Annotated in this window: 49 protein-coding genes, 1 tRNA gene, 1 pseudogene and 1 riboswitch (2 of these 52 running past the window's edge); of the genes and pseudogenes, 33 read left to right on the forward strand and 18 right to left on the reverse strand. The window is 70.8% G+C overall.

Translation table 11 applies throughout. The annotated features are described in order from the left end of the window. Positions 1-118: the end of a SprT-like domain-containing protein gene (locus ET495_RS16640; RefSeq protein ID WP_129206093.1), read on the forward strand. Its footprint begins 443 nt before the window's first position; only the last 118 of its 561 coding nucleotides appear in the window; its start codon lies beyond the left edge, outside the window; the stop codon is at positions 116-118. Here the strand turns inward: ET495_RS16640 and ET495_RS16645 are convergent, their stop codons facing one another. Beyond that, positions 119-1,534 (reverse strand): zinc-dependent metalloprotease, encoded by a 1,416-nt coding sequence (locus tag ET495_RS16645; RefSeq protein ID WP_129205701.1) that lies wholly within the window; start codon positions 1,532-1,534, stop codon positions 119-121. It lies immediately after the preceding gene. 185 nt (positions 1,535-1,719) lie between these two features. On the opposite strand from ET495_RS16645, the gene ET495_RS19555 reads away from it, so the two are divergent. From ET495_RS19555 to ET495_RS16660, 4 genes are all read left to right on the forward strand, one after another. After that, positions 1,720-2,214, forward strand: a complete 495-nt coding sequence (locus ET495_RS19555) for a hypothetical protein (protein ID WP_342770126.1) — start codon at positions 1,720-1,722, stop codon at positions 2,212-2,214. Further along, positions 2,211-2,780 (forward strand): S16 family serine protease, encoded by a 570-nt coding sequence (locus ET495_RS19560; protein WP_342770127.1) that lies wholly within the window; start codon positions 2,211-2,213, stop codon positions 2,778-2,780. Before ET495_RS19555 ends, ET495_RS19560 begins: the two co-directional genes overlap by 4 nt. A gap of 152 nt (positions 2,781-2,932) precedes the next feature. Beyond that, the gene (locus ET495_RS16655; protein ID WP_129205702.1) at positions 2,933-5,953 is read left to right on the forward strand and encodes a UPF0182 family membrane protein; all 3,021 of its coding nucleotides are present in this window, start codon (positions 2,933-2,935) and stop codon (positions 5,951-5,953) included. A gap of 95 nt (positions 5,954-6,048) precedes the next feature. Beyond that, a tRNA-Met gene (locus ET495_RS16660) sits at positions 6,049-6,122 on the forward strand. A 123-nt stretch (positions 6,123-6,245) separates the two neighbouring features. Here the strand turns inward: ET495_RS16660 and ET495_RS17835 are convergent. The 5 genes from ET495_RS17835 to ET495_RS16680 form a co-directional block, all read right to left on the reverse strand. Further along, positions 6,246-6,395 carry a hypothetical protein gene (locus ET495_RS17835; RefSeq protein WP_211340871.1) on the reverse strand — a complete coding sequence of 50 codons (150 nt, stop codon included), beginning with the start codon at positions 6,393-6,395 and terminating at the stop codon, positions 6,246-6,248. A 201-nt stretch (positions 6,396-6,596) separates the two neighbouring features. Next, positions 6,597-6,899, reverse strand: coding sequence for a hypothetical protein (locus tag ET495_RS16665; RefSeq protein ID WP_129205703.1), 303 nt, complete (start codon positions 6,897-6,899; stop codon positions 6,597-6,599). A gap of 261 nt (positions 6,900-7,160) precedes the next feature. Further along, on the reverse strand, positions 7,161-8,600 hold the full coding sequence (locus ET495_RS16670) for a UTP--glucose-1-phosphate uridylyltransferase (RefSeq protein WP_129205704.1): 1,440 nt from the start codon (positions 8,598-8,600) through the stop codon (positions 7,161-7,163). Between the two features lie 37 nt (positions 8,601-8,637). After that, positions 8,638-9,870, reverse strand: a complete 1,233-nt coding sequence (locus ET495_RS16675; RefSeq protein WP_129205705.1) for a galactokinase — start codon at positions 9,868-9,870, stop codon at positions 8,638-8,640. A gap of 132 nt (positions 9,871-10,002) precedes the next feature. Beyond that, the gene (locus ET495_RS16680) at positions 10,003-13,074 is read right to left on the reverse strand and encodes a DUF5107 domain-containing protein (protein WP_129205706.1); all 3,072 of its coding nucleotides are present in this window, start codon (positions 13,072-13,074) and stop codon (positions 10,003-10,005) included. Positions 13,075-13,166: 92 nt separating this feature from the next. Between ET495_RS16680 and ET495_RS16685 the strand changes: the two genes are divergently transcribed. Next, positions 13,167-14,036 carry a helix-turn-helix domain-containing protein gene (locus ET495_RS16685; RefSeq protein ID WP_129205707.1) on the forward strand — a complete coding sequence of 290 codons (870 nt, stop codon included), beginning with the start codon at positions 13,167-13,169 and terminating at the stop codon, positions 14,034-14,036. 4 nt (positions 14,037-14,040) lie between these two features. On the opposite strand, the gene ET495_RS16690 is transcribed toward ET495_RS16685, so the two are convergent. Then, positions 14,041-14,985: a LacI family DNA-binding transcriptional regulator gene (locus tag ET495_RS16690; RefSeq protein ID WP_245993168.1), complete on the reverse strand. Its 945-nt coding sequence runs from the start codon at positions 14,983-14,985 to the stop codon at positions 14,041-14,043. Positions 14,986-15,514: 529 nt separating this feature from the next. On the opposite strand from ET495_RS16690, the gene ET495_RS16695 reads away from it, so the two are divergent. The 14 genes and pseudogenes from ET495_RS16695 (at position 15,515) to ET495_RS16755 (ending at position 33,263) form a co-directional block, all read left to right on the forward strand. Beyond that, entirely contained in the window at positions 15,515-16,435 is a 921-nt protein-coding gene (locus ET495_RS16695) for a carbohydrate ABC transporter permease (protein WP_425471241.1), read from the forward strand. Beyond that, positions 16,435-17,391, forward strand: coding sequence for a carbohydrate ABC transporter permease (locus ET495_RS16700; protein ID WP_129205709.1), 957 nt, complete (start codon positions 16,435-16,437; stop codon positions 17,389-17,391). Before ET495_RS16695 ends, ET495_RS16700 begins: the two co-directional genes overlap by 1 nt. A 71-nt stretch (positions 17,392-17,462) precedes the next feature. Next, on the forward strand, positions 17,463-18,023 hold the full coding sequence (locus ET495_RS19270; protein ID WP_281276141.1) for an ABC transporter substrate-binding protein: 561 nt from the start codon (positions 17,463-17,465) through the stop codon (positions 18,021-18,023). Next, complete coding sequence (locus tag ET495_RS19275; protein ID WP_281276142.1) at positions 18,020-18,811, forward strand: extracellular solute-binding protein; 792 nt, start codon at positions 18,020-18,022, stop codon at positions 18,809-18,811. Before ET495_RS19270 ends, ET495_RS19275 begins: the two co-directional genes overlap by 4 nt. A gap of 121 nt (positions 18,812-18,932) precedes the next feature. Next, positions 18,933-20,255 (forward strand): cellulase-like family protein, encoded by a 1,323-nt coding sequence (locus tag ET495_RS16710; protein ID WP_129205710.1) that lies wholly within the window; start codon positions 18,933-18,935, stop codon positions 20,253-20,255. Positions 20,256-20,407: 152 nt separating this feature from the next. After that, positions 20,408-21,567: pseudogene (gene rhaI, locus ET495_RS16715) on the forward strand (L-rhamnose isomerase); the annotation flags it as partial. A gap of 66 nt (positions 21,568-21,633) precedes the next feature. Next, a complete protein-coding gene (locus tag ET495_RS16720; protein ID WP_245993518.1) occupies positions 21,634-23,049 on the forward strand; it encodes a rhamnulokinase in 1,416 nt (471 codons plus the stop codon). Continuing rightward, complete coding sequence (locus tag ET495_RS16725) at positions 23,049-23,861, forward strand: class II aldolase/adducin family protein (protein WP_129205711.1); 813 nt, start codon at positions 23,049-23,051, stop codon at positions 23,859-23,861. The genes ET495_RS16720 and ET495_RS16725 overlap by 1 nt, the downstream gene beginning before the upstream one ends. A gap of 2 nt (positions 23,862-23,863) precedes the next feature. Next, on the forward strand, positions 23,864-24,253 hold the full coding sequence (locus ET495_RS16730; protein WP_129205712.1) for an L-rhamnose mutarotase: 390 nt from the start codon (positions 23,864-23,866) through the stop codon (positions 24,251-24,253). Between the two features lie 40 nt (positions 24,254-24,293). Further along, positions 24,294-26,525 carry a 1,3-beta-galactosyl-N-acetylhexosamine phosphorylase gene (gene gnpA, locus ET495_RS16735; RefSeq protein WP_129205713.1) on the forward strand — a complete coding sequence of 744 codons (2,232 nt, stop codon included), beginning with the start codon at positions 24,294-24,296 and terminating at the stop codon, positions 26,523-26,525. A gap of 66 nt (positions 26,526-26,591) precedes the next feature. After that, positions 26,592-27,740 carry a lactaldehyde reductase gene (fucO, locus tag ET495_RS16740; RefSeq protein WP_129205714.1) on the forward strand — a complete coding sequence of 383 codons (1,149 nt, stop codon included), beginning with the start codon at positions 26,592-26,594 and terminating at the stop codon, positions 27,738-27,740. A gap of 112 nt (positions 27,741-27,852) precedes the next feature. Continuing rightward, the gene (locus tag ET495_RS16745) at positions 27,853-30,885 is read left to right on the forward strand and encodes a glycoside hydrolase family 2 TIM barrel-domain containing protein (RefSeq protein WP_129205715.1); all 3,033 of its coding nucleotides are present in this window, start codon (positions 27,853-27,855) and stop codon (positions 30,883-30,885) included. Positions 30,886-31,401: 516 nt separating this feature from the next. Beyond that, complete coding sequence (locus ET495_RS16750; RefSeq protein ID WP_162616518.1) at positions 31,402-32,595, forward strand: PD-(D/E)XK nuclease family protein; 1,194 nt, start codon at positions 31,402-31,404, stop codon at positions 32,593-32,595. Next, entirely contained in the window at positions 32,592-33,263 is a 672-nt protein-coding gene (locus ET495_RS16755; RefSeq protein ID WP_129205717.1) for a DUF6308 family protein, read from the forward strand. Before ET495_RS16750 ends, ET495_RS16755 begins: the two co-directional genes overlap by 4 nt. Positions 33,264-33,352: 89 nt before the next feature. Here the strand turns inward: ET495_RS16755 and ET495_RS16760 are convergent, their stop codons facing one another. Then, positions 33,353-33,697, reverse strand: coding sequence for a hypothetical protein (locus ET495_RS16760; protein WP_129205718.1), 345 nt, complete (start codon positions 33,695-33,697; stop codon positions 33,353-33,355). Continuing rightward, positions 33,690-34,496 (reverse strand): HAD family hydrolase, encoded by an 807-nt coding sequence (locus ET495_RS19040; RefSeq protein ID WP_245993170.1) that lies wholly within the window; start codon positions 34,494-34,496, stop codon positions 33,690-33,692. Before ET495_RS19040 ends, ET495_RS16760 begins: the two co-directional genes overlap by 8 nt. A gap of 55 nt (positions 34,497-34,551) precedes the next feature. Then, positions 34,552-34,666, forward strand: a riboswitch (SAM riboswitch). A gap of 9 nt (positions 34,667-34,675) precedes the next feature. Between ET495_RS19040 and ET495_RS16770 the strand changes: the two genes are divergently transcribed. Next, on the forward strand, positions 34,676-35,392 hold the full coding sequence (locus ET495_RS16770) for a hypothetical protein (protein WP_129205719.1): 717 nt from the start codon (positions 34,676-34,678) through the stop codon (positions 35,390-35,392). 98 nt (positions 35,393-35,490) lie between these two features. On the opposite strand, the gene ET495_RS16775 is transcribed toward ET495_RS16770, so the two are convergent. Together ET495_RS16775 and ET495_RS16780 are read right to left on the reverse strand one after the other, a co-directional pair. Then, entirely contained in the window at positions 35,491-36,408 is a 918-nt protein-coding gene (locus ET495_RS16775) for a hypothetical protein (RefSeq protein WP_211340872.1), read from the reverse strand. Beyond that, positions 36,405-36,812 carry a hypothetical protein gene (locus ET495_RS16780; RefSeq protein WP_129205720.1) on the reverse strand — a complete coding sequence of 136 codons (408 nt, stop codon included), beginning with the start codon at positions 36,810-36,812 and terminating at the stop codon, positions 36,405-36,407. The genes ET495_RS16775 and ET495_RS16780 overlap by 4 nt, the downstream gene beginning before the upstream one ends. 167 nt (positions 36,813-36,979) lie before the next feature. Between ET495_RS16780 and ET495_RS16785 the strand changes: the two genes are divergently transcribed. From ET495_RS16785 to ET495_RS16790, 3 genes are all read left to right on the forward strand, one after another. Then, complete coding sequence (locus ET495_RS16785) at positions 36,980-38,455, forward strand: phytoene desaturase family protein (protein WP_170220627.1); 1,476 nt, start codon at positions 36,980-36,982, stop codon at positions 38,453-38,455. 794 nt (positions 38,456-39,249) lie between these two features. Then, positions 39,250-40,272, forward strand: a complete 1,023-nt coding sequence (locus tag ET495_RS17840; protein ID WP_162616519.1) for an L-type lectin family protein — start codon at positions 39,250-39,252, stop codon at positions 40,270-40,272. Next, positions 40,164-42,683, forward strand: a complete 2,520-nt coding sequence (locus ET495_RS16790; protein WP_162616520.1) for a DUF7507 domain-containing protein — start codon at positions 40,164-40,166, stop codon at positions 42,681-42,683. Before ET495_RS17840 ends, ET495_RS16790 begins: the two co-directional genes overlap by 109 nt. Positions 42,684-42,700: 17 nt before the next feature. Here the strand turns inward: ET495_RS16790 and ET495_RS16795 are convergent, their stop codons facing one another. The 4 genes from ET495_RS16795 to ET495_RS16810 form a co-directional block, all read right to left on the reverse strand. Beyond that, entirely contained in the window at positions 42,701-43,741 is a 1,041-nt protein-coding gene (locus tag ET495_RS16795; RefSeq protein WP_162616521.1) for a WxL protein peptidoglycan domain-containing protein, read from the reverse strand. 96 nt (positions 43,742-43,837) lie between these two features. Further along, a complete protein-coding gene (locus ET495_RS16800) occupies positions 43,838-44,665 on the reverse strand; it encodes a hypothetical protein (protein WP_129205724.1) in 828 nt (275 codons plus the stop codon). A 5-nt stretch (positions 44,666-44,670) separates the two neighbouring features. Beyond that, on the reverse strand, positions 44,671-46,197 hold the full coding sequence (locus ET495_RS16805) for a M14 family zinc carboxypeptidase (RefSeq protein WP_129205725.1): 1,527 nt from the start codon (positions 46,195-46,197) through the stop codon (positions 44,671-44,673). Positions 46,198-46,503: 306 nt separating this feature from the next. After that, entirely contained in the window at positions 46,504-46,938 is a 435-nt protein-coding gene (locus tag ET495_RS16810) for a winged helix-turn-helix domain-containing protein (protein WP_129205726.1), read from the reverse strand. 222 nt (positions 46,939-47,160) lie between these two features. Here ET495_RS16810 and ET495_RS16815 point away from each other — a divergent pair, with 222 nt between their 5' ends. The 4 genes from ET495_RS16815 to ET495_RS16830 all read left to right on the forward strand — a co-directional run bounded on the left by ET495_RS16815 (position 47,161) and on the right by ET495_RS16830 (position 50,146). Then, positions 47,161-48,177 (forward strand): methionine ABC transporter ATP-binding protein, encoded by a 1,017-nt coding sequence (locus tag ET495_RS16815; protein WP_245993171.1) that lies wholly within the window; start codon positions 47,161-47,163, stop codon positions 48,175-48,177. After that, a complete protein-coding gene (locus tag ET495_RS16820) occupies positions 48,174-48,851 on the forward strand; it encodes a methionine ABC transporter permease (protein ID WP_129205728.1) in 678 nt (225 codons plus the stop codon). Before ET495_RS16815 ends, ET495_RS16820 begins: the two co-directional genes overlap by 4 nt. Positions 48,852-48,905: 54 nt before the next feature. Further along, positions 48,906-49,754: a MetQ/NlpA family ABC transporter substrate-binding protein gene (locus tag ET495_RS16825; RefSeq protein ID WP_129205729.1), complete on the forward strand. Its 849-nt coding sequence runs from the start codon at positions 48,906-48,908 to the stop codon at positions 49,752-49,754. 218 nt (positions 49,755-49,972) lie between these two features. Next, positions 49,973-50,146, forward strand: a complete 174-nt coding sequence (locus ET495_RS16830) for a transposase (protein ID WP_170220592.1) — start codon at positions 49,973-49,975, stop codon at positions 50,144-50,146. A gap of 14 nt (positions 50,147-50,160) precedes the next feature. On the opposite strand, the gene ET495_RS16835 is transcribed toward ET495_RS16830, so the two are convergent. The 3 genes from ET495_RS16835 to ET495_RS16845 all read right to left on the reverse strand — a co-directional run bounded on the left by ET495_RS16835 (position 50,161) and on the right by ET495_RS16845 (position 52,539). Continuing rightward, positions 50,161-50,526, reverse strand: coding sequence for a hypothetical protein (locus ET495_RS16835; protein WP_129205730.1), 366 nt, complete (start codon positions 50,524-50,526; stop codon positions 50,161-50,163). Between the two features lie 79 nt (positions 50,527-50,605). Further along, positions 50,606-51,604 carry a hypothetical protein gene (locus tag ET495_RS16840; RefSeq protein WP_129205731.1) on the reverse strand — a complete coding sequence of 333 codons (999 nt, stop codon included), beginning with the start codon at positions 51,602-51,604 and terminating at the stop codon, positions 50,606-50,608. A 158-nt stretch (positions 51,605-51,762) separates the two neighbouring features. Next, entirely contained in the window at positions 51,763-52,539 is a 777-nt protein-coding gene (locus ET495_RS16845) for a hypothetical protein (protein WP_129205732.1), read from the reverse strand. 405 nt (positions 52,540-52,944) lie between these two features. Between ET495_RS16845 and ET495_RS16850 the strand changes: the two genes are divergently transcribed. From ET495_RS16850 to ngcE, 5 genes are all read left to right on the forward strand, one after another. After that, positions 52,945-54,102: a glycoside hydrolase family 88 protein gene (locus ET495_RS16850; protein WP_129205733.1), complete on the forward strand. Its 1,158-nt coding sequence runs from the start codon at positions 52,945-52,947 to the stop codon at positions 54,100-54,102. Beyond that, positions 54,099-54,911 (forward strand): 2-dehydro-3-deoxy-D-gluconate 5-dehydrogenase KduD, encoded by an 813-nt coding sequence (kduD, locus tag ET495_RS16855; RefSeq protein ID WP_281276143.1) that lies wholly within the window; start codon positions 54,099-54,101, stop codon positions 54,909-54,911. The genes ET495_RS16850 and kduD overlap by 4 nt, the downstream gene beginning before the upstream one ends. 43 nt (positions 54,912-54,954) lie before the next feature. After that, on the forward strand, positions 54,955-55,791 hold the full coding sequence (kduI, locus tag ET495_RS16860) for a 5-dehydro-4-deoxy-D-glucuronate isomerase (RefSeq protein WP_129205734.1): 837 nt from the start codon (positions 54,955-54,957) through the stop codon (positions 55,789-55,791). Between the two features lie 144 nt (positions 55,792-55,935). Continuing rightward, positions 55,936-57,063 carry a substrate-binding domain-containing protein gene (locus tag ET495_RS16865; protein ID WP_162616522.1) on the forward strand — a complete coding sequence of 376 codons (1,128 nt, stop codon included), beginning with the start codon at positions 55,936-55,938 and terminating at the stop codon, positions 57,061-57,063. A 92-nt stretch (positions 57,064-57,155) separates the two neighbouring features. Beyond that, positions 57,156-57,671: the beginning of an N-acetylglucosamine/diacetylchitobiose ABC transporter substrate-binding protein gene (ngcE, locus tag ET495_RS16870; RefSeq protein ID WP_162616523.1), read on the forward strand. Its footprint extends 870 nt past the window's final position; the window shows 516 of its 1,386 coding nt (coding positions 1-516); its start codon is at positions 57,156-57,158; its stop codon lies off the right edge, out of view.

Raw genomic sequence — 57,671 nt, forward strand, 5'->3', positions numbered from 1 at the left:
CGCCCACCTGCTGCACGCAGGGCACGGCCCGGAGTTCTGGCGCCTGCTGGAGGCCTACCCCCGCACCGACCGCGCGCGCGGGTTCCTGGACGGTGTCACCTTCGTCCAGGACGACTGATCACTCGTCGCCCAGCAGGTCGGCCAGCGCCGCGTCGAGCTCGGTGTCGGCGATCGCCTGCGCCGCGCGCCGCGCGAGGTACCCCGCCGGGTCGTCCAGGTCGCCCGGGCCCGGCAGCAGGTCGGGGTGGTCCCACACGGCGTCGCGTCGCTCGACCCCGCCCGCCGTGTAGACGTGCGCGAACAGGGCGGCCGCATCGCGCGAGCGCCGCGGCCGCAGCTCCAGCCCCACGAGCGACGCGAACGTCTGCTCGGCCGGCCCGCCCGCCGCACGCCGTCGGCGCACCATCTCCCGCAGCGGGACCGCGTGCGGCAGGTGCGCCAGCGCCGCCTGCGTGGCGACCTCGTCGACCCAGCCCTCCACCAGGGCCAACGCCGTCTCGAGCCGCAGCAGCGTCGCCTTCTGCTCGGCCGTCGGCTGCACGCCGAACACGCCCCCGCCCGAGAGCGCGCGCCGGAGCTGGTCCGGGTCGGACGGGTCGACGTCGCGGACCTGCTGCTCGAGCGTGTCGAGGTCGATCGTGATGCCGCGCGCGTACCGGTCCACCAGGCCGAGCAGGTGCGCGCGCACCCACGGCACGTGCGTGAACAGGCGGGCGTGGGCCGCCTCGCGCACCGCGAGGAACAGCCGCACCTCCTCGAGCGGGGCGTCGAGGCCCTCGGCGAACTGGGCGACGTTCGTGGGCAGCAGCGCCGTCCCCGGACCGGGCAGCAGCGGCAGCCCGACGTCGGTCGCGCCGAACACCTCGCGCGACAACGTGCCTGCGGCCTGACCCACCTGCATGCCGAACGCCGCGGCCCCCAGCCGCCGCAGGACCTGCGCCGGCTCGAGACCACCCAGGCCGAGCTGCTCCAGCCCGAGCACCTCGCTCTGGCCCGTCATACCGGGCAGCCGCAGGCTCACGTCGACGTCGTCGCCGAGCTGGTCGCCCAGCACGGTGGCCAGCGCGTCCGCCATCGACGCCGCCACGGGCGCGACCAGCAGGCTCCAGGCCGGCAGCGTCGCCTCGACCCATTCCGAACGGCTCCAGGCGTGCGCCTGGCCGCCCGACGGCGCGAGCGTCGTCGCCGCGTCGAGCCACAGCTCGGCGACGCTCAGCGCGTCGGTCGCCGCCTTCGCGTCGGCGGCCGTGAGCGACGGGTCGCCCTCGGCGACCGCGACCTGGCGTGCCAGGTCGTGGGCGACACCGGTGTTCACCGGACCGTCGCCCGGCGTCGACAGCAGCCGTTGCACCTGGGCGAGCGCCTGCTGGACGGCCGCCGCGTCGGGCAGCGGACCGTCGCCGGCGAACGCCGCGGGGTCCAGCCCCTGCGCGCGCATCTGCTCCAGCACCTCGTCGGCGCGCTCGCCGAAGAGCTGGCTCAGCATCTCGCGCAGCTGGCGCTCGCGGTCGTCGGCGTCGTCGGAGTGGGTCATCGGGGACTCCTGGGTGCGTCGGTGCGTCGGTGCGTGGGGGTGCCGCCCCGAGCGCGTCTCGGGTCGTGTTCACCGTAACCACGACGACGACGCGAAGGCTCTCCCGGTTCCCCCTTTCGCCCACAGCGGAGCGGAGTTCGGGCCACCGGAGGGGTCGTGTCGGCGGGAGCGGGGATGATGGGTCGGTGACGTCGACCGAACCTCGCACTCGACTGCTGGCCGGTTCCTTCCTGGCGACCGCCGCGCTCGCCGCCGCCGCGCTCGTGCTGCCCACGGGCTTCGTGGTACGCGGCCCGGGCCCGACCGAGGACACTCTGGGGGAGCAGAACGACGTACCGCTCGTCGAGATCTCGGGCGCGACGACCTACCCGCCGTCGGGCGAGCTGCGGCTGACGACGGTCTCCGTGGGCGGAGGGCCGGTGAGCGACGTGTTCGCGGCCGATGTCCTGGCCGCGTGGGCCTCGCCGCAGCGAGCGGTCCTGCCGGCCGAGGCGGTGTTCCCGGTGGGGATCACGCAGCAGGAGCAACAGCAGCAGGGCCAGCAGCAGATGACGACGTCGCAGCAGTCGGCGACCGCCGCCGCCCTGACCGAGCTGGGGTACACCGTGCCCGCGAAGCTGACGATCGCCGGCGCTCCGGCCGGCTCGCCCGCCGAGGGATCGTCGCCGAGGGCGACGTGATCCGGACGCTCGACGGCGCGGCCATCACCACCTACGGCGACCTGCTCTCCGACCTCGCGGCCGTCACGCCCGGATCGGACGTCGTGCTCGGCGTGGACCGCGACGGCACGCGCACCGACCTCACCATCACCACGACCGACGGGACGACGCCCGACGGAGGGCGGCGCGCGGCGCTCGGCGTGCTCGTCTCCTCGACCTTCGACTTCCCGATCGACGTCGCCATCCGGATCGAGGACATCGGCGGGCCGAGCGCCGGCATGATGTTCGCGCTCGCCATCATCGACCGGCTCACGCCCGAGGACGAGCTCAACGGCCAGGTCGTCGCGGGCACGGGAACGATCGACGTCGACGGCGCCGTCGGCCCGATCGGCGGCATCGAGCAGAAGATGCACGGCGCGGTGCGCGACGGCGCCGACTGGTTCCTCGCGCCCGAGAGCAACTGTGGCGAGGTCGTCGGCAGGGTGCCCGACGGCTTGCGGGTCGTCCAGGTCTCGACGCTCGCCGAGGCGCGCCACGCGATCACCGCGATCGGGGCAGGCGAGGGAGCGTCGCTGCCGACGTGCTGACCGCACCCGCCGCGGCGCATGTGTGACAGGCTCGCAGCGCCGACCGTGCTACCACGCAGGCGCCAAGGGTGGGAACCTGGGTCGACCGGAGGACGTTAGCCCAGTTGGCCGTGCGCATCGCGCGGCCCCGGACCCATCCGAGGTAGGTACTCGTGTCGTTCGCTCAACCCCGCCGACCATCGCCGTCCGCGCGACGCCGGCCGAGCCCGATCGTCATCACCGTCGTCGTGCTCGCGGTCGTGATCGCGGCCGTGCTGCTCCTGGCCCAGTTCTGGACCGAGGTGATGTGGTTCCAGGCGCTCGACTTCGGGCGGGTGATCTGGACGCAGTGGATCGCGCGGGCGATCCTGTTCGCCGTCGGGTTCGGCCTCATGGCCGGGGCGCTGTCCTTCTCGTTCCGCGCCGCCTACCGGGCGAGGCCCGTCTACGCGCCGTCGACGCCCGAGCAGGCGACGCTCGACCAGTACCGCGAGGCCGTCGAGCCGCTGCGCCGCGTCGTCATGATCGCGGCCCCGATCGTCGTCGGCTTCTTCGCGGGCGTCGCGGCGGCGGCGCAGTGGCGCACCGTGCTGCTGGCGATCAACGCCGTCCGGTTCGGGACGAGCGACCCGCAGTTCCACATCGACCTCTCCTTCTACGTCTTCCAGCTTCCCGCGCTGCGGTTCGCGCTGAGCCTTCTGCTCGCCGTCGTCATCGTGTCCGGGATCGCCGCGCTGGTGACGCACTACCTGTACGGAGGGCTCCGGCTGGGGCCGGTCCCCGAGGGCATGTCGCGCACGACGTCGGCGGCGCGCGTCCACCTTGCGGTCAACGCCGCCGTGCTCATGCTGCTCATCGCGGCGAACTACTGGCTCGACCGGTACTCCCTGCTGACCGCCTCGGGCGGGCGCTTCGACGGCGCCTCGTACGCCGACGTCCACGCCGTCCTGCCCTCCAAGGCGATCCTCGCCGGCGTGGCCGTACTGGTGGCCGTCGCGTTCGCCGTCGCCGCGTTCCGCGGGAACTGGCGGCTGCCCGCGATCGGGGCAGCCCTGATGATCGTGTCCGCGATCGCGATCGGCGGCATCTACCCGTGGGTGGTCCAGCGGTTCCAGGTCACCCCCAACGCGCAGGAGCTGGAGACCCCGTACATCCAGCGCAACATCGACGCCACGCTCACCGCGTTCGGGCTCGACGACGTCGACACACAGCAGTACGAGGCGAAAACGACGGCCGAAGCCGGGGCGCTGCGGCAGGACGCCGAGACGACGGCGTCGATCCGCCTGCTCGACCCGCAGATCGTCAGCCCGTCGTTCCGCCAGCTTCAGCAGAACAAGCAGTACTACAACTTCACGGGCAACCTCGCCGTCGACAGGTACACCGTCGACGGTGAGTCGCGCGACACCGTCATCGCGGTGCGCGAGCTCAACCTCGACGGCCTGGGCGCCACCCAGCGCAACTGGGTCAACGACCACACGGTGTACACGCACGGGTACGGCGTCGTCGCCGCCTACGGCAACCAGACCGGCCCGGACGGGCGGCCCGCGTTCTTCGAGGGCGGCATCCCCACCCAGGGTGCGCTGACCGACTCGCAGAAGTACGAGCCGCGCATCTACTTCAGCCCCCAGACGCAGTCGTACTCCATCGTGGGTGCACCCGAGGGCACCACGCCGTGGGAGCTCGACTACCAGGCGGACGACGAGCAGGGTGGCGGCCAGGTCAACACCGCCTTCCCGACCGGCGACGTCACCGCCGGGCCGAGCATCGGGTCGATGTGGTCGAAGCTGCTGTACGCGGTCAAGTTCGGATCGCAGGAGATCCTGTTCTCCGACCGGGTCACCGGTGACTCGCAGATCCTCTACGACCGCAACCCGCAGGAGCGGGTGTCCAAGGTCGCACCCTGGCTGACGCTCGACAACCGCGTGTACCCCGCCGTCGTCGACGGCAGGGTCAAGTGGATCGTCGACGCGTACACGACGTCGAACGCCTACCCGTACTCGACGTCGACGCCGCTCAGCGAGTCCATCGCCGACTCGCTGACGACCGCAGGCCAGGCCCAAGGGGTGGCGCTCCAGCTCCCGCAGAGCGTCAACTACATCCGCAACTCGGTCAAGGCGACCGTCGACGCCTACGACGGCACGGTGACCCTCTACGCGTGGGAGCCGAACGACCCGGTGCTCCAGGCATGGGAGAAGGTGTACCCCGGCGCGGTCGAGCCGATGTCCGCGATCTCAGGCGACCTGATGAGCCACCTGCGCTACCCCGAGGACCTGTTCAAGGTGCAGCGCACGCTGCTCCAGCGCTACCACGTCACGGACGCCGGCCAGTTCTTCTCGGGCCAGGACTTCTGGCAGAGCCCGCAGGACCCGACGGCGAGCAGCACCACGACCGCGGCGCCCCTCCAGCCGCCGTACTACCTCACCCTGCAGATGCCGGGTCAGGACGCGGCCGCGTTCTCGCTGACCAGCCTGTTCATCCCCGGAGGCACGTCCGACCGGCAGATCCTCACCGGGTTCCTGGCCGTGGACGCCGAGGCGGGATCGACCCAGGGCCAGAGAGCCGACGGCTACGGCAAGCTCAGGCTGCTGGCGATGCCACGCGACAACACCGTGCCCGGCCCCGGACAGGTGCAGACCAACTTCAACACCAACACCACGATCTCCACACAGCTCAACGTGCTCGAGATCGGGTCGTCGACCATCAGACGCGGCAACCAGCTGACGCTGCCCATCGGCGGTGGCCTGCTGTACGTGCAACCCGTCTACATCCAGTCGGCGACCGGCACGCAGTTCCCGCTGCTGCGCAAGGTTCTCGTGGCGTTCGGCGACTCGATCGGGTTCGCCGACACGCTCGACCAGGCGCTCGACCAAGTGTTCCAGGGCGACTCGGGAGCCGCCGCCGGCGATGCCGACGGCGAGGCGACCGACCAGGCTCCGGTCGCGCCACCGACCGACGAGCAGCCGCCCGTCACACCGCCGTCGGACGGCGAGACACCACCGCCCGCGACCGGCGACACGCGAACCCAGCTCAACCAGGCGCTGCAGGACGCCAACCAGGCCCTCCAGGACGGGCAGGCCGCCCTCCAGAAGGGGGACTTCGCGGCCTACGGGGAGGCCCAGACACGGCTCCAGGCGGCACTTGAGCGGGCGCTCGCCGCAGACGAGGCACTGGGTGGCGGCGCGGCAGGCAGCTGAGACACCGCGAGGCCGAGCGAGGCCGCGGATCGCGCCCACCCCCGGGAACGGATTTGGTCGTTCCCGGGGGTGTGGCGTAGTGTTCACGGAGTCGACGCGGGGTGGAGCAGCTCGGTAGCTCGCTGGGCTCATAACCCAGAGGTCGCAGGTTCAAATCCTGCCCCCGCTACGAAAGAAGGCCCCCGACCTGCAGGTTTGCAGGTCGGGGGCCTTCGTTTTGCCTTGTCAGGCTCCCTCTGGCCGCCTACGGGCTAGCGGCCAGAAAGTGTGTCTGCGCCGGGCGTGTCGCGGGTCAGTTCGAGCGTCCAACCCAGCCTTTGCGTGCCCACAGCCCTTCTTCGGCGGTGGCGGTTGTGCTGTAGCCGCCGGGAAGCGGCGCCGTGCGCTCACCGTTGCTGGACTTGGTGCCCGCGACGAACGCGGTTCCGGCGTCGAGGTTCACGTCCTCCCACCGCACCGCCAGAGCCTTGCTGACCGGGTGCCCGTGTCCGCCATGAACGCCACCAGGTCGGCCACGTCGTGACGCTTCGCTCGCTCGCTCGCTACCGTCCGCCGCTGCAACGATGGCGTCGCGCTCCTTGCGGGAGCACGCGCGGGGCGTGTCTCGAGCTTCGGCCTTGAACGTCTCCGCCTTCTCGCCGCGTCAGATGGCACTGGTCTTGGCCGTCGTCGCCTTCTTCGCTTGAGCCTTCGCGAACCGGGTCGAGCGGATCGCGCTCATGGCCACGGTTCGGTCCCGCGGAGCCTCGCCCATGATCGATGACAGGACGCTCCGGGCGGTCTTGGCTGCGCTGCAGCCCGCGCCGTCTGCGGCCACCTGTAGCCATGCCTCCGCGATGCTGACTGCGTTCACCTCACGGGAGCGGTCAGGTCTGCGACCTGCGAGCCGTCCACCGCCGACGTCGACGCGCTTGAGCCAGAGGGCAGCCGCTTCGGTAACGGTCATGTCCGCCCGGTAGCCAGCCGTCGTCGTGGTGGGCTCCTGATGGACCTTGAGCGCGGACTCCGCCTTCGCATTCGTCGTCGCGTGCCGCCTGACCTGAGTTCTCCGAGCCGGGGGACGACCGACGGTTGGCGCTGGACCAGCTGTCGGCGACGACAACGTCGGGCCCGGCCCCGGTGAGCGCGACGACGATGCGGGAGCCGATGTAGTTCGCTCCACCGGAGACGAGGACTCGTATGAGGGATGACTGCCTTCTGCTGGCGGTCAGGACCGGATGCCGGAGGCGTCGATGGTGGAGTGGTCGGGGACGGCACCGGTGGCATCGGTGGGTGCGATGTCGAGAGAGACGAGCGCCTCGTCGGGGTCGGGCAGGCGGGCGTCGCCGAGCACGCGCACCCTGGCGCCGAAGTTCCAGTCCCCCTGAACGGTCAGGGAGGTCGCTCCGCGCAGGGAAGGGGGCTCGGCCGGGAAACGGGAGTCGAACCCGGAGATGGTCTTGTACGGTGCGCTCAGCGACACCAGGGGTGCGGGGACCTGCGCGACGACCCGGTAGTCGTCGGTGAGCTCGTACACGTCCGAGCGGAGCACGAGCAGGTCGTTGGTCGTCTTGACGGGGAGGAACCGATCCCGGCCGACCTCGATCGCGGTGGCCCCCTCGAAGACCGCGACGGCGGCACCCATGGCGGACTCGATCTGGACTACCTTCGTCGAGGCGGGGTCGGCGGGGTCAACAGTCTTGTCGTTACGGATCAGCGGCAGTTCGAGGACCCCTCCCGTGCGGTCCAGCTCGGCGGCCAGCACCTCCAGGTCGAACCACAGGTTGTTGGTGTGGAAGTACCGGTGCCGCGTCGGGTCCAGGCCGACGGTGAGATCGTCGGGGTGGGTCTGCGCGGTCTCCCGCTGCACGATCCGCCCGTCGGCCTTGCGCACCACGAGCTGGCCGCCCTTGACGTCCGCAGGCGTCTTGAGGCACATCTCGGCGGCGTACGGGGCGCCCGACGCCGCGAACCACCCCGCGATCCGCGCTTCCGGGGCCGCGCCCAGGTTGTCCGAGTTCGACACCGACGCATACCGGAACCCCGCATCCAGCAGCGCACGGACCACACCTGCGGCGTGCAGTGCGGGGTACAGGTCACCGTGCCCCGGTGGGCACCACTCGAGATCCGGGTCCGAGGGCCACTCCACCGGCGTCAGGTCGTCTGCCCGCAGCTTGGGCTCCCGGTTCTGCAGGAAGTCGAGCGGCAACCCGTCCATCGCAACGTCGTCATACCGGCCCAGCAGCGCGAGCGTGTCTGCCTGCGTGCGGAACGAGTTCATGAACACCAGCGGTAGCCGGGCACCCGTCGCCGCCCGTGCCGCGCGCACTTGCCCGACGATGATGTCGAGGAACGTCAGATCCTCGCCCTCGGCGGTGCGGCGCACCGGCAGCAGCGACTTCGCCTTGTCCATTCCCATCGAGGTGCCCAGGCCGCCGTTGAGCTTGATGATCGCCGTCCGGTCCAGTGCGGCGGCTTCGCCGTCGGACGGCTCAAGCTCGTCCGCGCGGGCGAGCTGTGGCAGCGGTTCGACGTCCTCTTCCCGGATGAGGCCCGAGACGCCGGACTCCAGCAGCCGGTAGAACCTCGTGAAGGTCTCCACGGCCGCGGGCGCCACGCCCGCACCCCGCATCTTCTCCCGCGCCTGCACGAGGCCGATGGCACTCATATGTGTTCCTCCAGTGGTCGTCAAGGTGGGCCGGTGGTCAGGCGTCGCGGCCGGCGGGAGCCGATGCCGGTGCGGTGAGGAATGCGGGGGCGGTCAGCCCGGCATCGGCGAACGCGGTGGCGACGGCGACCACGTCGATCTCACCGGTCGGGACCAGGGCGATGGTCGACCCGCCGAACCCGCCGTCCGTCATGCGCGCGCCGATCGCCCCCGCGGCGCGGCTTGCGGTGACCGCGAGGTCGGTCTCGCGCACGGTGACCTGGTAGTCGTCGCGCAGCGATGCGTGGGAGGCGTCCATGAGGGCCCCCGCCTCGTCATAGCGGCCCGCGCGCTCCAGGTCGACGAACCGCGCGGTGCGCGCGGTCTCGGTGACGACGTGCCGCACCCGCCTGCCCAGTGTCCCGGCCGGGTCTTGCGCTGTCAGCCCGGTCAGGGCGTCGTCCAGGGCGTCCGGGGTGATCTCGCGCAGGGCAGCCACACCGAAGAGTTGTGCGGCCCGTTCGCACGAGGCGCGGCGTTCGGCGTACTGGCCGTCGACCAGCCGGTGCGGGGCGCGGGTGTCGATCACCAGCAGGCTCAGCCCGGCCGCGGTCAGGCTGAACGCCACAGGGGTTGCGGACTCGGGGCGGGCCAAATCGATCGAGAAGTCGAGCAGCAGGGCTTGCCCGGTCCGGGAGCTGTCGACGACGCTCTGGTCGAGCCCACCCGTGGGCGCCCCGGCGATCTCGTTCTCGGCACGCACGCACGCCGCCACTAAGGTCGTGACCCCGTCGGGTGAGCTCGCTAGGCCCAGCCCGTAGACGTCGTCGAGGGCGACGGCGACCGCCGACTCAAGCGCTGCCGAACTGGAGAGCGATGCGCCGAATGGCACACACGAGTCGACGGCCGCGTCGAACCCGCCGACGTTGTGCCCGGCCCGGCGCAGCGCCCAAGCCGCCCCCGCGACGTACACGCCCCAGCCCCGCACCGCGCCCGGGGCGACATCACGCAGGTCAGCCTCCCACGGCTCGTCCGTGTTCGCCGAGACCAGACGAACCAGATCGTCCGCTCGCGGGCGCAACGCCACAAACGTGCGATGTGGCAGAGCGATCGGCAGGCACAGCCCAGCGTTGTAGTCGGTGTGCTCACCGATCCAGTTCACCCGCCCCGGAGCCGACCACGCCCCGGCGGCGGGCCCCTCGTGTCCGAAGGTGCGTGCGAACAGGGCCCGCGCACGGTCGGCGCCCTCGGCAGGCGCCCAGGCGGGCACCCAGGTCAGTTCGTGCTGCATCAGGTCTCCTGGTCGTGTTCAGGCGGTATGCGGTGTCGGGCGGCGCGGTGGCGCTCGGGTGCGGCTGAGCGTCGGCGGATCGTGGTGGTCACGGTCCGCCGACGATCAGAGTGCGCCGACCCGGCGGGCCGCTCAGTCGAGCGGCGGGAAGAGCAACAGGTCGGGCAGTGACGTGGCGAAGTAGTCGACCGACCCGTCGTCGAGGACGGGAGTGACGATGGCGTGGCCGCGCACCTGGGTGCGAGCGGCGGTCGCTTCGTCGTGGCGCCCGGACTGGTCGAGGAGCGTCGCAAGCCGGGTATAGATCTCGGTCGTGTCCGCCAGCGGGTGTCGGGTCTCACCGAGGTGCTCCGGGACGGCAATCGCGTCGTGCACTGCCTTGATTGCGCCGGGCAGATCGCCCTCTTGCTCAGACGTTCGGGAGAGTGCGAGGTTGAGGCGCTCCCAGACGGCGAGGACCTGACCCTCACCACCTTCGAACGGTGCGAATCGGCGGGTGTCCAGGATCGTGGCGGCGTCGTCGAGGCGCTGGACGTAAATGAGCAGGTTGCAGTATGTCACCGTCGCGTCGTCGCGCCGCAGCACGAGGTCGCGACGCGCGTCGAGGTTCGCAACCCGACCAACCACTGAGACCCCTGCGCGGGCGCACAGTTGGTCGTGTTCGTAGACGAGCCGCGCATCCGGGCGCACTGCGAGGGCCCGCTCGTAGAGGGCCAGTGCACCGGCAGGGTCGGCCTTCACGCTGTAGGTGGCGATGGCGGCGTTGCGCAGTGCGACGGTGCCGGTTTCGCCGTCGGCGATTGCCGACTCCCACAGGTCGAGCGCCTCGTCGCCGCGTTGGGCGTCGAAGTAGAGCATCGCGAGCAGGCAGCGGACCTGCCGGTTGGTGGGATCGGCGCTGAGCGCGGACTCCAGGACGTGCTGGTCGTCGAGTCCGGCCGGGAAGCACAGCGTGTCCGGGGTGTCCTGCGCGATCAAGCGAGCGGCGACGGCCTCCTGCGTGCGGCCGAGGCGGTCCAGGATCGCCGCACGGTGGTAGTGCGCCAGTGGGCGGAACTCGCCCGCGGGCGTGGGGGCGATGCGTGCGGCAAGTTCGAGCGCCTCAAGGGCCCCGTCGTCGTCGCCGGCCCGGGATAGGTCGAGCGCGACGTCGATGACGGTGCGGCCGTCGAGTCCGGAGAGCGCGCAGATGCCGTCACGCAGGGCGCACACCGTGTGGTCGAGCGGGCTCGCGGCCAGTGCCGTCGCGATGACGTCGTCGGCCTCGGTCGGTCGGCCGAGGCGGCGCAGCGCGACGATCTGCAGGGCACGGGCGCGGTTGTCGTCAGGGCCGCAGGAGAGCGCCTCGATCGAGAGGCGCAGGGCCTCGCCGAAGTGCCCGGTGCGGGCAGCGATGCGGGCTCGCTCGACGGCGGCGGGTGCCACCCAGGCACGGTTCCACGCGGCCTTGGCGAGCGCGTCGACCGCGGCGTCGGTGTTGCCCAGGCGCAGCAGCGTCAGGCCCAGCAGGTACGACGTCTCGCCGTCGCGCGGCTGCGCGTTGTACCTCGTGAGGCGGGCCAGGGCGCGGCGCAAGTACGCCTCGGCCTCCGAGTACAGGCCGCGGTGGAACCGCTCGGTGCCCAGGGCGAGGTTGCAGCGGGCGTCGCCCGGGTCGCGGCGCAGGCCTTCTTCCCAGTACGGGATAGGGGAGCGCGTGGGGTGGCGGTACTGGGTCAGGTGCAGACCCGTGAGGTAGAGCTCGTCGACGCTCTCGATCTCGGCCGGCTGCGGTGGCGGGACGGCTTGCCACGGTTCGGCACTCTCGGTGCGCGGGCGCGGCGCCCAGTCGATGACCGTCGTACCGTCGTGCTCGACGATGATGCGCGCATCAGTCGGGGCGGCGTCGTCGGTAAGCAGCGTCGACCATGTGAACGGCGCATCGGGGGCGAGGTTGACCTGCTGCTCGCAGATGGCCTTGCCGCGGACCGTGATGCGCACAACGGCGCTTGGGCGCGGGCGCGAGACCGCGACACCGGCCTGAAGGTGGTGACCGGTCACCTCAAGGTTGACCGCGGCCTCCGCGTTGGCCTGGTGAGCGACGCCGATCTTCTGGATCGGGAACCACGACTGCGTGAAGGTCTTGGTCTCGCCGGGCTCAAGCCACGTGAAGTCGGGTTGGTTGTCTGTGTAGACCCCGGCCATGAGCTCGATGTACGGGCCGTCGGAGTCGGTGAGCTGGCGATCCCATGCGTGGCCGAACGCCGCGTCCCCCCACGTCCACATCTTCTTGCCCGGGGCGATGTGGCGGTCCGCGACGTGCACGAAGCCAGCCTGCGCGGCGTGGTCGTAGCCGCCGAAGAAGTCGTCTTGGGTGTCGCACACCATGTACGACGTCGGCACCTTGACGTTCTTGTAGAAGTCGAGACGGTCTCCGCCGGTCTCGTGGTGAGCCGGATAGTCGTAGCCGTAGTACGGGCGGTCGGCCTTCGGGTAGGCGGTGATCGCGCGACGGGCGTGGTCCGCGACATAGTCGACGTCGGTCGGGAAGAACGCCTGATAGTCGTCGTGCACACGGGCCGCGACGTTCGCCCACCACAGGAAAGTCTGCGCCTCGGACGTCCGGTTGTGCAGGCGCACCACGACCTCCACGACGGCGCGGTCAGGGTGCAGGCGCACACCGTGCGTACCCCTCATACGAGCGAACGGGTCGTGGTCCGAGCACCAGACCGTCACGGAACCGTCCTCGTGCTCCTCGATCTGCGTCTCGACCGGCAGGTAGGTGGCCGGGCGGTGGTGCTGTGGCCAGTTGAACTCGACTCCGCCGGAGATCCAGGGGCCCCCGAGGCCAACCAGCGCGGGCTTGATGACACTGTTGCGGTAGAAGAAGTCGTAGTCGGCGCTCTTGTCGTAGCCGACGTGGATGCGTCCGCCCAACTCGGGCAGCACCATCAGGCGCACCCACCGATTCTCCAGGTGGATGGCCCGCCACTGACGGTCCACCGGGACCTCCTCGACGTGGTCGACGAACGGCACCGGGTAGATCCGTCCGCTGGAGCCCTGGTACACGCGACGGTTGACAAAGAGGGGGTACTCGTCAGGCGCGCCCGCCTCGTACGTCCTCATCGTGACGGGCTGCGACCACGCCACGGCGCCACCGGCGGCAATGCGGGCGGCGAGGCTCTCCGGGACGGCCGGGAGGTTGAGCTGAGCATCGTGGTTCATGCCGCCATAGGACAGGATTGGTGCATGTCTCGGCTATGGACAACCGACGTCAAGCATGGACGATCCGATGATTCTTGCGCGACAATCGGTCCATGCCGATCCGTGACGGCTTTCCTGAGCAGCGCCTCGTCGCGGTGCCCCGCCCTCTGGTGGAGGCGGCCCTGCAACAGCCGATCACTCGACGACTCGTTGTCACCGATGCGGGGTACTTCCCTCAGGCACCGGATCATCTCGTGGCCCGTCCAGAGGGCATCGGTGAACACGTCGCAATCCTGTGTACCTCCGGACGTGGATGGGTTCGCTTCGGCGAGCGTCGGCACCCGGTGGGATCCGGTCAAGCGCTAGTAATACCTGCGACGATCCCGCATGAGTACGGTTCAGGCGCCGAGGATCCGTGGGCGATATGGTGGGTACACGCGGCAGGAAAGGACGCGGGCGAACTGGTCAGTGCCATCGGCCCGAGGGCTCACCGGCCCACCTTTGAGATTCGTGTGGTTGAGCGTGCCGTGGCACTCATCGACGAGGCCGTGACATCACTCGAACGGGGAGCATCGGCCGCGACGCTCATCGCTGCCTCTGGCGCCGTCTGGAAGCTTCTGGCGCAACTTGCGGTTGACAGGATCCTGCCACCGCCAGGATCACCGCTCCAGCGGGCCATGGCGTACCTCGAGGCGCGCGTCGAGTCCCGCGTCCGCGTGAGCGAACTGGCGGCGATGGTTGGTGTGTCGCCATCGCACCTGACGGCGCTCTTCGGCGAGGCGACCGGCGGAGGGGTGCTTGCCTACCACACGGAGCTCCGCATGGCCCGAGCGCGTCGACTCCTCGACACGACAGGGCTGTCTGTGAGCGAGATCGCCCAGGACAGCGGGTACGGCGACGCGTTGTACTTCTCGCGACACTTCCGCAAGCACCATGCGCTGAGTCCGACCGAGTACCGACGCCGTGAACACGGAGGGTCATGAGCCGTCAGCCGACGGTGCTCGCCCGCACGACGAGCGTCGGTTCGAGGATCGCGGTCTCGTGGGCGTGGGTGGAACCGTCCGCGATCTCCTTGAGCAGTAGACGCATCGCGACGCGGCCGATCGCCTCTCCCGGTTGCTGAACGGTAGTAATCGCGACCGGGCTGTTCCAGGTCGCTTGATTGTTGTCGTAGCCGACGATCGCAATATCGCCTGGGATTGCGACGCCTGCCATTTGGAGGGCTTGCACCACGCCCACCGCAAGGAGGTCTGTCGATGCAACGATGCCATCGATCCTTCCGGCTCTGGCGTCGTCGGCGAGTTCCTGGCCTGCAGACCAGCCGTCGGCACGGCTCACGCCTGCGGGGTCAACGGTTCGAACGTGTTCGATCGCGTGCTCCTTCACTGCGCGATCGAACCCGGCTGCTCGATGTCGGATCGGACGCAACCCGAGTGGTCCGCCCACAAACGCTAGGCGCTGGCGGCCAAGACCTGCGAGGTGACAGGTTGCCAGGTAAGCGCCGTGCTCGTTGTCTGCTGAGACCGAGCAACTGAGCGCCGATGGTACCGACAAGTTCACCGAGACTGTTGGCAGTCTGCGCCCAAGACTGCCGAGCAACGCCGTGAAGTGGTCGTCATCGTTGAGTCCGAGAAGCACACCAGATGCTCGTTCCTCGTCGAACGCCTTCAAGTAGCGCTGCTCACGCTCGAGCCGCCCGTCGCTGTGGGCAATCATCAGCACGTGCCCTGCCTCCTCGGCCGCCGCCTCGGCGCCACGGGCCACGTCGACGAAGAACGAGTTGCCGAGATCGGGCAGAATCAGGCCGGTCAGTCGGCTCGACCCCGCAGCTAGCGTTCGCGCATTTGCGTTTGGCTGATAGTCGAGTGCCTCGATTGCCCGGGTAACCTTCGCGAGCGTCGCGGGTCGGACCCGGTCTGCGTGGTTGAGCACGTTCGAGACAGTGCCCGTCGAGACGCCCGCGAGTCGGGCAACATCCGTGATCGATGCTCGCGCTTGCATCAGGGCGTCCCCGCCCGCATGTCGGCAACCGTCATGTCTCCACCCTATCGATGCAGCGCTTCAACCTGATGCGTGACGCCCGATGGCAGCCCAACCGACAGCCCGCGCCGTCGCTCAGAGGTCCCGGGCATGGCGCCGGCCGCAACGAGCGGGCCATCGGCCCAGGTGATGCCTTCGAAGGCGAACCACCAGAAGCATCGCTGGGGTCTGGCGCGCCAGAGGCCTTCTAGAGCCGCCCGTGGCCGACCAGTTCGCGGACAAGCGTCAACCGGCCGACGCTCACTATGCGCCAGCACTTGATTGCAGCGCTTCAATCCGTGATGCTTGACCCAGGCGTTGGAGCGCTTCAAGAAGGTCCGGAGCCCTCCGTTGCCAGCCAGCCCGGCCACAAGGCCGGGGAAGGCTCGCTCCATCCGGCACCGGAGCCGGACGGGCTACAAGGAGGTGGCATGTGGCAGCAGTGACGAGCGCCGCGAGTGTCGGCGAACGGGCCCCGCGAACGGTGGAGGCGGGCAACGGGCGCCGTCGGCGATGGGCTGGGTGGGCCTTCATCGGCCCTTTCATGGCTGTCTTCACACTTGTCTTCCTGGCCCCCATTGCGTACTCACTCTGGCTCAGCGTCCACCGCACGCAGTTCGTCGGCGGAACGCAGTTCGTGGGGCTCGACAATTACGTTCGCGCCCTGCAGGACCCTCGATTCTGGGAGGGCGCAGTCCGGGTAGGACTGTTCCTGGCCGTCCAAGTCCCGGTCATGTTCGTCCTCGCGCTCCTCGCAGCGCTCGCTCTCGACTCGGGGCGCCTGTACGGAAAGAGCTTCTTCCGGATCTCGATCTTCATGCCGTACGCAGTGCCCGGTGTGGTCTCCGCGCTCATGTGGGGGTTCCTCTATGGAACTCGGTTTGGGTTGACTGGAAACCTGAACGACCTGTTCGGCTGGAACCTCGATCCTCTGAATTCGAGTCTCCTTCTGCCTGCGATCGGAAACATTGTGACCTGGCAATGGGTCGGATATTCCATGCTCATTTTCTACTCCGCGCTCAAGGTTGTGGACACCTCGTTGTACGAGGCGGCAGCAATCGACGGCGCCACTCAGTTTCAGATCATTCGCAAGATCAAGATACCGGCTCTTCGCGGCGCGATGGTGATCGCCACGATCTTCTCAATCATCGGTAGTTTCCAACTGTTCAACGAACCCCAGATTCTCCAGGCGTTGACTCCGCAGCGAATCACGTCACACTATACCCCGAACATGTTCGCATTCAACCTGTCCTTTGCCGGGCAGCAGGTCAATTATGCCGCTGCGATCGCCATCATCATGGGCCTGATCACCATGGTGATCGCCTACGTGGTGCAGCTTCGCGGCACGCGAAAGGACGTGTGATGGCCAGGCTCGCATCCACTGCCGTTCCGTCGAATGGCACCGAGTCCGACGGGCGCCGAACCGGTCGGCCCGGTCCCATCACGCTTCGGCCAGGGTTGCTTCGACCCGACAAGAAGCCGAAGAAGTCGATCGTCCGCACCATCCTGATGGCTTTGATGGCGCTCTACACGCTGGTGCCCCTGGCCTGGCTCGTCTTCAGCTCGACCAAGACACTCGAGGGTCTCCAGACATCGTTCGGACTGTGGTTCGCTGGGGATTTCGCACTGTGGGACAACATCCGGCTCGTCCTGACGCACCAAGACGGTGTGTTCCTGCGATGGTTTGCGAACACGCTCCTGTATGTGGTCGTGGGAGCAGGGGGCGCGACTCTGCTTGCGCTGCTGGGCGGCTACGCCCTGGCAAAGTTCGACTTCCCCGGCAAGCGCGCGGTCTTCGCCATAGTCATCGGCGCTGTCGCCGTGCCAGGCACTGCCCTCGCAGTACCAACCTTCCTGCTTTTCAGCCGACTCGGCTTCACCAACACGCCTTGGGCGGTGATCATCCCATCGCTCATCTCGCCGTTCGCGCTGTATCTCATGTGGACCTTTGCTAGCGAGGCAATTCCGACGGAACTCATGGAGGCTGCTCGAATTGACGGTGCCGGGGAGTTCCGCACCTTCTTCAAGGTGGGATTGCCACTGCTCGCACCGGGCACGGTCACTGTCATTCTCATTACGACCGTCACGACCTGGAACAACTTCTTCCTTCCTCTGATCATGTTACGCGATCCCCAGTGGTTCCCGCTCACGCTTGGGCTCAACAACTGGAATCAGGCGGCATTCACTCCGGGCGGGCAAGCACTCTTCCATCTTGTGCTCACGGGTTCGCTGCTCACTGTCATCCCGTTGGCGGTCACCTTCCTGCTGCTCCAGCGCTACTGGCAGAACGGTCTGGCCGCCGGCGCGGTCAAGGGTTGACCCCTGCAACTTCTCACAGCAACCTCACGATCCGATACGCGGCTCATGCCGCACACCACGAAAGGTCAACGATGACAAACATTCTCAGGCGTGCCGCACACGTCGGCGTCGCAGCCACGACCGCACTCGGACTCGGGCTCACGCTCGGCGCATGCGGCGGGGGAAGCGGCGACGCTGCTCAGGAAGTCGGTGCCGATGCTGTACGGGCGGCTCTTGAGGAGGGGGGTGACCTGCTCATCTGGGCGTGGGAGCCCACGCTTCAGGCCACGGTGGACGCGTTCGTCGCTGAGTACCCGCAGGTGAACGTCGAACTGGTCAATGTCGGTTCCGGTGCGGACCACTACACGGCGCTGCAGAATGCGCTCACTGCGGGCTCGGGTATACCTGACATCGCACAAATCGAGTACATGGCAGTCGAGCAGTTCAACATGACTGGTGACCTCGCAGACCTCACCCCGTTCGGCGCGGCCGAGCTTGAGGACCGCTTCGTACCGTCCTCGTGGGACGCGGTGGCGACCGGAGACGGCATCTTCGGGATGCCAATCGGCGGTGGTCCCATGGTGCTGTTCTATCGTGCGGACGTCCTCGCTGAGCACGGCATCGCAGCTCCCCAGAGACGTGGGACGAGATGATCGAGACGATGCGTATGCTGCGGGCGCAGAACCCTGACGTCTACATCGGGTCGAGCGCGATGGACTTCGGCTCGATGCTCGGGCTCATCTGGGCAGCTGGAGGCGACCCCTTCTCTGTCGATGGCACAACGGTCGGGATCAACCTGACTGATGACCCCGGCGTCGCCCGCGTCGCCGAGGTGTGGCAGACCCTCCACGACGAGGGCATGTCGTTCCCTATCCTCAACTGGACCGACGAGTGGTTCCGTGCCCTTGGCGACGGCACCATTGCCTTCTTGCCGATGGGCGCGTGGATGCCGGGGAACCTGATCGGCTCCGTGCCTGCTGGTGAGGGCGAGTGGCGGGTGGCGCCTCTTCCGCAGTTCGAGGCTGGTGGCACTGGCACTGGTCACCACGGGGGCTCCACGATCGCGATGATGGACGCTTCGCAGAACAAGGCCCTCGCATACGGGTTCCTTGAGTTCGCGGGTGTCGGCGCGGGCGTCCAGCCGCGCGTGGACGACGGGATCTTCCCTGACACCGTCGAACACCTTGAGGCGTCCTCTTGGCGTGACGCCGAGGTCGAGTACTTCGGCGACCGGCAGATCAACCAGGTGCTCGGCGACGCGGCTGCGAATGCTCTGCCCGGCTGGCAGTTCCTGCCCTTCCAGGTCTACGCCAACTCCATCTACTCCGACACCGTCGGTCAGGCGTTCATCGACCAGGGCACGATCATGGACGGAATGGCTGCCTGGCAGACGCGGCTTGAGTCCTTCGCGGAGACGCAAGGCTTCGATCTGAAGCAGTAGTCGACAAGGGTTCAGCGAGGCGGGGCGGACATCCGCCATGAGCGGATGTCCGCCCCGGTACCACCTCACGCGACCAGCGCTACCAGCAGCACTTCCCGCCGCTTGCCTTCTGGAGATCAGCATGTCCTACCAGCCGGTTCCGATCCCCTCACACATCCCCGAGAAGCTCACGATCACCTTGTGGGACTTTTCCTGGTACACGCGGACCGGGCCTGGGGAACCGTTCGAGGATCTAGACGCGGCGTTCCTGCAGTCCGCCGAGCGCGGGTACAACACGATCCGGATCTGCGCGATGCCGTTCCTTCTCTTCGGAACGTCCCATGGCGGCGAGTCCGCCTCGTTCGGACCGCTGGGAGGCCAGTACGCGCAGAATGTGCGCTGGTATGACGTGAAGCACCGTGTCACGATGAACGCGCGCGACCACCTGATCTCGTTGTTCGAGGCCGCGAAGCGGCATGGCTTCTTCGTTATCGTGTCGAGTTGGGAGTACCAGCAGAGTTCAGCATTCTACGGCGATGCATCCTGGTTCGACGAGCTAATGGCCGTCGATCTGTCCAACAGGCCAGCCGTGCTCGCTCGCTGCATCGCCGACATGGTCGATTTCCTGGCCTCACGCGATCTGGCGGACAGGATCGCCTTCGTCGAGTTGCACAACGAGGTCCAGTTCGGTTTCCTTGCGAACGCGCTCCCGGATGGCGAGGTCCAGCCTGGGTTTGCCACGGGCGGGCTGTCCAATGGCATGGATCCGGTGCTCGATCTGAAAGAGCGACTCACCGCGGGGCTCGACCTGTTCCACGACCGGCACCCCGGCATTGCGGTCACCGTGAACTACGCGGGCGTCCCCGCGGGTGTGATGCGCGGGATCCCCGAGAACATCGACGTCGCCGTGTTCCATCCGTATGTCTACGGGGTTCTCGACGAGTTCACTGCCAGGTTCAAGCTCCGCGACGAGTCGCGGTTCTCCACCGCCGTCGTGAGGCCGCTCCTGCGGTCGGGCGCACCCGACTACGTGGACTGGCAGCCGCCGGCTGAGGACGCGTGGCGCAAGCGCGCCACCATCGTCGGAAAGCCCGAGATCTACGTGCACGACTGGTGTGATGTGGAAGCGGTCGACCGGTACCTGTACGAGCGGTTCCAGAACCATCACTACGCGATGCTCACCAAGCTTGACTTGTGGATCGACGTCGCCGCCGACTTCGCCGCGAGCCGTGGGATCCCTCTCGTCTTTGCGGAGGGATGGGTCGGCTATACGCCGCTGCACTCGTGGTATGAAGAAGGGCCGATCGGGGCAGAGTTTTGCCGGATCGCCGCGAGAAAGTCCAATGAGATCGATGCATGGGGCTACATTGTGTGCTCCAATGCGGCCCCCCATCACCCAATGTGGGGCGAGGCCGCTTTGCAGCGGCAGTGCAACACCATTTTCACCCAAGGCCTCGAGGCGTAGCCACCGCTCGGCAGTCGGCCGGGTCGCTACGCCCCATCGACGAAGACCGCATTGGTCGCGTCCTGTGGTCCGCTCTGGACTTCGCAAATCGCAGCATCCCGCCGCCCGGTTCCCACCATCGCGGGTGCGTTCAATGACTAAGGAGTGCCTTCGTGCGCCGCTTTTCTGACACTACCTCTGCACTTGACCGCCTCTCTATCGAGGTACCGTCGTGGGCGTATGGGAACTCTGGGACACGGTTCAAGGTGTTTTCGACGCCAGGGACGCCGCGGGACCCGTGGGAGAAGATCGCCGACGCGGCGAAGGTGAATGAGCTGACAGGGCTGGCATCGGCTGTGGCGTTGCACATCCCGTGGGACAAGGTCGACGACTACACGGAGCTGCGGCAGTTCGCGAACGACCTGGGCGTCGAGCTCGGAACGATCAACTCAAACACGTTCCAGGACGACGAGTACAAGTTCGGGTCGCTAACCCACGTCGATCCGGCCGTTCGCCGCCGGGCGGTCGATCACCACCTGGACTGCATCGAGATCATGGGGCAGACCGGGTCGCGGGATCTGAAGATCTGGCTCGCGGACGGCTCCAACTATGCCGGGCAGGCCGACCTGCGCACGCGCCAGGACCTCCTCGCTGGGTCGTTGGCAGAGATCTACGCAGCCCTGGGCGACGAGCAGCGGCTGGTGCTGGAGTACAAGTTCTTCGAGCCGGCGTTTTACCACATGGACGTACCGGATTGGGGGACTGCGTACGCCCACGTCGCCGCTCTCGGGAACAGGGCCATGGTCTGCCTGGACACGGGACACCACGCCCCGGGTACGAACATCGAGTTCATCGTCGCCCAGCTCCTGCGCCTCGGAAAGCTCGGCTCGTTCGACTTCAACTCGCGCAACTACGCCGACGACGACCTGATTGTCGGGGCGGCAGATCCGTTCCAGCTCTTCCGCATCATGGTTGAGGTCATCCGCGGGGTGGCCTGGACGAGAGCTCCCCCGTGGCGTTCATGCTCGACCAGTGCCACAACGTCGAAGAAAAGATCCCTGGCCAGATCCGCTCCGTGCTCAACGTCCAGGAGGCCGCGGCCAAGGCGCTGCTCATCGACCGTGACGCCCTGTCCGCGTTGCAGGCTGCCGGTGACGTGCTCGGCGCGCACAACCTGCTAATGGACGCGTTCTGGACCGATGTGCGCGACGACCTCGCTGCCCACCGTGCTGCCAGGGGCCTCCCCGCAGACCCGGTCGCCGCTTTCCACGCCTCCGGATATTCCGCCCGTGTGGCGACGGAGCGTGTTAGCGGCACTCAGGCGTCCTGGGGGCTTGACATGCCGGCACGGGCGACGCGGGTGGCGGCTGTGGACATCGGGGCGACGTCGGGCCGTGTGATGGCCGTGACCATTGGCGCCGACGGGATCTTCATGGAGGAACTGCACCGGTTTCCCAATGGCCTGTGCGACGTCTCCGGTCACCTGGTCTGGGACTACACGCGCCTGACCGACGGCGTCGTCGAAGGCCTCAGGGCTGCTGCGGAGTCGGGTCCGGTGGATGGGATCGGGATCGACACGTGGGCGGTCGACTACGGCCTCCTCGACGAAGACGGAAATCTGCTCGGGAGCCCAGTCTGTTACCGCGATGAACGGACGACCAGTGCTGTTGAACGCTTCCCACTGTCGTCGGAGCGCTTGTACTCGGTCACGGGGATTCAGCACCAGCGGTTCAACACGGTCTATCAGCTCGCCGCCGACAAGGCCGGGCTGGCCCCGGTCAGCGATCGACTGGAGCGGGCGGCCCGGCTCCTGCTGATCCCGGACCTGCTCGCCTACGACCTGACCGGCGTGGCGGTGACCGAGGCGACGAACGCGTCCACGACGGGGATGTTCGACGCCACCACCCGTACCTGGTCACCGGAAGTCCTCGCCGCCGCGGGCGTGGAAGAGTCACTGTTCGGACGGTTGGTCGAGCCGGGTACGGTCATCGGACCTGTCACCGACCGGGTTGCGGCCCACACCGGGCTCGCGGTGGGCACGCCTGTGATCGCCGTCGGTTCGCACGACACCGCATCCGCCGTCGCCGCCACCCCCGGCCTGACGCGGGGGGGTGCGTTCATCTCGTCGGGGACCTGGTCGCTCGTCGGGATCGAGCTGAGTGCTCCGGTCCTGACGCAGGCCGGCAGGGCCGCGAATTTCACCAACGAGCTCGGCGTCGATGACACGGTGCGGTATCTGCGGAACGTCATGGGCCTGTGGCTCCTCACAGAGTGCCTGCGGTCCTGGGCGGCCGCAGGGAACCACCTGGACCTTCAAGAGCTGCTTGATGACGCCGCCCGCCAGCCCGTCGGTGTCGCGGTGATCGCTGCGGACGACGAGGCGTTCCTCGCCCCCGGCGACATGCCGGCTCGCATCGCGGCCGCCGTCCAAGCGACTGGCGGTGTCGTGCCGCAGACCCCAAGCCAGTTCGCACGTTGCATCATCGACTCCCTTGCCCATGCCTACGCTCGCACGATCGAGCAAGCATCCCGGCTCACCGCCACACCCATCGACTCCGTCCACATCGTCGGTGGCGGCTCCCGCAACGCCCTGCTGTGCCAGGCCACCGCCGACGCGACCGGCCTCCTCGTTCACGCCGGACCCGGTGAAGCGACGGTTCTGGGCAACGCGATCGTTCAGGCGCGGACACTCGGTGCCCTCAGCGGATCCCTCGATGACCTGCGCGCCATCGTCGCCGCGTCCTTCCCACCCACCGCCTACACGCCCGCCGCCGCGCCCACCGACAAGGGCCAGCCCGCCCGAAAGGCCGTCTGATGACCTATGACCTGAACGCCCTGCTCGCCGAGATGGGACAGGCGGGCACCCGCCTGAACCAGATCGACGCGTGCGAAGCCAACGCAGGCAATATCTCCGTGACCGTCCCGACCACCGGGCAAGAAGCCGACATCTTCCGCCACGTCGAGCCCTACGCCCTGCCGACCGCGGTTCCCGCGCTGCGCGGCCGGACGGTGCTGATGTCGGGGTCCCAGCAGCGACTCCGGGACATTGCGGACTCACCCACCGCGATCGTCGCCGCCATCGTGATCGACCACGACGGGTCCGCCGTCGTGCGCTCGGCTGAGAACCGGGCCTTCGCCCGCCCCACCAGCGAGGCCAACTCCCACCTCGCCGTCCACAACGATCGCGTCGGACGCCACCCCGTCGGGGTTCACGCCGTCGTTCACGCTCATGCCCCGTACACCACCACCCTCAGCCACCAGTTCTCGGGCAGTGGCGCGGACCCGCGAGAGTTCACTCGGCAGATCATGCGCTGGGAACCCGAGCTCGTCGTCCACGTCCCAAACGGCATCGGCTTCCTCCCATTCGAGGTCCCCGGCTCCAAGCGTCTCGAAGCTGCCTCTGTCGCGGGACTCCGTGATGCCTCTATCGTCGCCTGGGCAAAGCATGGCGTCCTCGCTCGCTCCGACAAGGGCCCCCTCGGCGCTGTCGACGTCATCGAGTTCATTGAGACTGGCGCACGCTTCCATGTCACCGCCCGGCTGGCGGGCAGCACTGCCACCGGCCTGACCGACGACGAGCTCGCTGCCATCATCGATGCCTTCTCCATCGAGACCACGGTGTTCTGACGATGGCGCGAACGATGTTCAGGTTCCGGGTCCGCCCCGACCTGCTCGATGAGTACCGGGAAGCGCACGCTGCCGTCTGGCCCGAGATGCTCCGGGCGCTCCACGAGACGGGCTGGCGCAACTACTCCATCTTCACCGCCCCCGACGGTGAGGTCATCGGCTACGTGGAGAGCGACGACATCACCGCGGCCCGTGAAGCGATGAGCGCGTTGGCGGTCAATGAGCGCTGGCAGGCCGCTATGGCCCGCTACTTCGCTGGGGCGGGCCCCGACGAGCGCCTGGTCGAGCTGAACGAGACGTTTCACCTGGAGACCCAGCTTGCGGCGGCTGACGGTCGGCCCATCGCCGTTGACCGGCAGGCCCAGCCCCGCGACTACCCAGTCGGCCGCTAGGTCGACAGGGCCGCACCAACCGGCACGAAGGAGACAGGCAGTGAACCAGACATACACGGGTGGTTTCACCCTGCCCGGCGAGGCCGGCAAGGAGGCTCTGACCCTGCGGCTTGCGGAACGGTGGGGTGCCGACGTGATCCGTGACTCGGACGGGACGAAGCTCTCGGACGAGATCCTGGGATCCGGTCACGGGATCTACTCGACCTTGTGCCTGGTCCGAGAGGATCTGGAGTGGGCGAAGGCCCACCCGCAGCTCATGCAGCAGAACTTCCTGATGTCGGCGCCCGTGGTCGCCGACGCGGACGCGGTGACGATCGACCTGCTGGCCGGGTTCTCTCGGGACCAGTTCGTGGTTCAGGACTGGGACGGGGTCGAGGAGTTCTGGCAGGTCCACGACCGCACCACCGGCGAGGTCCTCCCGATCACGCGGTGGGCGCTGGGGAGTGAGGGCACCGTTGTCGTGCGCGACGCGGTCCCGGGTCACACCTACACGGTGAACTTCCTGGTCATGCGGACCTGGGAAGAGATCTCGATGTACAACCACGTCACCAACGACTGGGGCGACCGCGAGCACCTGATGGCGGTCGAACCACGGCACCCCGAGGTCGCCGAGCACCTGCTGGCTTGGCTGGAGCAGTGGTGCACGGAGAACCCGGCGACGACGGTGGTGCGGTTCACGTCGCTGTTCTACAACTTCGCGTGGTTCTGGGGCTCCGACGGGAACCTGCCCCACCTGTACGCGGACTGGGCCTCCTACGACTTCACCGTGAACCCGATCGCGTTGCGCGCCTTCCGTGAGCAGACGGGGCGGACGATCACGGCCGAGGACTTCGTCAACGCGGGCCGCTACACCTCGACGCACAACCCGCCGTCGGACGTCTACCGGGCGTGGATGGAGTTCACCTGGGAGTTCGTCCTCGACCTCGGTCGCAAGTGCGTGGATGTCGTGCACCGGCACGGCAAGAAGGCGTACGTGTTCTACGACGACTCCTGGGTGGGCCTGGAGCCGTTCTCGGGCCGGTTCGCCGAGTACGGCTTCGACGGGCTCATCAAGGCCGTCTTCAACGGGTTCGAGGCCCGGCTCAACGCCGCCGTCGACGTCCCCATCCACGAGCTTCGCCTGCACCCTTACCTCTTCCCGGTGGACCTGGAGGGCAAACCCACGTTCGCGCCAGGTGGCGACCCGTCCACGGACTTGCTGCGGTACTGGGTCACTGTGCGGCAGGCGCTCGTGCGCGCGCGGATCGACCGGATTGGGCTCGGCGGGTATCTGTCGCTGGTCGAACCGTTTGAGGACTTCCAGGACGCCGTCGCCCGGATCGCCGATGAGCACCGCCGCATCCGCGCGCTTCATCTGTCGTCCGCCCGCAGCGGCGACGAGACGAGGCCGGTGCGCGTCGGCGTGGTCACCGCGTGGGGAGCGCTCCGCACCTGGTCGACCTCGGGGCACTTCCACGAGAACCGCAGCCTCTCGCTCATGCACGTCCTGGAGTCTCTGGCCGGGCAGGACTTCGACGTGTCCTTCCACCGCCTCGACGACATCGCTTCCGAAGGCGTCCCCGCCGTGGATGTCCTGCTCAACGCCGGCCTCGCCGGCTCCTCGTGGTCCGGCGGTGACGCGTGGTCCGACCCGCGCCTGGTCACCGCGATCACCCGGTTCGTGCATGACGGCGGTGGGCTGGTCGGCATCGAGGAACCCTCGGCGGTCGCGCCGGGCGCAGGCCTGCGCCGGTTCGCGCTGGCCGACGTGCTCGGCGTTGACCAGGACACCGGCGACCGCCGCGTCCTGGACCGTCGCCGCTTCGACATCAGCTCTGAAGCGCACCCGATCATGGACCGCGCCGCGAACGCCGCCGGGATCGGCCCCGTCCCGGGCCTGATGGTGCTGCGCGACGACGTGCACGTGCTGGCGGCCTCCGACGGCGCTCCGGTCGCGACCGCGACGCCGTTCGGCAAGGGCCGGGCCGTCTACCTCGCCGCCTACCGTCACGACGCGCACACAGCGCGCCTGCTGGAGAACGCCCTGCGCTGGGCCGCCGGCGCCGAGACCCCGCAGTGGTTGTCGACAAACCCCGCGGTCTCGGTCGCCGCGTTTGCGGACGCCGACGGCGACGGCACCGTCGTCGTGCTCAACGACACTCTCGAGCCGCAGCACACGCTGATCCTCAGCAACGGACGAGCCGTGGCGACTCTCGATCTTCCCCCTGCCGGGTTGATCGAACTGGAGGTCGCGGAGCTCGTCGCGGAGCCTGCCCCACCGGGCACGTGTTGATCCCGGGACAAGCAGCCCCACCGGGGACCGCCAGACACCCATCATCGAGGAAAGGAACGCCTCACCGTGGCACACCGCATGATCTGGAACCAGACTGCCTACTTCGGCCCGGGCTCGATCGCGGAGATCCCGCGTGAGCTCGTGGCGCGCGGCTTCACCAAAGCCCTTGTCGTGACCGACCAGGTGCTGGTCGACACGGGCGTGACCGCCCGCGTCACGACCCTGCTGGATGAGGCCGGGTTCGCCTACGAAGTCTTCAGCGACGTCGCCCCGAACCCGCCGATCGAGTGCGTCCAGGCCGGCGTGGCGGCGTTCGCCACGGCCGGTGCCGACGTGCTCATCGCCGTCGGCGGCGGGTCACCGCAGGACACGTGCAAGGCGGTCGGCATCGTCACCGCCAACCCGGAGTTCGCCGACGTGCGCTCGCTGGAGGGCGTGGCCGCGACGAGGAACCGGTCCGTGCCGATCATCGCGGTGCCCACGACGGCGGGCACGGCCTCGGAGACGACCATCAACTACGTGATCACCGACGTCGAGCGGCAGCGCAAGTTCGTGTGCGTCGACCCCAACGACATCCCGCTCCTCGCGGTGGTCGACCCGGAGATGATGGCGACCGCGCCGCGCGCCCTGAAGGTCGCCACCGGGCTGGACGCACTGACCCACGCGATCGAGGGGTACATCACCGCGGGCGCGTGGGAGCTGTCCGACCTGTTCCACCTCAAGGCGATCCAGGTCATCGCTGCCGCGCTGCCCGGCGCGGCCGACGGGGACGACGAGGCGATGGAGCGTATGGCGATGGCGCAGTACATCGCCGGGATGGGCTACTCCAACGTGGGCCTGGGCCTCGTCCACGCCATGGCTCACCCGCTCGGCGCGTTCTTCGACGCCCCGCACGGAGTGGCCAACGGCATCCTGCTCGCACCGGTCATGGCGTTCAACGCGTCGAGTTCCGCGGAGAAGTACCGCGACATCGCCGCCGCGTTCGGCGTCGACACCACCGGTATGGGCATCGAGGATGCACGCCAGGCCGCCGTCGTCGCCGTCGCCGCGCTCACCGAGTCGCTGGGCAACCCGACCACCATCACCGAGATCGGCGCGAGCGAGGCCGACATCCCCGCCCTGGCCCAGGCCGCCTACGACGACGTGTGCGCAGGCGGCAACCCGCGCACCGCGACCGTCGAGCAGATCGCAGACCTGTACCGCTCCCTGCTGTAGCGAGCCGCCGCTCTCGCCTCCGACCTCGTGATCGGGCACCGGACAGACCGCGTCCGGTGCCCGATCCCTCCCTCCCCGTTGTCACGCCGGGGGAGACCTTGAGAGGAACACCATGGCCCAGAGACCCCACCACGAGTCCATCGTCCCCCCGCAGGGCGTCATCGCCCCGCGACTGCGCGTCAACGACCCGGTCGCCGACGGGGCCCAGCGCCTGAGCCTCGACGGTGCCTGGCGGTTCCGGCTCTTCGACCAGGCCCAGACTGGCGTGGACACCGCCGACCCGGGCGAGGGCTGGGACGAGTTCACCGTGCCGGGGCACTGGCAGCTTGCCGGCGCTCCGAACGAGTGGCCGTACGGTAGGCCCGCCTACACCAACGTGGTTTACCCGATCCCCATCGACCCGCCGTTCGTTCCCACGGCGAACCCGACCGGCGAGTACCGGCGCCTGTTCGCGGTGCCGACCGAGTGGGCGGGCGATGGTCGTGTGGTGCTGCGGTTCGAGGGTGTCGACTCTTGGTTCGAGGTGTCGGTCAACGGTCACGTGCTAGCCCAGTCGCACGGGTCGCGGCTGCCGTCCGAGATCGACGTGACGGACGCTCTCCGTGGCGGTCAGAACCTTCTCGCGGTGCGAGTCACGCAGTGGTCGGCAATGACGTACATCGAGGATCAGGACCAGTGGTGGCTCTCGGGCATCTTCCGCTCGGTGACGCTGGAGCACCGCCCTGCGGGCGGCGTCGGACATGCAGTAGTGCACTCCGACTACGACCACGTCACCGGGCTGGGCACCCTGCGGGTCGAGGTTGAGGACGCGTTCGGCGCTCCGCTGGCTGGAGTGCGGGTGCGGGTCGCAGACCTCGGGATCGATGTCGCTGCGGGCGAGACGAGGTCGGTGTCCGTCGAACCGTGGAGTGCCGAGTTCCCGCGCCTGTACGACGTCGAGGTCGTCGCGCCGGCGCAGACAATGACGCTGCGGGCTGGCTTCCGCACCATCGCGATCCTCGACGGCGTGCTGACCGTCAATGGCGCCCCGATCAAGCTGTACGGCGTCAACCGGCACGAGTTCGAACCGAGAAGCGGTCGCACGGTCACGGCCGAGTCGATGCTCGCGGACGTGCTGGCAATGAAGCGGCACCACATCAACGCGGTGCGTACGTCGCACTACCCGCCGGACCCGCGCTTTCTGGACTTGTGCGACGAGTACGGGATGTACGTCATCGACGAGAACGATCTGGAGACGCACGGGTTCGAGCTGATCGGCTGGCGGGGAAACCCTACGGACGACCCGACGTGGGAGCCGGTGCTCGTCGACCGTGTGCAGCGAATGGTGCGCCGCGACGCACATCACCCGAGCGTCATCATGTGGTCGCTGGGCAACGAGGCGGGCGCCGGGCGCAACCTCGCCGCGATGTCGGCAGCGATCCGGGAGCTCGACGCAACCCGGCCGATCCACTACGAGGGCGACTGGTCCTGCGCGAATGTCGACGTGTATTCGCGCATGTACCCCGACCTCGCCGAGATCGAATGGATCGTCCGCGGCGAGGACGCACCCGCCGAAGAGTATGAGCGCATCTACCCGAACACCTCGGTCAGCGAGTGGAACGTCGACCGTGCCCGGGTGCTGGCCGATGACGCCAACGCGGCCCGGCGCCGCTCCCAGCCGTTCCTGCTGTGCGAGTACTCGCACGCCATGGGCAACGGCCCGGGCGGCCTGACCGACCACGTGGACCTGATCGACAACCACCCCCGATTCGCCGGGGGGTTCGTGTGGGAGTGGAAGGATCACGGGATCGCCACCGTGGACGCCGAAGCCACCGAGTTCCACGGGTACGGCGGCGACTTCGGTGAGGAACTGCACGACGGAGCGTTCATCGCCGACGGCCTGTCATTTCCCGACCGCACGCCCTCGCCGGGGTTGACTGAGCTCGCCGCCGTGTACGCCCCGATGGGTGTGCGCGAGCGAGACGGCGGCCTCGTGGTGCGCAACCGATGGGCCTTCCGCTCGACCGCTGACGTGGTCTTCCACGCAGAGCTCGTCACCGCCGGCGACGTCGTGGCCTCTGCCGACGCTGCCGTGCCGGTGCTTGCCCCGAGCGAGAGACACGTCGTGACGCCGGCCGACGTGTTCGGCGAGCGGGCCAAGGACGCCGCCCCGGGGACCTGGTTCGTGCTGCGTGCCGCGTGGCGCGCGGGCGCGGCACCCCCCTGGGCCGTGTCTTCCGAACTCGGTGCCGGTCAGGTGCTTCTGAACCCGTCTGCGGCGCTTTCCGCGGCGTCAGGCGCGGTGACCGAGGCCGTATGCGGCTACGTGGTCGGTCCGGTGCGAATCGACTCCCGCGGGCGGGTGATCGCCATCGGTGACACCACCGTCCGCGAGGCCCGAGTCGATGCCTGGCGAGCTCCCACCGACAACGACAGGGCGGTCGGCTCGTCCTCGCAGACCAGTGACGCCGATGACTGGCGCAACGCCGGCCTCCACCGACTCCACGAGTCCATCCGGTCCGTCCGGCTCGACGGCGATGCCCTGGTCATCGAGGCGCGCGTCGCCGGGGCCGGGACCGACTGCGGCCTGGCCGTTTGCACCGAGTGGCGCGCCGTCGACACTGCGACCGCCGACGTCACCATCCGGATGACGCCCGAAGGGCAGTGGCCGGGATCCCTTCCGCGGCTCGGCTGGCTGCTCACCCTCGAACAGCAGGATGCCGCGGCGGTGCTCGTCGACTGGGTCGGACACGGCCCGGGGGAGTCGTACGCCGACTCGACCCGTGCTGCCCTCGTGGGCCGCTGGCAGCACACCGTGCACGCGCTCCAGACGCCGTACCTGCACCCCCAGGAGAACGGTGCCCGCCGCGGCGTCACACGTGCAGTACTCCACCTCGCGCACGGCCCGCTGACGATCACCCCGGGCAAGGTCACGCTCGACGGGCGGCCGCAGGAGGGGTTCATCCTCACCGCTCGGCCCTGGTCCGACCAGGCGATCGACGCGGCCGCCCACCCGCACGAGCTCCGCTCCGACGGAGCGTTGCACCTGAACGTTGACGTCGCAGGCCACGGCCTCGGCACTGCAGCGTGCGGTTCCGGGGTCCGCACGGCCGACATGCTCCGACCGGCGCCCGCGGTGCTCCAAGTGCGGCTCTCGGTGGGATGACGATCGAGGTGATCCCCGCATCACCGCTCTCGCGGAGGGGCGATCCGGGGATCGCGCCGGTGGGCGTCCGCAGTCAGCGAAGGGTTTCGTGAGCGGGACGCCCGCGACGAGCCGCAACGCGGTCACGAGATCCTCGGTCAGGCCGCGACGGAGACCACCGCGCCTGTGCCCTGGTCGCGGGGGCGCGGAAGCGGCCGACGTGCCAGACCTGGGCCGGTGGGCCGAGGCGGTGCGACTGCTTGCCAGATGCCGGTTCGAGACGGCGGAGCACCGCGGACCGCGGGTGTGCGGTTGCTGGCGATCGCCGTGGCGCTGGTCCGGGGGCGCTCTGACCAGGCGGTGTCTCCAGAGCGGGCAGCGACGAGGCGAGGCGCGCGGACCCTGCGCGTCGGCGCAACCCGGCTTCTCCGCCGGGTTCACCAAATCCCCTGGCGCGGCAAGGAGCGGACGACACTTCGTCGGTCAGCAAAGCAGTTGACCACTAGCATCGAGGGACGCGACACCGACGGAGGGATCATGGCCGAGGACCTGGTGACACGGTTGTTGCCCGTCCTGAGCCGGTCGCTGGAGGCGGAGTTCAACGTCTTCGACGTGATGCGTCACGGGCGGCACGAGAAGCAGTTGTCGAACGTGTTCGGGTGGCTGCTGGAGGCGGGCGGCACGCACCGGCTGGGCGACGCGTTCGTGCGGATCTTCGTCGACGAGGTCAACCGGGCGTTGGCCGGCGCGACGGTCTTCCCGGTCGAGGCGCCGTACCTGGTGCGGCAGGAGGTCGACACGTCGGTGTCGGGCGTGGCGGACATCGCCGACCTGGTGCTGGAGAACAATGCCGCGCGGATCGTCGTGGAGAACTACTACACCTCCGACGGACATGGGCACTCCTACGACGGTTACCGGGCGTTCGGCGGCCGCGATGGGCGGGCGAGCGTCGTCGTGCTGTTGTGCCGGGACGAGGACAAGGGATTGCTGGTCGACGGATGGGAGGATGCCGTCGTCCTCACCTACGGGACGTTGCTGGAGCGGCTGCGGCGCGAGGTCGGTGAGGACTACGCGCGCGAGCACCCGGAGCAGCACGCGTTCATCGACCAGATGTACCGGAAGTACGTCAAGGGGAGAGGTCGGATGGACGACGGCGCGGTGCTCGACTTCGTGGTGGCGATGTGCGCCACGGGCGAGGCGGAGCGGTACGGGCGACGACCCATCGGCGTCGCCGGGGAGGAGTTCGCGACCGACCTGGCTCAGCAGGCGCGCGAACGTTTCACCGAGAGCCGTGAGCTGCTGCAGGCCGTCAAGGGCCGGCTGCGGGCCTTCGCGGTCAAGGTCCTGGTGCCGCAGCTCAACCAGGCCCTGGGGCAGGCCGTGTTCGACGACGCCACCGCCCGGTTCCAGGGCGGCTACGAGTGGACGGTCAACCTGGGCATCTCCGAGGTCGCGCACCCGGAAGGCTGGCGAGGGATGAGTGGCGGCTACGCCCTGCAGATCAAGTTCGGGCCGTCCGCCTGGCTGGCCAACGAGGGCGAGCCGCGTTGGACGGAGGCGGTCGACCCGGGCTTCGTCGACTACTCGCGCCCGCTGATCACCAACGGTGAGCGCGGGGTGGTCCGCCAGTCGAGCGTGCGGATGCAGGAGGTGCTCGACGGGCTCGGCCCGGACGACGTGCGCCTGCGCGACGAGTTTCTGTCACTACTCAACGAAGGAGGGGCGCGATGAGCCAGGGAAGGCCCGGCGACATCCGTCCGTTCGTCCCGAAGGGCCCGCTCAAGGAGCTCTTGGAGCCGGCCGGGAGAGACCAGGCGCTCCGGATGGTGGCCGGTTACTTCGCCGAAGGGGCCCAGCCTTTCTCCGGGCGGCGGTTCGAGCGGTTCGCCGGCGGAGGCGACCGTGAGGCAGTCGCTGACGTCATCACCGCTGACGACCTGATCGCGACGACGATGCTCGGCGTGACGATCAGCGGTGACAGCGCGATCGCGATCCTGGAGACCGAGCGCGAGAAACTCAGCGCCCTCCTCGCGGATGTCTCGAAGACCGACACGTTCGAGAACCTGACGACCGAGCAGATTCTGGACCCGGAGTGGCCTGCGACGAAGCTCTACTGGGCGCTCCGCGACCGGAGCATCCCTGACGTCGGGGAGACGAAGGCGACCAAGATGCTCGCCCGCAAGCGCCCTCACCTCGTCCCGATCATCGACTCATTCGTCCGTGCGCAGGTCCAGGACGAGCATGGGCTGGTCTGGGCGCCACTGCACCTGTGGCTGACGGACAACGGGCGGGAGAACGCGCAGTGGCTCCGCAGTCTCGGAGACGAGGCGGGCCTGCCGGACATCTCGACGCTCCGGATTTTCGACGTCCTCGCTTGGAGGTCCGGGACCGGCAAGTAGGGCTGCACGCGTTCCGGGTGTCTGTGAGAGTGAAGTGGCTCCGGGGACCGGCCGCTTGGCGGTGGCGTGTCGCCCGCTCCGCTGCGCGCCTACTTCCCGGAGCGGCTACCGGTGGGACTGGGTCCGCCGGGCGGGTCGGTGTACTCGACCGGCTTTCCGGTCTGGTGGGCGTAGCCGATCTCGCGTCGCGTGGACTCTCCGATGTACCCGCCGGGGTTGACCACGAGAACGCGGTCAGCAAGGTCGATCTTCGCGAGGTGCAGCGCGTCGAGCGCGGCCTTCTGCTCGTCGGTCATCCGGTCGCCCGCGTGAGCGAACACGCCCGGGGCGACGACGATCGACCCGCCGAGCGTCAGGTCGAGGTTGATCCGGCGGAACTCCTCGGCGAACCGCGTCGAGCCGCACAGGCACACGATCTCCGGTCGGTCAGTCATCGGACTCGCCCGGAACGACGACGACCTGGCCGTCGTCGGCGTAGACGACTCGGCCGGGCGCGGCAGAACGTCGTTCGGTCCACGGGACGCCGTACCGGTCGAGAAGGTCCAGATACTCGCGCGTCTTGTCGATGAGGTGGACAGCCGAGGGCCTGAACCACGCCGTCGCTCCCGGGTTGACCGCGTGGTCGTAGACCTGCGGGTCGACCGTGGACGGGTCCGGATAGGCCGCGTTGCACCAGTCGTTGGAGTGGCGCCACCACGCCCAGTCGTCGGGCGCCAGCGCCCCGTCGTGCGCAAGCCTGTTGGCGAGGCCGAACACCCCGACGTGGCGGCCACGGGAGTTGGGCGTGGGGCTCTCGAAACGGACGAACCCCGGCGCGCCCCGAGCGTCGTCGAGGTTGCGGAGCACGTCGGCGAGCCGCGACGTCGGACGCCACCGGAACGCGCGCCAGCCTGCCGCGCGGGCAGCGTCGACGTTCGCCTGACTGCCGTCGACGAGGCAGTGCAGGCCCGGCGCCCGTCCCGTTCTGCGTTGCACGGCGTCGTAGAACCGGTGATCGGCCTTGCGGTATCCGACGTCAGCCGCGGAGTGGATCGCGGCGGACCGCTCCCGGAGACCCGATGTCTCCCACGGGTGCCGAGCGCGGTGGTGCTCGTGGGCGGTGGCGAGATGCGCGTCGAACCCCGCTGTGCGCGCACTCGCAAGGTCCGCTAGGAGCTGGTCGTCGAGCGTGGCGTCGTGGGCGACCAGGAGGACGAACCCGTCCACGTCGACCATCAACAGGGGCTTCGTCACTCGGGCAGGCTATCGGCGCGCCTTTGTCGGTGCCTGTCTGGTAGGTTCCGGAACAGGTCAAGAGCGATCAGCGATACGCCCTCCGCGTGCTGGTCCGGCAACCGCGCACTCGCGCACGGTGCCCCTGGAGGAAGACCGGCCCGTCACGACCGTGACGGGAAGCGCGAAAGGAGACTGAGATGACGGACCTGATGTTGCTGCGCCCGGACGGGGTGCTGCTGTGGCGCCCGGACGAGGCGACCGTGGCGAGACTCGGCGACCAGGGCGCGTATGCGATCGGCTCGGGCGAGCTGTGCACGGCGTGCCTGGTGGGCAGCACGCCGCGCACGACGCTCTCGGCCCACCGCACCACCTGCCCCGAGTGCGATGCCCTCGCCGTGCACGTCACACAGCTGGCCGGGCTGAGCGACCCGATCCGGGCCGGGAGGCACGACGGGGTGCTGGTGCTCGGGGTGGACGCCCCCGAGGGTCCGCGGTTCGAGCGGATCCGGGCGGCGCGCGCGTTTCGGGCGGCGCGGCTGCGGCCGGTGTTCGTCCAGGCGCGGGCGCTGGGCATCGTGCGGCTGGAGGAGTCGCGCCGCCTCGGGCAGCCGCCGGTCGAGCTGGTCGACGTCGAGGACCTGCACCTGCGGGGGCTGATCGAGCCGGGGGCGGCGGATCGGGTGCGCCGCTACGGCGAGTGGCTGCAGGCGCTGTCCCCGCAGGAGCACGCGCCGCGCGCCGCAGTGCTGGCCGACGTCGCCTCGCTCGGGGCGTGGCTGGTCGCACACATCCAGCGCGAGCATCGCAAGCGGGCGCTGCGGGACCTCGATGACGCGATCGCCCGCGCGAAGCGGGCGAGGCGGGCGGTCACAGCGGCCTCGGCGCGAGTGCGTCAGCTCGACGTCCGCGGGTAGCGGCGAGGGCCCGGCCTGTCAGGTGTGAGGCCGCCAGGCCGGGCCGGCCGCCGGCCTGCTCCGCGCACGGTAGAGGCAGCAGCCGAGCCTCGGGGCTGTCACGCCGGGCGTGGTGGACTCGTCGGCCGTGCGAGGCGGCCGCCCGCGCGACTCGTCCGCAGGGCCACCCATGGCGCGAGGCCCGTGGGCAGCGCCACGGCGGCCGCGGTGAGCACCCACGCCGAGTAGTCCAGCCCCAGGCAGGCCCAGATGCTGGTGTGCATCGCCGCGACGGCCAGCGCGAACGGCGCCCGCGTCCACCGTCCGTACAGCAGGAACGGGGAGGCCAGCTCGAGCAGCAGCGCGCCGCTCGCGAGCAGCTGCGGAACCACCGGCAGGTTCGCGATGGCCTGCGGGAACGCCGCCCCGAAGGGCGAGGAGTGCGCGCCCTCCAGCAGCACCCAGCGCATGTTGTCGGAGTAGGCCCAGTGCGGCCCGCTGTGGACGAGCTTCTGGAAGCCCGTGAGGAAGTAGATGCCGCCCAGCACGGCGAGGCTCGCGCGGGGCGGCCACCCCCAGCGCACCGCCCGTTCGGCCGGTGGCACTCCGCGGCCAGGCGGACCGGCGAAGAGCCACACGGCTCCCACCCACACGGTGAGCACGTCGTTGTGCATGACCTTGCCGGAACTCGACCACAGCCCGCACAGCACCAGGTAGCACGCCCACGCGACGGTGAAGGCGAGCCGTGGCCGCCACCGCGCCACGGCGGCCGCGGCGGCCAGCACCCCGACCACCTGGACCGCGACGAGTCCCGCCGCGGGCAGGTCCGGGACCCAGCCCAGCAGGTTGGTGTGCGTCCGCAGGTCGGGCGCCCGGTCTGCGAGCACGGTCCAGTCGCGCGCCGCGAGGCGCCAGCCGACGACGGCGGCGACGCCCGCGTGCACCCAACGCGCGGTGCGTGCCTCGCCCGGGGCGACGAGCGCACCGTCGAGGCGGCGCTTCAGATCGGCGAGCGGCCCGCGCGCTCCGGCCCTCACGGTTCGACCTCCAGCACGACGTCGCGGCTCGTCTCATGGGCGGTCAGCGTCTCGGGGTCGAGCTCCCATGTGTAGCGTTCCAGCGCGACGACGTCGACGGCGTCGGGCGCGATGCCCGCGTCGTCGAGCCACGCGTCGACCTGGGCGGCGACGGCGTCGGGGGCGGCCCGGGCCAGCTTCGCGACCAGCTGGCGGTTCGTGGGGACGACGGTGCGGGTGCCGTCGGGGGCCACCGCGACGAGCTGGTACGTGGCGCCCGTCCCCGTGCGCACGTCGCTGAACAGCCGGAACGACGTGAGGGGCCACAGCTCAAGGTTCGCGACGGCCGCGACAGCGAGCACGGCGAGCATGCCGTAGGTGACGTACCTGGCGCGGCGACGTTGCCGCGCATCGAGCGAACGCATCTGGTCTCCATCATTGGGACGCAGGCAATCTAGCAGCCGCGCCCACCGCCGGGGTCCGGCGGTCCTGGTCCGTCCTGGTGGCGGCGGCCCACCGCTGGGCGGATCCTCTAGTCTCGGTGCAGCGGCTCACGGCGCGACGCCCGTGCGGCCACCCGGGAGCGAGGGAGCTGGACGTGGAGGACGCCGTCGTCGTCGGCTCGGGGCCCGGTGGCCTCGCCGCGGCCGTGACGCTCGCGCGTGCCGGAGTGCGCGTGACGGTGCTCGAGGCGCAGGACACGGTCGGCGGCGGGGCGCGCACTCTCGATCTCGGGCTCGCGCCGGGCGTCGTGCACGACGTGTGCTCGGCGGTGCACCCGATGGCGTGGGCGTCGCCGTTCTTCCGCGCGTTCGACCTCGCCGCGCACGGCGTCACCCTGCTCACCCCGGAGGTCTCGTACGCGCAGCCGCTCGACGGCCGGTCGCCTGCGGCCGCGTACCGGTCGCTTGCGCGGACGGTCGAGGGACTGGGCGCCGACGGCGATGCCTGGAGGTCGCTCGTCGGGGTGGCGTCGACGCAGTGGGAGGCCGTGACCGCCGTCGGGATGGGTGACAAGCGGTCGATACCGCCCGGGCTGGGTTCGCCCGGGGCGTTGCTCGGTGCCGCGCGGTTCGGGCTGGGTGTGCTCGAACAGGGCACCCCCGCCTGGGGCAGGCGCTGGCGGACGCCCGGCGCCGCCGCGCTGCTGACCGGCGTCGCCGCGCACTCGATCACGCCGCTTCCTTCGCTCGCCGGGGCCGGGACCGCGCTGCTCCTGGCGTCCCTCGCGCACGCCGGTTCCGGCTGGGCCATCCCGCGCGGCGGCTCCCAGGCCATCGCCGACGCGCTCGTGCGCGACTTGCGCGCCCACGGCGGCGACGTCGTCACCGGGGTCCGGGTGCGGTCGCGGGCCGATCTCCCCATGGCCCGGGCGTACCTGTTCGACACGACGCCGCGCACGCTCCTCGACGTCCTCGGCGACGAGGTCCCCGCAGCCGCGCGTGCGGCGCTGCGACGGCTCCGGTATGGCGACGCGGCCGCCAAGGTCGACTTCGTGCTGGACGGCCCGGTGCCCTGGGCCGATCCCGAGGGCGTCGGGGCGATCGCGCAGGCGGGCACCGTGCATGTGGGCGGGACGCGTGAGGAAATGGCCGAGGCCGAGGCCGAGGTCGCCGCCGGACGGCATGCCGCGCGGCCGATGATGCTGGTCAGCGACCCGTCGGTGGTCGATCCGGGGCGGGAGGTGAACGGCCTGCGGCCCCTGTGGACGTACGCGCACGTTCCCGCCGGCTCCGACGTCGACGTCACGGAGGCCGTGACCGCCCAGATCGAGCGCTTCGCGCCCGGGTTCCGCGACGTCGTCGTGGCTGCGCGGTGCGTCCCGGCCGCGCAGATGGCGGACCACAACCAGAACTACGTCGGCGGCGACATCGCCGCCGGTGCCGTGACGATGTGGCAGATGATCGCCCGCCCGGCCCTGCGGGCGAACCCCTACCGCGCGGCGGGCGGGGTCTACCTGTGCTCGGCGTCGACACCGCCCGGCCCGGGCGTGCACGGGATGCCGGGATTCCACGCGGCCAGGCGGGCGCTGCGCGAGGTGTTCGGGGTGCGGGTCGCCGCGCTCTGACCGGTGAGCGCCAGGCGCCCGGTGCCAGGTACGCCACGTCGCCTCTCGCCGAGCGGGCCTCGACCGCGTGCGGCCTCCGGCCCGGCGTGCCCGGGAGGGTCTGGCTGCCGTTCGACGTGCCGGGCCGGCCCAGGCGAGGACGCTCGCCTGCAACCCGCCGACCTCCCGATCCGCCTGGCCGCGAACGACGGCCGCGTGGCTCGATACGACCTCGCTCGCGCCCTCGGCCGCCTGCGCTTCGTCACAGCGACCAGCGCGCCGGTTCGCCGGCACGCCCGGCGGCCGCACAGACCCGCCTGCGACTGGCCCGACCAGGCGTGACATCCCTGACGCCCGTGCGGCCTCAGGCCCGCACGCCGACGCGCCGGACGGGGGAAGGGCGGTGGCGGGACGCGCGTGAGCGCGGACGCGTTCTCGGTGTTCCCGCAGGTCACCCGATGCAAACGCGCCTCGTGCGGCTGTGCCGTGCCGGGCCGCTGGCTCCCGCGTTCCCGAGAGGCAGCCCGAGCGCTGCTGCGAGGATTCCGTGCGCGCGCCGGTCACTGGGGCCGATGTGCGCGCCAAGGGGATCGCGGTGTGGTGCCGTCCCGGGGTGACGTGCCCCGGCAGAAGTGGGAACACGCCGCCGGCATCGTGACGTGACATAGGGAGATGGGGACATGTCGAGCCGAGACCGAGAGGGCTTGAGGTGTGGCCGAGCGGCGTTGACGGTCGGCGCTCTGGTCGCTGCGCTGGCCGTTGGTCCGCTGGGCGTGATCGACGCCCTCGCGGATCCGTCGGCAGGCGGCTCGGCCATGATTCTCGAGAGATTCGCGGGCTCCTCGGTCGAGGACCCCAAGTTCATCGGCTTGGGCAGCGCATGCCTGACGGGTGCGTCGGCAGGGTCCGTCCCGCCGACCGGGCAGTCGAACCTCAGCAACTGTGACGGCTTCCGGGTCGGCCCCGTTCCGTCCCAGGGCACCGGCGGTGGTGGCGGCGGGTGGCTTCAGCTGACCGACGCCAGCGGCGGCAACATGAACAACAACGGCAACGGCGCCGGCTCGTCGGCGGCCCGCGCAGGAGGCGTGCTGTTCAACCAGGCGCTCCCCGCAACCGCCGGCCTGCACGCGCGTTTCGAGCAGGCCCAGTACGGCGGCTTCGTCAACGGGACACGTGACGCGCCCGAGGGCACGTTCCGCAGCTGGGGGGCCGACGGCATCAGCTTCATCCTGACGGACGGCAACTTCACGCTCACCGAGACCGGTCAGACGGGAGGCTCTCTCGGATACGCGCAGTCGGGCAACGGGCCCGGTGTGGCCGGCGGGTTCCTCGGTCTCGGGCTGGACGCGTGGGGCAACTACCCCCGTGCGTCTGGTGCGCTCGGCGCCGGTTGTGCGGCGGCGGGGCAGAACCCCGGGCTGAGCGGGAGCTCGACGCTCCGGGACTCGGTCGCGCTACGCGGCCCCGGGTGGCAGGACTCGAACGGGAAGTGGACCCAGGGCTACTGCCTGCTCGCGGTCAACCAGCTGTCGTCGGGGAGCCTGCGCGAGCCGTGGGACCCGGCACTGGGCAACTCGGCCGACCCCGCGGACCACGATCTCTTCGCCGCCAAGGCGGCGCGGAAGGTCGACGTCGAGATCTCGCCCGCGGACCCCGACGGGTCGGCGATCATCACGGTCCAGCTCCAGTTCGCCGAGGGGGGCCGTGGCACACGGCCCTGTCCGCGAGGGTGCAAGACCTGCCGGCCACGTACAAGTTCGGCCTCGTGTCCTCGACGGGCAACGCGGGCGACGTCCACCTGGTGCGCAACCTCGCGATCGGCACGGTCAACCCGCTGACCGGCCTGACCTTGGTGAAGGCCGAGGACAACGCGAGCCCGCTGTTCCGCCCTGGGGGATACGCCGAGGGCGACAAGATCCCGTACACGATCGTCGTGTCGAACTTCGGCGAGGAAGCCGTCAACGACCTGGTCGTCTCGGACCCGCTCATCGACGACCTCGTGTGCCCGTCGACCCGTCTGGCGGCCCAGGAGAGGCCCGGTGCCAGCATCACCTGCACCGGCACGCACACGCTGACTGCGTCTGAAGCCACGAACCCGAGCGGCACGTTCGTGAACGCGGCCTCCGCGGCGGGGACGTCCGACCTCGGTGGCGGTCCCGTCACGTCGGACGTCTCGACCGCGACCGTGCGCGTGGTCGCGCCGGTGCCGGCGCTGGCCGTGGTGAAGCGGGCGTCCGTTGCTGATGTGAACAGGAGCGGGGTGACTGATGCGGGGGACGTGGTCAGTTACTCGTTCGAGGTGACGAACACGGGCAATGTGACGTTGGCTCCGGTGACGGTCTCGGACGGGATGCTGGGTCTGGTCGATGCGGCGTGTGCGGGTGTTCTGGCTCCGGACGAGTCGGTGGTCTGTGCGGCGACCGGGTCTCGCACGGTGACGGAGGCTGATCTGGGGGCGCCGTTGGTCAACACGGTGACGGCGACGGGTGTGCCGCCCGAGGGGTCGGGTCTGGCGCCGGTTGAGGCCTTGGGCGTGGTGTCGTCGGAGGTGGCCGATGCGACGACGGGTCTGGTGTTGGTGAAGTCCGCGGTGGTCGACGGGCCTGACCAGATCGGTGATGTGGGCGAGGTGGTCCGGTATGAGTTCGATGTGACGAACACGGGCACGATCAGCCTGGCTCCGGTGGTGGTCGACGATCCTGGTCTGGGGCTGGTGAGGTTGCGGTGTGCGGAGGTGCTGGCTCCGGGGGCGTCGGCGAGGTGTGCCGGCGGGAGGGCTCACACGGTCACGGAGGGTGATCTGGTCGCGGGCCGGGTGACGAACACGGCGACGGCGACGGGTGTCTCCACGCGTGCGGACGTGCCGGATCCTGAGCCGGTCACCAGTACGGCGGTCGTCGAGACTCGCGCGCCGGTGCCGGCGCTGGCCGTGGTGAAGCGGGCGTCCGTTGCTGATGTGAACAGGAGCGGGGTGACTGATGCGGGGGACGTGGTCAGTTACTCGTTCGAGGTGACGAACACGGGCAATGTGACGTTGGCTCCGGTGACGGTCTCGGACGGGATGCTGGGTCTGGTCGATGCGGCGTGTGCGGGTGTTCTGGCTCCGGACGAGTCGGTGGTCTGTGCGGCGACCGGGTCTCGCACGGTGACGGAGGCTGATCTGGGGGCGCCGTTGGTCAACACGGTGACGGCGACGGGTGTGCCGCCCGAGGGGTCGGGTCTGGCGCCGGTTGAGGCCTTGGGCGTGGTGTCGTCGGAGGTGGCCGATGCGACGACGGGTCTGGTGTTGGTGAAGTCCGCGGTGGTCGACGGGCCTGACCAGATCGGTGATGTGGGCGAGGTGGTCCGGTATGAGTTCGATGTGACGAACACGGGCACGATCAGCCTGGCTCCGGTGGTGGTCGACGATCCTGGTCTGGGGCTGGTGAGGTTGCGGTGTGCGGAGGTGCTGGCTCCGGGGGCGTCGGCGAGGTGTGCCGGCGGGAGGGCTCACACGGTCACGGAGGGTGATCTGGTCGCGGGCCGGGTGACGAACACGGCGACGGCGACGGGTGTCTCCACGCGTGCGGACGTGCCGGATCCTGAGCCGGTCACCAGTACGGCGGTCGTCGAGACTCGCGGGCCGGTGACGGGGTTGACGGTGGTCAAGCGGGCGGCACTGTCCGGGGGGAACGGTCTGGGTGTGGCCACCGTGGGCAACCGCGTCAGCTACTCGTTCGAGGTGACGAACACGGGCAATGTGACATTGGCTCCGGTGACGGTCTCGGACGGGATGCTGGGTCTGGTCGATGCGGCGTGTGCGGGTGTCCTGGCTCCGGGCGAGTCGGTGGTCTGCACGGCGACCGGAACGCACACCGTCTCCGAGGAGGACGCCCGCGCGTCGCGGGTTCGCAACACGGTGACGGCGACCGGGGTGCCGCCCGCAGGCGCCGGTGATCCTGTCACCAGTGCGGACACCGTCGAGACTCCCGTGCACCTGCCGCCGTTGCCGGCCCCGCTGCCGCCTCGGACGACCTCGCCGACCGCGGCTCAGGCGACCTCGCTGGCCACGGCATCGCTCGTGGTCTCTCGCGCAACGCCCAGTGGCCGCGGCGCATCGGTCCACACCGGCGGGCAGGGCTCCGAGCCGGCCGGTTCGGTGCTGGCACCGCTCGCGCTGCTCGCCGTCGGCATGATGGTGGCCTGCCCGAGCGCGGTCGTCGCCCGCAGACGGCACGACGCACGCAGGGGGCCCGGGCTCAGCTGCTGACGCGACCCGCGACCCGGCTACTCCTCTGGGGTCGGATCGCCCGCAGGTGTCCGGCGCAACCGGCGCGCGATCGACCGCGCCGGCCGCCACGCTGCCGCGGCGACGAGAGCGATCACGCCCGCCCCCACCCAGGGCGCGGCCCAGGACGACGCCTCGCCGGTGAGCGGGTCCGACGGGACGTACCCGTCGGATGCCTGCGGCCGGACGTCGAGGTGTGCGGACGCGCGGACGACGGGCGGCGCGTCGTCGAAGGTCTCGGTGAGGCGCACGCTCTGCCCGGGCAGGAGCGCGGGCACGTCGGCGGTGTGCGCGCGGGAGTGCCACAGGCCGCCCAGGCCCGCGGCGTCGACCGTGGTGGTGGCGGACTGCGCGAGGTTTCCGGTGTTGGTGAGCCGGTAGGCGACCGTCAGCCTGCCGAGCCCGAACCCGGCCGCGGCGGGGCGGTACGTGGTCGTCACGTCGGTCAGGGCGAGGCCGGCCGTCACGGGTCCGGGAACGGAGACGACCACTCGCGCACCGACGCGCAGGTCGAGCCGGACGCTCGAGGCGTCGGTCGCGGCGTCGCCCGCGTGTACGGACGTCACGATGCCGCCGCCGTGGTCGCCGGGCGTGACGTCGGGCGGCACCGTGACCCGGAACGGCAGGTCGACGCGCTTGCCGGCGGGGACGGTCACGACGGGCGCGTCGAACCCGATCCACGCGCCGACGTCGCGTCGCGGCTCGTCCCGGGCGGCGACGGTGAAGTCGCCGCCGGCGGTGATCGCGGCGTCGGCGGCGTACACGTCGAGGGTGACGTCGTGCGCGGACAGGTTCGAGATGGAGACGGTGTCGGTCACCGACTGCCCCGGTTCGAGCACGAGGTCGAACGCGGAGCGGGCCGTGCCGCTGCCGGCCGGCGCGGGGGACACGCCCCAGCGGAGGGTGTCGGCGTCCTCGGTGTGTGTCGCGCTCGTCGGCACCGCGGTCGCCGCGGTGGCCGTCCCGAGGAGGGCGACGGCCACGACGCCCAGGGCGGCCAGGGCAAGGAGGGCGCGGGAGGCGGTCTGAGGACCGTGCATGGTGAGCCTCGCAGGGACGGGCATCGCCCGGTGCGGGGCCGCCCGCAGGGGCAGCCCCGCACCGGGCAGGTGCGGCGGGATCAGATCAGGGTGGGATCAGATCAGGGTGAGCGTGAGCACCCCGGTGTAGACGCCCGCGCGGGCGGTGCCGGGGATGCCGAGGTCGAGGCGGCCGCCGGCGCCGAACTGCCCCGCCGAGGCGCCCAGGGGCGCCGCCGCGAGCGTCTGCGGCACGCTGAGCCCGCCGTCGGCCGCGGGCGCGATGCGCGGTCCGGCGGCCACGGACGGCGCCTCGTCGTCGGCGGTGACCAGGCCCAGACCGGAGGTGCTGACCGCGGCGGTCGGCTCCCAGCCGAGGTTGGCGGCCAGGATGCGGCCACCGGAGGAGGAGCCGAAGTCGGACGTCTCGCCCGCGAGCACCCAGCCTGCGGACGTGCCGCGCCCGTCGGACACCGACACCGGGACGAGGTCACCGGAGGCGATCTGGTCGGCGCCGGTCAGGGTGACCTGCGACAGCGGCACGGTGGCCGTGTCCGGGACCTCGAGCGCGAGCACGCCGGGCTGGACGTCGGCCACGACGAGCTCGTGCCCGGCGCCGGGGCCGGCGGCGAGCGGGTCCAGCCAGCGCGTCTGCCACGGCCCCCAGCCGGCCGAGCTCTTGGCCCGCACGTGGACCTCCTGGCGCTGGTGCACGTCGGCGCTCGGCGCGACCGAGCCGGCGAAGGACGCCGTCACGCCCGACGACGTCAGCGGCACCGACCGGGGAGCGGCGCTCGCCGGGGTGTCCCCGACGACCACCTGGACGTCCGTGACCTCGTGGGTCGCGGGGCGCCGGGACGCGGCCGCGGGGTGGTTGCCCAGCGTGTCGTCGCTGGCCACGCCGGCGACGGACACCGAGCCGTCGCCGGTGTAGGCCACGCTCACGTCGGTCACCGACGGGCCCAGGGGGAGGTGTACGGCGACCCGGCCGCCTCGGCGAGGTAGTAGATCGCCCGCTCCGTCTGCGCCCAGAACGCCGGGACGCGGCTGTAGGACGAGAAGAACCCGCCCTCGGCGCTCGAGCCGAGCTCCCACGTGTACGCCGGGATGCCGAGCTGGTCGTAGATCCAGTCGATGTCGTTGCCGGCGTTGTTGTAGAGGATCTCGCCGGCCTTGCCGGTGTTCTGCCCGCTGAAGTACGTCTGGCGGAACCCGAGCGTCTTGACCTGTTCGAGGTTCGGCACGTTCGCCTGGTAGTCGTAGGCGTACGGGTAGATCGCCAGGCCGCCGGACGTGTGCAGGTTGAGGAACGTGCCGCGGCGGTCGTCCGGGGCGGCGGTCGTGGTGCCGGTCTCGTACGTGCCGAAGAGCGTGGTGAGCAGCGTGGCCTCGGCGGCCGCCTCCGGCTCGGAGAAGGGGGCCGTGCCCCGGTAGGTCTGCGAGCTCGGGGTCGCCGACGTCGACGCGCCGCCCCAGTCGGTCGCGAAGTTGCGGTTCAGGTCGATGCCCGGCTGCGAGCTGGACCAGCTGGTGCTGGTCTGCACGTAGTCGGAGTCGTCGAGGTTCTTGCGCTGCCACGCCTTCGACTGGTTGACGGGGTTGCCGTCACCGGCCGCCGTCAGGCGCAGGTCGGGGTCGTCCAGGGCGTCCTCGACGAGGTCGATGCCGTCGGGGTTGTTCTGCGTCTGGACCCAGATCTCGGTGGACTGCAGGAGCTGGGTGACCTGCGGGTCCTTGCCGTAGTTGTCGAGCAGCGACACGATGTAGCGCCAGGCGATCTCCGAGGTGAGGATCTCGCGGGCGTGCGCCTGGGCGGTGAGGAAGAACCGCGGCTTGCCGTTGTCGTTGGTCTCCCAGCGGCCGTCGTGGTCCGCGCCCTCGGTGATGCGCAGCGCGACCAGGTCGTGCCCGCCGCGGCCTTGGGTCTTGAGCCACGAGTCGCCGTAGTCGACCAGCTCGACGAGCTCGGGGTAGGCCGCGGCGACGTCGCGCAGGAACTGCTCGTGCGCCGAGACGGTGCGGTACCCGCCGAAGAACGTCTCGTACTGGTTGCCCGCGATGCGCTCGGGGACCGGGTACAGGGACTGCGCCGGGGCTGCGCGCAGGGCGCGCGGCTGGGGTGCCGAGCCGATGACGTCGCCGTAGGCCCGCGTGCGGACGACGTCGACGCCGGCGGCCTCGAGGTCCTCGACCGTCGCGGCGTCGCCGAGCAGGTTGGCCTGCGAGCCGTTGGCGTCGAGGACGTCGAGCCCGGCGATCGCGTCCCGCAGGCCCGCGTCGCCGGACTGCCCGGCCTGCACGGTCACGACGACGACGTCGTCGGACCCGGCCGCGCGGGCCGGTGCGACGAGGCCGCCGACGACGAGACCCGCGACGGCGGTCGCGATCCCGGCTCGGGTGAGGGGGCGACGGCGCGACGGGGGCCTGCCGTCCGGCAGGCCGGTCAGGCCCTCCGGGGTGGTGCGATGGTGCGACATGAAGGTGTGCCTCTCTGTGGTGTGTCCGGGGGTCGTGCGTCCGGATCGGGCGTGCCGGGCGGCCCGGAGCGCTCGCGCGGTCTCGCCGCGTGGGGTGTTCCGGGCAGACGGCGCGTGCGTGGGCCGGAGGGGGCGCACGGCGTCTGCTGCCCGCCGGCTGCGGGGGCTGGTGATCCGTGGCCGCCCGGTTCCGGGCGGCGAGGTCACGGCGTGGTCAGCGACAACACGCGCGCAGCGAGACCGGCAGAGCGGTGGCCGCGTCCGCGCCGTGCGGCGCGGACCCGTCCGTTCCGCGGGGCTGCCAGGTCATGGCGTGACCGTAGCCATGGGCGCGCCCGGAACTGAAGGGGTGGAGCCCGGTGGGACACACCTAGGAAACACTTGTGTCCACCCTGAGCCTTCGATGAGACGCAGATCGGTGCTGCGCAGGAGGTAGCCGACCCGGTGCACGGTCGTGATCGCCGCGCCCGCGGGGCCCAGCTTGCGGCGCAGGCGGGCGACGTGGGTGTCGACCGTGCGCGACGCGTCGGGACTCGCCCAGCCCCACACGGCCCGCAGGATCGCCTCGCGCGTGTGGACGACATCCCGTTTGACCAGCAGGAACACCCACAGGTCGTGCTCCATGCGGGTCAGCGGCACGACGGCGTCGCCGCGGCGCACCTCGCGTGCCCCGGGCAGCACGGTGACCACGTCGCGGCCGGGACGGTCGTGCGGTCGAGGCTCAGGAGGGGCGGTCACCATGCCGCCGGACGCTACTGAAACGATTGCCGTCCGGTTCTGTGAGCCAAGTCTGTCCCAACCGGTGAGACAACCTGTGGGGGCGCCCAAAGAGCGTGCGGGACCGTGCTTCGATGCACGGCGTCCCTCCAGTCGGTTCCCATGCCGACCCCACCGACCTTGTCGGCATCTGTCGGCCCCTGTCGGCCCCTGTCGGCCAGCCGCCCCAACCTCGAAGGAGTCCCGTTGCCCCCGCTCCCGACCGACACGGCGCGAGTGCGTATCGCCGGTCTGCGCAAGGTGTACGGGTCCGGTGAGCGTGCCGTGACCGCGCTCGCCGGGATCGACCTCACGGTCCGCGCCGGGGAGATCCACGGCGTCGTCGGGCGCTCCGGCGCCGGCAAGTCGACCCTGATCCGGTGCCTGACACTGCTGGAGCGGCCCACGGCCGGCACCATCGAGGTCGACGGCGTCGAGCTGACCGCGCTCGGCGAACGGCAGCTCCGCTCTGCCCGGCGTCGCATCGGGCTGGTGTTCCAGCACGTCAACCTGCTCGACTCGAGGACGATCGCCGGGAACGTCGCCTACCCGCTGCAGATCGCCGGCGTCGGCCGCCGCGAGCGCGCCGCACGGGCGCTCGAGCTGCTCGACCTGGTCGGCCTCGCCGACCGGGCCGACGCCCACCCGGCGCAGCTCTCGGGCGGTCAGCGGCAGCGCGTCGGCATCGCCAGGGCGCTCGCGGTCCAGCCCGCCGTGCTGCTGTGCGACGAGCCGACCTCGGCCCTGGACGGGGCGACGACCCGCCAGATCCTGTCCCTCATCCGCGACCTGCGCGACCGGCTGGGTATCTCCGTCCTCGTGATCACGCACGAGATGAGCGTGGTGCGCCAGGTCTGCGACACCGTCACCCTGCTCGACGGCGGCCTGGTCGCCGAGCACGGCCCCGTCGCCGAGGCGGCGGGGCGTCCGGGCACCCGGCTGGCGCGCGCCCTCATCCCCGTGCCCGACCTGCCCGTCGGCGGCGAGCGTGCGCTGCTGGACGTCGGGTTCAGCACCGAGCGGACGCCGACGGCGCACGTGCTGCGCGCCGTGGCGGACCTGGGCGCCGCCGTCGAGGTCGCGGCCGGGACCATCGAGACGATCGCGGGGCGGCAGGTCGGCCGCCTCCAGCTCGACGTGCGTGCCGACCGGGTCGCCGTCGTCGAGGAACGGCTCCGGGAGATCGGGCTCGTCCCGACCGCGGCGGGGGAGGGCGAGCGATGAGCTGGTGGGAGGTGCTGACGACCCACCGGGTCATCCGGCAGATGCTGCCCGAGGCCACGGTCGAGACGTTGCAGATGGTCGGCGTCGCGGCGGGGCTGACCCTGCTGCTGGGCCTGCCGCTCGGCGTCATGCTCTACGCGACGGCGAGCGGCGGCACGTCGCCGAACCGCCCGGTCAACGCCGTGGTCGGGCTCGTGGCCAACGTGGTGCGCTCGATGCCGTTCCTCATCCTCATGATCGCGCTGCTCCCGCTGACCCGGTGGGTGGTCGGCACGACCCTGCAGTGGGAGGCCGCCGTGGTGCCGCTGACGGTCGGCGCGGTGCCGTTCTACGCGCGCCTGGTCGAGACCGCCCTGAGGGACATCCCCGTGGGCAAGGTCGAGGCGGCGCAGGTCATGGGCGCATCACAGGCCAGCGTCACCGTGCACGTGCTGCTGCGCGAGGCGCTCCCGGCGCTCGTCTCGTCCTTCACCGTCACCGTCATCGCCCTGCTGGGGTACTCGGCCATGGCGGGCGTGATCGGCGCCGGCGGGCTGGGTGCGCTGGCGATCTCCTACGGCTACCAGCGGTTCGACAACGTGGTCATGGCCGCCTGCGTCGTCGTCCTGGCCGTGCTCGTGGTCGCCGTCCAGGCCCTGGGCGACGCCGTCGCCCGCGTGGTCGACCACCGCTGACGCGCCGCCACCCCCCCTAGACCTGTGTACCCATCCCCAACCAAGGAGACACCGATGAGACGAATCGTGGGCCCCGCCGCCCTCGCCGCCGCCGCAGCACTCGCGCTCGCCGCGTGCGGCGGCTCGGCCGACGAGCCGGCCGCGGCAGGCGCGAGCTCGCCCGCCGGCGAGAAGGTCACCACCCTGCGGATCGGCGCCAGCCCGACCCCGCACGCGGAGATCCTGGAGTTCGTGCAGGACAACCTGGCGCAGGCCGCCGGGCTGAACCTGGAGATCGTCACCTACGACGACTACGTGCTGCCGAACACCGCGCTCGACGAGGGCGACCTGGACGCGAACTTCTTCCAGCACCTGCCCTACTACACCTCGCAGGTCAGCGAGCACGGCTACGACTTCGACCACTTCGACGGCATCCACATCGAGCCGTACGCCGCCTACTCGCAGCAGTGGGACAGCATCGACGAGGTGCCCGACGGGGCCCAGTTCGGCATCACCAACGACCCGGGCAACCAGGCCCGCGCGCTGGAGCTGCTGGAGCAGCAGGGCCTGATCACGCTCGCCGACACCGGCGACAAGGACCCGACCCTGCTCGACATCGCCGAGAACCCCAAGGACTTCGAGTTCATCGAGACGGCGCCGGAGTCCCTGGTGCGCGCGCTGCAGGACGTCGACCTGGCGATCATCAACGGCAACTACGCGCTCGAAGCCGGCCTCAACCCGGTCAAGGACTCGCTGTTCATCGAGTCGGGCGAGGACAACCCGTACGCCAACTTCCTCGCGGTGCGCGCGCAGGACAAGACCCGGCCGGAGATCGTCACGCTCGACAAGCTCCTGCACTCCGACGAGGTGCGCGCCTTCATCGAGGAGCGCTGGCCGGACGGCGAGGTCGTCCCGGCGTTCTGAGACGGCGGCGGATGTGACGGCGGGACCTGGCTCGTGCCGGGTCCCGCCGTTCGCGCGCCGGGGCTGGGCGAGCCCACGCCGCCGGGCAGGTCGACGCGACGGCGGCCGACGGGGCTAGGGCCTCTTTTGGAATTGCGTTGTGACCTGCGGTTTCGCCGGGATGCGGGGTCGTGCGTGGTGCGGCTGGTCGACATGATCTGAGTGATGAGGCGTGGGCGGTGCTCGAGCCGTTGCTGTCGGTCAGGGCGCGCGGCCGCAAGGCAAGGGTTCTGCGCCGGCAGGTCGACGGGATCCGGTTCCGGCTCCGCACGGGTTGCCCGTGGCGGGACGTGCCCGAGGACCGGCTGTCCCAGATCCGGCTACTCCTGCGCCGGTTCGACCGCTGCGGGTAGTTGTTCGACAGGCTTTAGGCGTGCGGTCCGGGCAGCCTCGTCCCGTCCGCGTTCGCCCAGGTGCAGACGCACCGGCCGCCGGTGCCGGTCTCGGAGCACAGGGCGAGCGCCTCGTACCGGCCTTCTGCGGCCACGGCCCGCTCGCGCTGGGTGGCCGCGTCGGTCAGCGCGGCGTCGAGCTCGTCGCGCAGGTCGGCCATCTGCCGGGCCCAGGTGTTGCGCTCGCGCACGAGCTCGCACAGGGCGCGCTCGGCCTTCTCGAGGGTGTCGAGCGCGTGGCCGTCCGGGGCGGGGTACGCGGGGGCGGCGAGCTCGGCAGGACCGCGTGGCCCGGAAGGCTGTGGCGGGGTCGCGGCGTGGGCGGTCGGCGTGACGTTCATGGCGTGTCGTCCTTCGTGGGCGGTGGTGGAGATGCGAGAGGCGGGCCCTGTCCCCGGTGACCCGGCCCGCCTTCCGCGGCTAGGGCATGACGCACCCCAGGCGACAGTTCGGGTTGACCCACGGATGCGTGGTGTCGGGCGGTACGGTCCCGGGCGTCCCGGGCGTCCCGGGTGTCCCGGGTGTCCCGGTGGACCCGGCGGTCTGCCGGAGGGCGGCGTCGGCCGCGGCCTGCGCGGCGGCCTGTCGTGCTGCCTCCTCGGCGGCCTGCTGCTCGGCGGCGAGACGCGCGGAGTGCGCCTGGACGGCGTCGTTCACGGCGGCCACTGCGCCGTCGACCGAGGTCTTCGCGCCGGCGGCGGCCTGAGCCTGAGCCTCCTGGGCCGCGACGGTGCGCTCGGGCACCGCGGCGGCGACGGGTGCGGCCGCGTCGAGCGCGCTGCGCAGCCCCTGGCGGACGGCGTCGTCGTCGACCTGCCCCTCGGTGGCGGCGAACAGCTGCTCGCCGCCGAGGGTCGAGGCGTTCAGCGCGCGTGTGGCGTCGTCCGCCTTCCGGGTGGCGTCGTCGAGGACGAACTGTGCGTGCGAGGCGGTCGCGACCTCCTGGGCGGCCCGCAGCCCGTCGAGGGCGAGCGCGTCGTCGTCGAGCACGGACTGGTTGACGGCGATGATCTTGAGGGCGGTGTGGAGCGTCATGGCGTCGGTCGCGATGGTCGTGGACGCATCGAGCTTCTTGCTCGCGGTGTCGACGGCGCGGCGGAGCGAGGTGAGGGTGCCGGGGTCCGCGACGACGCCCCTGTACGTCTCCAGCAGTGCGGTCGCGGTGGCGATCTCGGCCGCGAGCTTCTCGTCGGCGAGATCCTCCTGGGCGGCCAGCACGTTCGCCTCCCGCATGGCGGCGTCGGCCTTCCGCTCGTTGTCCCAGATGCGGTAGCCGAGCGTCCCGCCAACGCTCAGGACGATCACGAGCACGCCGGCCAGGACCGCGCGGGTGAGGGTGCTGCCCGCGTGCACGGCATCGGGGGTGGCTGGCTCGTACGGCTGAAGGGCAACGATGTCGGTCGCGGGAGTGGCGTTCATGACGGGGCGTCTTTCGGGCTGGTGGAGGTGCTCCGGTCAGCGAGAACGGCTCGGTGGGGCGGTCTTGGTTGCGCCAAGTCTCGCCGCGCCGGTCGCCCGTGGCTCACCGTTGGCACGAACTGGCGCCCGCCCGGCGACTCCTGGGCGTTCGCGACGCGTCACGCTCGGTCGGCAGGCGCCGTATCGCCGTGTCCCGCCCCGGCTTCGCCGCTCGCGGCGCGCCGCGCCGCGGCCGTCCGGGCGACGACGTCGGCCTGCACGGCGGCGTGCTGCGCGGCGGTCTCGTCGAACCCGGCGACGGACTCGTCGCGGGGTGTGGCGGGCAGTGCCGCCGCGACGGCGAGGGCGTCGCGCAAGTCCTGCCGGACGGCGTCGTCCGGGACCCGCCCCGCGGTGTCGGCGAGGGTCCGCTCGCCCTCGCCGACCGCGGCGTCGAGCGCGGTCCTCGCGTCGGCCGCGCGCGCGACCGCCTGGTCGAGGACGAACGTCGCGTGCGAGTCGCCGACCATCGTGACGGCCATCGACAGCTCCTTGCCCGCGTCCCGCTGCGCGGTGCGCGCACGCTGCACCGCACGGATCGCCGCCTCCGCCGTCTCGAGCGAGCGACCGGGCCGCGCTGCCTGGCTCTCGGCGGCCGCGTCGTCGGCCCTCTCGGCCTGGGCGATCGCGGCGGCGAGCGTCGTGCGCGTGGGGCTGTAGGCGACGGTTCCGTCGGTGTCGGCGAGCAGCCGGCGCGCCTCGGCGACCGCGGCGCGCAGGGCGGCGTCGTCGGTGTCGAGGCGAGCCACCTCGGCGGCGTGGACGTGCATCGCGGCCTCGTAGCGGGCCTGCGTCCGGGCGCCGGTGGAGGCGAGGGCGCCTGCCGTGACCGCGAGGACGACGGCCCCGCCGGTGACGGCGCGGGCGATCGTGGTGACGTAGGGGGTGATGCGCATGTTCCTGGCTTCTTCTGCTGCACGGAGACGACGTTTTGAGAATAGCGATCGGCATATGCGGTGTTCGCTGGTCGTGCCTCGACCGACAATGCGACAAAGAATGACGCCCGGAAATGCGTCGATGGTGTGAAGGCTCACACCGACGGATCTATGCCGACGTCAGACCCATTTTCGAAACAGGGTCGACGCATCGTGCCGACCGCAGCCGGCGGGAGGTCCCCGGTGATTCCCCGGCGCGCGATCCTGCTATTCGTGGCCATTCGGAAAAGGTGGCGCGACATGAGGGCGGCGCCAGGGGTGATCGTCTGATCGCTTTGCCTGGACGATCCGATCACCTCTCCGGTGTGCTGGGCGCCTGGCCGCGACCGAGCACGCCGCCAGGCGCACCCGTCCGAAGGAGGATCGATGAGGCTCGTCACCGAGTTCGCCCCCGCCGTCGAGGCTGCCGTGGCCACGCTGCGGTCCAACCTCGCCGCGTTCGGCTCGCTCTACCCGGACGACACGACGACGGGCGGCCGCTACCTGACGCGCCCGTCGGTGCCCGGGTTCGCGGAGGGGGGCAACTACGGGTGGACCACGAGCTTCTGGCCCGGCATGCAGTGGCTGGCCTACGAGCTGACGGGCGACGCCGTCTTCCGGTCCGCGGGCCTGTCGCACGTGGCCGACTTCGCGCGCCGGATCGAGCTGACCGAGGACGTCGGTACGCACGACCTGGGGTTCCTGTACTCGCTCGCGTGCGTGGCCCCGTGGCGGCTGACGGGCGACCAGGACGCGTGGCGGGCGGCGGTCGCCGCGGCCGAGCACCTCATGACACGGTTCCTGGAGCCGGCGGGCATCGTCCAGGCGTGGGGCAACCTGGCCGACCCTGCCCAGCGCGGGCGCACCATCATCGACAGCCTCATGAACATGCCGCTGCTGACCTGGGCGGGCCGGCAGACGGGTGACCCGCGCTACGCCGAGGCGGTGGCGCGGCACAGCGTGCAGCTCGCGCGGCAGATCGTGCGCCCCGACGACTCGACGTTCCACACGTTCACCTGGGACCCGGTCACCGGCGAGCCCATGGGTGGGTCGACGGCACAGGGTGCTCATGACGGCTCGTGCTGGGCGCGCGGGCAGGCGTGGGGCATCTACGGGTTCGCACTGAACTTCCAGGCGACGGGTGACGTGCGCCTGCTGCGCGCTGCCGAACGCTGCGCCCGCTACTACCTGGAACACCTTCCGGGGGACGGCGTGCCCTACTGGGACCTCACCTTCACCTCGGGCGACGAGCCGCGCGACAGCTCGGCGGCGGCGGTCGCCGCGTGCGGGCTGCACGAGCTCGCCCGGCTCGTGGCCCCGGCCCGCGGGGAGTGCTACGCGGCCGCGGCGCGCGACATGCTGCGCTCCCTGGCGAAGGGGTACACGCCCGCTGCCGACGGCGTCCGCTCGGACGCGCTGCTGCTGCACTCGGTGTACAGCGTGCCGGGCAACCTGGGCGTCGACGAGGGCAGCCTGTGGGGCGACTACTTCTACCTCGAGGCGCTCGTGCGGCACGTCGACCCCGAGTGGGAGCGGTACTGGTGAGCGGCCAGGGGACGGTGGGCCCCGGCGCGGGCCACGGTGCGCCGGGCGTTCTCGACCGCTTCCGGCTCGACGGGCGTGTCGCGCTCGTCACGGGCACCTCGCGCGGGCTGGGCCAGGGCATCGCGGTCGCGCTCGCGCAGGCCGGTGCCGACGTCGCGCTGCTCGACCGCAGCGACGCCTCGCGGACGGCGGACCTCGTGCGCGCCACCGGGCGGCGCTGCCTGGAGCTGCGCGCCGACCTGGCCACCGCGACGCCGGCGGACCTCGCGGCCGCGGTCGAGGCGACGTCGCGGGGCCTGGGGCCGGTCGACATCCTGGTCAACAACGCCGGGCTGATCCGGCGCTCCCCGGCGGCCGAGTACGCGGCCGCAGACTGGGCCGCGGTGCTGCGGGTCGACCTCGACGCGGTCTTCCACCTGACCCAGGCGGCAGGCCGGCACATGCTGGCGCGCGGCTCGGGCAGCATCATCACGGTCGCGTCGATGCTCTCGTTCCAGGGCGGCGTCCGCGTGCCCGCGTACACCGCGGCCAAGCATGCGGTCGCCGGGCTGACGAAGGCGCTCGCCAACGAGTGGGCGGGCCGCGGGGTCAACGTGAACGCTGTGGCGCCCGGCTATCTGGCGACCGACAACACCGCGCCGCTGCGCGCCGACGCCGCCCGCTCGCGCTCGATCGCCGAGCGCATCCCGGCCGGGCGCTGGGGCACGCCCGCCGACCTGCAGGGCGCGGTCGTCTTCCTCGCCTCGCCTGCGGCGGCGTACGTCCACGGCGTCGTGCTGCCCGTCGACGGCGGGTGGCTCGTGCGCTGAGCGCGCGGCACGCATCTGTGAGACCCCTGACGGACGGAGCACCATGCAGCAACGCCATGCGACCAGCCCCGAGCAGCTTCTCGGCGCGACCAGCCAGGAGGTGCGCGACAGGTTCCTGGTCGCGGACCTGTTCGTGCCGGGGGAGGTGCGGCTCACCGGGACCGAGCACGACCGCGTCGTCGTCGGTGGGGCCGTGCCCGTCGGCGAGCCGCTCGCGCTGCCGGCGCCGGCGGAGCTGCGTGCCGCGTTCTTCCTGGAGCGTCGCGAGCTCGGCGTCGTCAACGTGGGCGGTCCGGGTGTGGTCACGGTCGACGGCGACGTGTACGACCTGGCGCACGGCGCGTGCCTGTACGTGGGCCGGGGGGCGCGCGAGGTGCTGTTCGCGGGTGGGTCCGGCGACGGGGCCGAGCCGCCCGCGTTCTACCTGTTCTCGGCGCCCGCGCACGTCACGTGTCCGACGGTGCTGACGCCGCCGGGCGGCGGGACGGTGCTCGAGCTGGGTGATCCGCTCACCTCCAACCGCCGCTCGCTGCACCAGATCGTCCACGAGGGCGGGGTGCGGTCGTGCCAGATCGTCCTGGGGGTCACGCGGCTGCACCCGGGCAGCATGTGGAACACCATGCCGGCGCACACGCACGCGCGCCGCACCGAGTGCTACCTGTACTTCGACGTGCCCGACGACGCGCGCGTGCTGCACCTGTGCGGCGAGCCGCGCGAGACGCGGCATCTGGTCGTCGGAGACCGCGAGGCCGTGATCGCCCCGGGGTGGTCGGTCCACTCGGGCGTGGGAACGGCGGCCTACGCGTTCGTGTGGGCGATGGCGGGGGAGAACCAGGCGTTCGACGACATGGACGGGTTCCCGGTCGCGTCGCTGCGATGACGCACGCTCCGCGCGAAGGTCGAGCCATCTGCCAGGTTGCGACCATCATACGATCAGGTGACGATCAGTTTGACGGGACGACACCCATCCCGGTCACAGCGAGGTCCGCGGCACGCAGGCCGCGGCGAGAAGGGGAGTGGTGACGTGCGCGCGTCCGAGAGGCGAGCGGCCATCGAGCGCGAGCTGCGGCTCACCGGCAAGGTCAACGTCGCCGAGCTCGCGCGGGCGATGGCGACCTCGCCCATCAGCATCCGGCGTGACCTCAACACGCTCGTCGAGCGAGGCGTGGCCCGCCGCATCCACGGCGGCGCGATCGCCGTCGGGCAGAGGCAACCCACGCCCCCCACGCCCCGCCCGCGCCCGGTGCGGCGCCCCGGCGCCGAGGGCACGCCCACCACGATCGGTCTCCTCGTACCGTCGGCGCGCTACTACTACGCCGGCGTGCTCGACGGCGTGAAGGCCGCCGCAGCCCAGACGCGCGTGCGCGTGGTGCTCGCCGTCTCGGGCTACTCGCAGGCGGAGGAACGCTCGCAGATCCAGCGCCTGGTCCAGCGCGGCGTGGACGCGATCGTCGCCACGCCCGCGCAGGTCGCCCGGGACGACGCCGCGACCTACGACCTCCTGCGCGACCTGCCGCTGCCCGTCGTGCTCATGGAACGCGACGGCGGCGACGAGTACGCGCTGCTCGACTCCGTGCGCTCCGACCACGCCTACGGCGCCCGCATGGCCTTCGGGCGGCTCGCCGGCGCGGGCCACCGCGCGGTCATGCTCGTGTGCGCCGAGGACACGGCGACCTCCGCGTGGCTGCACGCCGGCTTCGAGGCCAGGCGCGAGCTGTTCGACCCCGCGCGCACCGAACGGATGGCGATCCCGTCCGCGCCCGAGTACGCGCCCGAGCTGCGCACACGCATCGACGAGGTGCTCGACCGCTGCGCCGAGCTCGGCGTCACGGGCGCCGTCGTCCACCCCGACGTCGCGGCCATCCTCATGGCGCAGCGCGCCCGCGAGCGCGGCATCGACATCCCGCGCGAGCTCGAGATCATCGCGTACGACGACGAGGTCGCGGCGCTCGCAGACCCGCCCCTCGACGCGATCGCCCCGCCCAAGCACGAGGTCGGGCGCCTGGCCCTGCGCCTGGCGATCGAGCGCGCACGCACGTCGCCCACCGGTGCGCTGCCCCGGCACATCGCGCTGCCGCCCTCACTGGTCCTGCGGGGCATGGGGCTGCGTGACGAGTCGGGTGCCGGTCACGAGACCGGAGCGATCCTCTGAGCGTCCGCGACGCACGCCCGCATCCGGTGGCTCCCCGCATGGCGGCGAGCGGGCAGCGAACGGCCGGACGGCACGGACCGAGGGAGGACGCGGTGCCACGACGAGTGCTCCTTCGCCCGCGCCTGGCCCTCGCCGTCGTGCTCGCGCTGGGCGCCGCCCCGGCCGCCTGCGCGCCCGGGGAGACCGGACCCGGCGGCGACCCGACCGGTGACGTCGTCGGCCCGTTCGGCGCGCCGGCGGGCGCAGACCTCGAGGTGTACGTCTTCGACGGCGGCTACGGAGCCGAGTACACCGACACGGTCGTCGACCTGTACCACCGCGGCCTGCCCGGATCGCGGGTCGACGTGTCCGCGGTGCAGGAGATCGCGACCCAGCTCCAGCCCCGGTTCGTGGCCGGCAACCCGCCCGACCTGGTCGACAACTCCGGCAGGCCGCTCGAGGTCACCACGCTCGCCGACGCCGGCCAGCTCACCGACCTGGCGCCGCTGCTCGCGGCGCCGTCGTTCGACGACCCGGCCGTGACGGTCGGCGAGACCCTGGTCGACGGCGTCGTGCAGGCCGGCACGCACGACGGCACGCTGCTCGAGCTGCGATACGTCAACACCGCC

Origin of the sequence: Xylanimonas allomyrinae (assembly GCF_004135345.1) — a bacterium.
Classification (GTDB): domain Bacteria; phylum Actinomycetota; class Actinomycetes; order Actinomycetales; family Cellulomonadaceae; genus Xylanimonas; species Xylanimonas allomyrinae.

Excerpts from the sequence above, each read along its gene's own strand:
- ET495_RS16645 (WP_129205701.1), bottom strand. The coding sequence starts at position 1,534 with ATGACCCACTCCGACGACGCCGACGACCGCGAGCGCCAGCTGCGCGAG.
- ET495_RS16665 (WP_129205703.1), bottom strand. The coding sequence starts at position 6,899 with ATGACCGTTACCGAAGCGGCTGCCCTCTGGCTCAAGCGCGTCGACGTC.
- ET495_RS16670 (WP_129205704.1), bottom strand. The coding sequence starts at position 8,600 with ATGAGTGCCATCGGCCTCGTGCAGGCGCGGGAGAAGATGCGGGGTGCG.
- ET495_RS16675 (WP_129205705.1), bottom strand. The coding sequence starts at position 9,870 with ATGCAGCACGAACTGACCTGGGTGCCCGCCTGGGCGCCTGCCGAGGGC.
- ET495_RS16680 (WP_129205706.1), bottom strand. The coding sequence starts at position 13,074 with ATGAACCACGATGCTCAGCTCAACCTCCCGGCCGTCCCGGAGAGCCTC.
- ET495_RS16685 (WP_129205707.1), top strand. The coding sequence starts at position 13,167 with ATGCCGATCCGTGACGGCTTTCCTGAGCAGCGCCTCGTCGCGGTGCCC.
- ET495_RS16700 (WP_129205709.1), top strand. The coding sequence starts at position 16,435 with ATGGCCAGGCTCGCATCCACTGCCGTTCCGTCGAATGGCACCGAGTCC.
- ET495_RS19270 (WP_281276141.1), top strand. The coding sequence starts at position 17,463 with ATGACAAACATTCTCAGGCGTGCCGCACACGTCGGCGTCGCAGCCACG.
- ET495_RS19275 (WP_281276142.1), top strand. The coding sequence starts at position 18,020 with ATGATCGAGACGATGCGTATGCTGCGGGCGCAGAACCCTGACGTCTAC.
- ET495_RS16710 (WP_129205710.1), top strand. The coding sequence starts at position 18,933 with ATGTCCTACCAGCCGGTTCCGATCCCCTCACACATCCCCGAGAAGCTC.
- ET495_RS16720 (WP_245993518.1), top strand. The coding sequence starts at position 21,634 with ATGGCCGTGACCATTGGCGCCGACGGGATCTTCATGGAGGAACTGCAC.
- ET495_RS16725 (WP_129205711.1), top strand. The coding sequence starts at position 23,049 with ATGACCTATGACCTGAACGCCCTGCTCGCCGAGATGGGACAGGCGGGC.
- ET495_RS16730 (WP_129205712.1), top strand. The coding sequence starts at position 23,864 with ATGGCGCGAACGATGTTCAGGTTCCGGGTCCGCCCCGACCTGCTCGAT.
- ET495_RS16745 (WP_129205715.1), top strand. The coding sequence starts at position 27,853 with ATGGCCCAGAGACCCCACCACGAGTCCATCGTCCCCCCGCAGGGCGTC.
- ET495_RS16750 (WP_162616518.1), top strand. The coding sequence starts at position 31,402 with ATGGCCGAGGACCTGGTGACACGGTTGTTGCCCGTCCTGAGCCGGTCG.
- ET495_RS16755 (WP_129205717.1), top strand. The coding sequence starts at position 32,592 with ATGAGCCAGGGAAGGCCCGGCGACATCCGTCCGTTCGTCCCGAAGGGC.
- ET495_RS16760 (WP_129205718.1), bottom strand. The coding sequence starts at position 33,697 with ATGACTGACCGACCGGAGATCGTGTGCCTGTGCGGCTCGACGCGGTTC.
- ET495_RS16770 (WP_129205719.1), top strand. The coding sequence starts at position 34,676 with ATGACGGACCTGATGTTGCTGCGCCCGGACGGGGTGCTGCTGTGGCGC.
- ET495_RS16780 (WP_129205720.1), bottom strand. The coding sequence starts at position 36,812 with ATGCGTTCGCTCGATGCGCGGCAACGTCGCCGCGCCAGGTACGTCACC.
- ET495_RS17840 (WP_162616519.1), top strand. The coding sequence starts at position 39,250 with ATGATTCTCGAGAGATTCGCGGGCTCCTCGGTCGAGGACCCCAAGTTC.
- ET495_RS16795 (WP_162616521.1), bottom strand. The coding sequence starts at position 43,741 with ATGCACGGTCCTCAGACCGCCTCCCGCGCCCTCCTTGCCCTGGCCGCC.
- ET495_RS16805 (WP_129205725.1), bottom strand. The coding sequence starts at position 46,197 with ATGTCGCACCATCGCACCACCCCGGAGGGCCTGACCGGCCTGCCGGAC.
- ET495_RS16810 (WP_129205726.1), bottom strand. The coding sequence starts at position 46,938 with ATGGTGACCGCCCCTCCTGAGCCTCGACCGCACGACCGTCCCGGCCGC.
- ET495_RS16820 (WP_129205728.1), top strand. The coding sequence starts at position 48,174 with ATGAGCTGGTGGGAGGTGCTGACGACCCACCGGGTCATCCGGCAGATG.
- ET495_RS16825 (WP_129205729.1), top strand. The coding sequence starts at position 48,906 with ATGAGACGAATCGTGGGCCCCGCCGCCCTCGCCGCCGCCGCAGCACTC.
- ET495_RS16835 (WP_129205730.1), bottom strand. The coding sequence starts at position 50,526 with ATGAACGTCACGCCGACCGCCCACGCCGCGACCCCGCCACAGCCTTCC.
- ET495_RS16840 (WP_129205731.1), bottom strand. The coding sequence starts at position 51,604 with ATGAACGCCACTCCCGCGACCGACATCGTTGCCCTTCAGCCGTACGAG.
- ET495_RS16845 (WP_129205732.1), bottom strand. The coding sequence starts at position 52,539 with ATGCGCATCACCCCCTACGTCACCACGATCGCCCGCGCCGTCACCGGC.
- ET495_RS16850 (WP_129205733.1), top strand. The coding sequence starts at position 52,945 with ATGAGGCTCGTCACCGAGTTCGCCCCCGCCGTCGAGGCTGCCGTGGCC.
- kduI (WP_129205734.1), top strand. The coding sequence starts at position 54,955 with ATGCAGCAACGCCATGCGACCAGCCCCGAGCAGCTTCTCGGCGCGACC.